Source organism: Methylobacterium sp. 1A, from assembly GCF_058072805.1.
In genome coordinates this window covers 113,307-167,383 of record NZ_JBYQVE010000003.1, presented here as the reverse complement: position 1 = coordinate 167,383, position 54,077 = coordinate 113,307, and the positions used below count along the sequence as shown (strand labels likewise).

Annotated in this window: 60 protein-coding genes and 1 other RNA gene (1 of these 61 only partly in view); 29 read left to right on the top strand and 32 right to left on the bottom strand. The window is 71.8% G+C overall.

All coding sequences use genetic code 11. The features are described 5' to 3' along the window. Window positions 1-385, top strand: partial view of an NAD(P)H-dependent oxidoreductase subunit E gene (locus tag ACX9MN_RS32355; protein ID WP_489726445.1) — the 3' portion only. It extends 1,334 nt beyond the left edge of the window; the window shows 385 of its 1,719 coding nt (coding positions 1,335-1,719); its start codon lies beyond the left edge, outside the window; it ends in the stop codon at window positions 383-385. 55 nt (window positions 386-440) lie between these two features. Then, the gene (fdhF, locus tag ACX9MN_RS32350) at window positions 441-3,410 is read left to right on the top strand and encodes a formate dehydrogenase subunit alpha (protein ID WP_489726444.1); all 2,970 of its coding nucleotides are present in this window, start codon (window positions 441-443) and stop codon (window positions 3,408-3,410) included. A 396-nt stretch (window positions 3,411-3,806) separates the two neighbouring features. Here the strand turns inward: fdhF and ACX9MN_RS32345 are convergent, their stop codons facing one another. From ACX9MN_RS32345 to ACX9MN_RS32335, 3 genes are all read right to left on the bottom strand, one after another. Next, entirely contained in the window at window positions 3,807-4,136 is a 330-nt protein-coding gene (locus tag ACX9MN_RS32345; RefSeq protein WP_091681636.1) for a winged helix-turn-helix domain-containing protein, read from the bottom strand. A 164-nt stretch (window positions 4,137-4,300) separates the two neighbouring features. Then, a complete protein-coding gene (locus ACX9MN_RS32340) occupies window positions 4,301-6,280 on the bottom strand; it encodes a molybdopterin biosynthesis protein (protein WP_489726443.1) in 1,980 nt (659 codons plus the stop codon). Continuing rightward, on the bottom strand, window positions 6,277-7,368 hold the full coding sequence (locus ACX9MN_RS32335) for a molybdopterin-binding protein (protein ID WP_489726648.1): 1,092 nt from the start codon (window positions 7,366-7,368) through the stop codon (window positions 6,277-6,279). The genes ACX9MN_RS32340 and ACX9MN_RS32335 overlap by 4 nt, the downstream gene beginning before the upstream one ends. A 224-nt stretch (window positions 7,369-7,592) precedes the next feature. Between ACX9MN_RS32335 and ACX9MN_RS32330 the strand changes: the two genes are divergently transcribed. The 5 genes from ACX9MN_RS32330 to ACX9MN_RS32310 all read left to right on the top strand — a co-directional run bounded on the left by ACX9MN_RS32330 (window position 7,593) and on the right by ACX9MN_RS32310 (window position 11,249). Further along, window positions 7,593-8,288 (top strand): ABC transporter permease, encoded by a 696-nt coding sequence (locus tag ACX9MN_RS32330; RefSeq protein ID WP_020094847.1) that lies wholly within the window; start codon window positions 7,593-7,595, stop codon window positions 8,286-8,288. Further along, entirely contained in the window at window positions 8,285-8,995 is a 711-nt protein-coding gene (locus tag ACX9MN_RS32325) for an ATP-binding cassette domain-containing protein (RefSeq protein ID WP_091681642.1), read from the top strand. Before ACX9MN_RS32330 ends, ACX9MN_RS32325 begins: the two co-directional genes overlap by 4 nt. Next, the gene (locus ACX9MN_RS32320; protein ID WP_489726442.1) at window positions 8,968-9,813 is read left to right on the top strand and encodes an ABC transporter substrate-binding protein; all 846 of its coding nucleotides are present in this window, start codon (window positions 8,968-8,970) and stop codon (window positions 9,811-9,813) included. Before ACX9MN_RS32325 ends, ACX9MN_RS32320 begins: the two co-directional genes overlap by 28 nt. A 353-nt stretch (window positions 9,814-10,166) precedes the next feature. Further along, window positions 10,167-10,832 carry a 5-formyltetrahydrofolate cyclo-ligase gene (locus ACX9MN_RS32315; protein WP_489726647.1) on the top strand — a complete coding sequence of 222 codons (666 nt, stop codon included), beginning with the start codon at window positions 10,167-10,169 and terminating at the stop codon, window positions 10,830-10,832. A 207-nt stretch (window positions 10,833-11,039) separates the two neighbouring features. After that, window positions 11,040-11,249: a cold-shock protein gene (locus ACX9MN_RS32310; protein ID WP_020094851.1), complete on the top strand. Its 210-nt coding sequence runs from the start codon at window positions 11,040-11,042 to the stop codon at window positions 11,247-11,249. A 37-nt stretch (window positions 11,250-11,286) separates the two neighbouring features. Here ACX9MN_RS32310 and ACX9MN_RS32305 read toward each other — a convergent pair whose 3' ends face one another. Further along, on the bottom strand, window positions 11,287-11,538 hold the full coding sequence (locus tag ACX9MN_RS32305) for a hypothetical protein (protein ID WP_020094852.1): 252 nt from the start codon (window positions 11,536-11,538) through the stop codon (window positions 11,287-11,289). Between the two features lie 158 nt (window positions 11,539-11,696). Between ACX9MN_RS32305 and ACX9MN_RS32300 the strand changes: the two genes are divergently transcribed. The 3 genes from ACX9MN_RS32300 (at window position 11,697) to ACX9MN_RS32290 (ending at window position 13,178) form a co-directional block, all read left to right on the top strand. Next, entirely contained in the window at window positions 11,697-12,365 is a 669-nt protein-coding gene (locus ACX9MN_RS32300; RefSeq protein WP_489726441.1) for a spermidine synthase, read from the top strand. Window positions 12,366-12,554: 189 nt separating this feature from the next. Then, window positions 12,555-12,815, top strand: a complete 261-nt coding sequence (locus ACX9MN_RS32295) for a hypothetical protein (protein WP_489726440.1) — start codon at window positions 12,555-12,557, stop codon at window positions 12,813-12,815. Between the two features lie 87 nt (window positions 12,816-12,902). Continuing rightward, window positions 12,903-13,178, top strand: a complete 276-nt coding sequence (locus ACX9MN_RS32290) for a hypothetical protein (RefSeq protein WP_489726439.1) — start codon at window positions 12,903-12,905, stop codon at window positions 13,176-13,178. Window positions 13,179-13,230: 52 nt separating this feature from the next. Here ACX9MN_RS32290 and ACX9MN_RS32285 read toward each other — a convergent pair whose 3' ends face one another. After that, a complete protein-coding gene (locus ACX9MN_RS32285) occupies window positions 13,231-13,626 on the bottom strand; it encodes a TIGR02300 family protein (RefSeq protein WP_020094856.1) in 396 nt (131 codons plus the stop codon). Between the two features lie 373 nt (window positions 13,627-13,999). On the opposite strand from ACX9MN_RS32285, the gene ACX9MN_RS32280 reads away from it, so the two are divergent. After that, window positions 14,000-14,383 carry a phospholipase A2 family protein gene (locus ACX9MN_RS32280; RefSeq protein ID WP_489726438.1) on the top strand — a complete coding sequence of 128 codons (384 nt, stop codon included), beginning with the start codon at window positions 14,000-14,002 and terminating at the stop codon, window positions 14,381-14,383. A gap of 212 nt (window positions 14,384-14,595) precedes the next feature. Here ACX9MN_RS32280 and ACX9MN_RS32275 read toward each other — a convergent pair whose 3' ends face one another. Continuing rightward, window positions 14,596-14,880 (bottom strand): hypothetical protein, encoded by a 285-nt coding sequence (locus ACX9MN_RS32275; protein ID WP_020094858.1) that lies wholly within the window; start codon window positions 14,878-14,880, stop codon window positions 14,596-14,598. A gap of 298 nt (window positions 14,881-15,178) precedes the next feature. On the opposite strand from ACX9MN_RS32275, the gene ACX9MN_RS32270 reads away from it, so the two are divergent. The 5 genes from ACX9MN_RS32270 to ACX9MN_RS32250 all read left to right on the top strand — a co-directional run bounded on the left by ACX9MN_RS32270 (window position 15,179) and on the right by ACX9MN_RS32250 (window position 20,965). Then, complete coding sequence (locus tag ACX9MN_RS32270; RefSeq protein ID WP_042672249.1) at window positions 15,179-15,445, top strand: hypothetical protein; 267 nt, start codon at window positions 15,179-15,181, stop codon at window positions 15,443-15,445. 511 nt (window positions 15,446-15,956) lie between these two features. After that, the gene (locus ACX9MN_RS32265) at window positions 15,957-17,573 is read left to right on the top strand and encodes a GMC family oxidoreductase (protein ID WP_091681650.1); all 1,617 of its coding nucleotides are present in this window, start codon (window positions 15,957-15,959) and stop codon (window positions 17,571-17,573) included. Window positions 17,574-17,906: 333 nt separating this feature from the next. Then, on the top strand, window positions 17,907-18,803 hold the full coding sequence (locus ACX9MN_RS32260) for a methyltransferase domain-containing protein (RefSeq protein WP_489726437.1): 897 nt from the start codon (window positions 17,907-17,909) through the stop codon (window positions 18,801-18,803). Window positions 18,804-19,034: 231 nt separating this feature from the next. Next, window positions 19,035-19,379 carry a hypothetical protein gene (locus ACX9MN_RS32255; RefSeq protein ID WP_489726436.1) on the top strand — a complete coding sequence of 115 codons (345 nt, stop codon included), beginning with the start codon at window positions 19,035-19,037 and terminating at the stop codon, window positions 19,377-19,379. Between the two features lie 353 nt (window positions 19,380-19,732). Then, window positions 19,733-20,965, top strand: coding sequence for a DUF3095 domain-containing protein (locus ACX9MN_RS32250; protein ID WP_091927615.1), 1,233 nt, complete (start codon window positions 19,733-19,735; stop codon window positions 20,963-20,965). Here the strand turns inward: ACX9MN_RS32250 and ACX9MN_RS32245 are convergent. The 9 genes from ACX9MN_RS32245 to ACX9MN_RS32205 form a co-directional block, all read right to left on the bottom strand. Then, on the bottom strand, window positions 20,950-22,776 hold the full coding sequence (locus ACX9MN_RS32245) for a saccharopine dehydrogenase family protein (RefSeq protein ID WP_489726435.1): 1,827 nt from the start codon (window positions 22,774-22,776) through the stop codon (window positions 20,950-20,952). The two genes, ACX9MN_RS32250 and ACX9MN_RS32245, sit on opposite strands and share 16 nt — an antisense overlap. Beyond that, window positions 22,773-23,492, bottom strand: coding sequence for a DUF4166 domain-containing protein (locus ACX9MN_RS32240; RefSeq protein ID WP_489726434.1), 720 nt, complete (start codon window positions 23,490-23,492; stop codon window positions 22,773-22,775). Before ACX9MN_RS32240 ends, ACX9MN_RS32245 begins: the two co-directional genes overlap by 4 nt. Before the next feature lie 56 nt (window positions 23,493-23,548). After that, a complete protein-coding gene (locus ACX9MN_RS32235) occupies window positions 23,549-24,106 on the bottom strand; it encodes a GbsR/MarR family transcriptional regulator (RefSeq protein ID WP_056530495.1) in 558 nt (185 codons plus the stop codon). A gap of 237 nt (window positions 24,107-24,343) precedes the next feature. Beyond that, complete coding sequence (gene copM / locus ACX9MN_RS32230; RefSeq protein WP_056530497.1) at window positions 24,344-24,736, bottom strand: CopM family metallochaperone; 393 nt, start codon at window positions 24,734-24,736, stop codon at window positions 24,344-24,346. Window positions 24,737-24,758: 22 nt separating this feature from the next. Continuing rightward, entirely contained in the window at window positions 24,759-25,124 is a 366-nt protein-coding gene (locus ACX9MN_RS32225; protein WP_489726433.1) for a hypothetical protein, read from the bottom strand. A 42-nt stretch (window positions 25,125-25,166) separates the two neighbouring features. Next, window positions 25,167-28,316, bottom strand: coding sequence for an efflux RND transporter permease subunit (locus ACX9MN_RS32220; protein ID WP_489726432.1), 3,150 nt, complete (start codon window positions 28,314-28,316; stop codon window positions 25,167-25,169). An 11-nt stretch (window positions 28,317-28,327) separates the two neighbouring features. After that, entirely contained in the window at window positions 28,328-30,061 is a 1,734-nt protein-coding gene (locus tag ACX9MN_RS32215; RefSeq protein WP_489726431.1) for an efflux RND transporter periplasmic adaptor subunit, read from the bottom strand. Between the two features lie 86 nt (window positions 30,062-30,147). Next, window positions 30,148-30,597, bottom strand: a complete 450-nt coding sequence (locus ACX9MN_RS32210) for a hypothetical protein (protein ID WP_489726430.1) — start codon at window positions 30,595-30,597, stop codon at window positions 30,148-30,150. After that, the gene (locus tag ACX9MN_RS32205) at window positions 30,594-30,866 is read right to left on the bottom strand and encodes a hypothetical protein (protein ID WP_489726429.1); all 273 of its coding nucleotides are present in this window, start codon (window positions 30,864-30,866) and stop codon (window positions 30,594-30,596) included. Before ACX9MN_RS32205 ends, ACX9MN_RS32210 begins: the two co-directional genes overlap by 4 nt. A gap of 454 nt (window positions 30,867-31,320) precedes the next feature. Between ACX9MN_RS32205 and chrA the strand changes: the two genes are divergently transcribed. Next, a complete protein-coding gene (chrA, locus tag ACX9MN_RS32200) occupies window positions 31,321-32,565 on the top strand; it encodes a chromate efflux transporter (protein WP_026605208.1) in 1,245 nt (414 codons plus the stop codon). Between the two features lie 428 nt (window positions 32,566-32,993). Here chrA and ACX9MN_RS32195 read toward each other — a convergent pair whose 3' ends face one another. Further along, entirely contained in the window at window positions 32,994-33,299 is a 306-nt protein-coding gene (locus ACX9MN_RS32195; RefSeq protein WP_489726428.1) for a hypothetical protein, read from the bottom strand. Between the two features lie 313 nt (window positions 33,300-33,612). Between ACX9MN_RS32195 and ACX9MN_RS32190 the strand changes: the two genes are divergently transcribed. Next, window positions 33,613-35,052, top strand: a complete 1,440-nt coding sequence (locus tag ACX9MN_RS32190; RefSeq protein WP_489726427.1) for an 8'-apo-carotenoid 13,14-cleaving dioxygenase — start codon at window positions 33,613-33,615, stop codon at window positions 35,050-35,052. Between the two features lie 41 nt (window positions 35,053-35,093). Here ACX9MN_RS32190 and ACX9MN_RS32185 read toward each other — a convergent pair whose 3' ends face one another. Next, window positions 35,094-35,729 (bottom strand): class I SAM-dependent methyltransferase, encoded by a 636-nt coding sequence (locus ACX9MN_RS32185; RefSeq protein ID WP_020094876.1) that lies wholly within the window; start codon window positions 35,727-35,729, stop codon window positions 35,094-35,096. 550 nt (window positions 35,730-36,279) lie between these two features. Between ACX9MN_RS32185 and ACX9MN_RS32180 the strand changes: the two genes are divergently transcribed. The 7 genes from ACX9MN_RS32180 (at window position 36,280) to ACX9MN_RS32150 (ending at window position 39,366) form a co-directional block, all read left to right on the top strand. After that, window positions 36,280-36,489: a cold-shock protein gene (locus tag ACX9MN_RS32180; protein WP_012329763.1), complete on the top strand. Its 210-nt coding sequence runs from the start codon at window positions 36,280-36,282 to the stop codon at window positions 36,487-36,489. Between the two features lie 116 nt (window positions 36,490-36,605). Beyond that, window positions 36,606-36,959, top strand: coding sequence for a DUF6481 family protein (locus tag ACX9MN_RS32175; RefSeq protein WP_020094877.1), 354 nt, complete (start codon window positions 36,606-36,608; stop codon window positions 36,957-36,959). A 54-nt stretch (window positions 36,960-37,013) separates the two neighbouring features. Next, a complete protein-coding gene (locus tag ACX9MN_RS32170) occupies window positions 37,014-37,208 on the top strand; it encodes a hypothetical protein (RefSeq protein WP_020094878.1) in 195 nt (64 codons plus the stop codon). A gap of 120 nt (window positions 37,209-37,328) precedes the next feature. Next, a complete protein-coding gene (locus ACX9MN_RS32165; RefSeq protein WP_020094879.1) occupies window positions 37,329-37,604 on the top strand; it encodes a hypothetical protein in 276 nt (91 codons plus the stop codon). Between the two features lie 196 nt (window positions 37,605-37,800). After that, window positions 37,801-38,019: a hypothetical protein gene (locus ACX9MN_RS32160; RefSeq protein WP_020094880.1), complete on the top strand. Its 219-nt coding sequence runs from the start codon at window positions 37,801-37,803 to the stop codon at window positions 38,017-38,019. A gap of 430 nt (window positions 38,020-38,449) precedes the next feature. Next, the gene (locus ACX9MN_RS32155; protein WP_132368237.1) at window positions 38,450-38,794 is read left to right on the top strand and encodes a hypothetical protein; all 345 of its coding nucleotides are present in this window, start codon (window positions 38,450-38,452) and stop codon (window positions 38,792-38,794) included. Window positions 38,795-38,997: 203 nt separating this feature from the next. Next, window positions 38,998-39,366, top strand: coding sequence for a hypothetical protein (locus ACX9MN_RS32150; RefSeq protein WP_020094882.1), 369 nt, complete (start codon window positions 38,998-39,000; stop codon window positions 39,364-39,366). Window positions 39,367-39,439: 73 nt separating this feature from the next. On the opposite strand, the gene ACX9MN_RS32145 is transcribed toward ACX9MN_RS32150, so the two are convergent. The 9 genes from ACX9MN_RS32145 to ACX9MN_RS32105 all read right to left on the bottom strand — a co-directional run bounded on the left by ACX9MN_RS32145 (window position 39,440) and on the right by ACX9MN_RS32105 (window position 44,712). After that, a complete protein-coding gene (locus tag ACX9MN_RS32145; RefSeq protein WP_128083350.1) occupies window positions 39,440-39,712 on the bottom strand; it encodes a hypothetical protein in 273 nt (90 codons plus the stop codon). An 11-nt stretch (window positions 39,713-39,723) separates the two neighbouring features. Next, window positions 39,724-39,903: a hypothetical protein gene (locus ACX9MN_RS32140; protein WP_244435266.1), complete on the bottom strand. Its 180-nt coding sequence runs from the start codon at window positions 39,901-39,903 to the stop codon at window positions 39,724-39,726. A 96-nt stretch (window positions 39,904-39,999) separates the two neighbouring features. Continuing rightward, window positions 40,000-40,131: a hypothetical protein gene (locus ACX9MN_RS32135; protein WP_273564905.1), complete on the bottom strand. Its 132-nt coding sequence runs from the start codon at window positions 40,129-40,131 to the stop codon at window positions 40,000-40,002. 43 nt (window positions 40,132-40,174) lie between these two features. After that, complete coding sequence (locus ACX9MN_RS32130; protein ID WP_091681675.1) at window positions 40,175-40,453, bottom strand: hypothetical protein; 279 nt, start codon at window positions 40,451-40,453, stop codon at window positions 40,175-40,177. 278 nt (window positions 40,454-40,731) lie between these two features. Then, a complete protein-coding gene (locus tag ACX9MN_RS32125) occupies window positions 40,732-41,988 on the bottom strand; it encodes an extracellular catalytic domain type 1 short-chain-length polyhydroxyalkanoate depolymerase (RefSeq protein ID WP_489726426.1) in 1,257 nt (418 codons plus the stop codon). Between the two features lie 72 nt (window positions 41,989-42,060). Then, on the bottom strand, window positions 42,061-42,480 hold the full coding sequence (locus ACX9MN_RS32120) for a CopG family transcriptional regulator (RefSeq protein WP_020094887.1): 420 nt from the start codon (window positions 42,478-42,480) through the stop codon (window positions 42,061-42,063). Between the two features lie 229 nt (window positions 42,481-42,709). Then, complete coding sequence (locus ACX9MN_RS32115; protein ID WP_489726425.1) at window positions 42,710-43,399, bottom strand: hypothetical protein; 690 nt, start codon at window positions 43,397-43,399, stop codon at window positions 42,710-42,712. Between the two features lie 153 nt (window positions 43,400-43,552). Continuing rightward, complete coding sequence (locus ACX9MN_RS32110) at window positions 43,553-43,774, bottom strand: hypothetical protein (protein ID WP_020094889.1); 222 nt, start codon at window positions 43,772-43,774, stop codon at window positions 43,553-43,555. A gap of 104 nt (window positions 43,775-43,878) precedes the next feature. Further along, window positions 43,879-44,712, bottom strand: a complete 834-nt coding sequence (locus tag ACX9MN_RS32105) for a cobalamin B12-binding domain-containing protein (RefSeq protein ID WP_026605210.1) — start codon at window positions 44,710-44,712, stop codon at window positions 43,879-43,881. A gap of 380 nt (window positions 44,713-45,092) precedes the next feature. On the opposite strand from ACX9MN_RS32105, the gene ACX9MN_RS32100 reads away from it, so the two are divergent. Continuing rightward, entirely contained in the window at window positions 45,093-45,323 is a 231-nt protein-coding gene (locus tag ACX9MN_RS32100) for a DUF6894 family protein (RefSeq protein ID WP_020094891.1), read from the top strand. A 299-nt stretch (window positions 45,324-45,622) separates the two neighbouring features. Here the strand turns inward: ACX9MN_RS32100 and ACX9MN_RS32095 are convergent, their stop codons facing one another. Both ACX9MN_RS32095 and ssrA read right to left on the bottom strand, forming a co-directional pair. Continuing rightward, window positions 45,623-45,916 (bottom strand): hypothetical protein, encoded by a 294-nt coding sequence (locus ACX9MN_RS32095; protein WP_056530538.1) that lies wholly within the window; start codon window positions 45,914-45,916, stop codon window positions 45,623-45,625. Between the two features lie 264 nt (window positions 45,917-46,180). After that, window positions 46,181-46,353, bottom strand: a transfer-messenger RNA (tmRNA) gene (gene ssrA, locus ACX9MN_RS32090). 163 nt (window positions 46,354-46,516) lie between these two features. Here ssrA and ACX9MN_RS32085 point away from each other — a divergent pair. Both ACX9MN_RS32085 and msrA read left to right on the top strand, forming a co-directional pair. Continuing rightward, window positions 46,517-46,672, top strand: coding sequence for a hypothetical protein (locus ACX9MN_RS32085; protein WP_020094893.1), 156 nt, complete (start codon window positions 46,517-46,519; stop codon window positions 46,670-46,672). Window positions 46,673-46,834: 162 nt separating this feature from the next. Next, window positions 46,835-47,353, top strand: a complete 519-nt coding sequence (gene msrA / locus ACX9MN_RS32080) for a peptide-methionine (S)-S-oxide reductase MsrA (RefSeq protein WP_447683132.1) — start codon at window positions 46,835-46,837, stop codon at window positions 47,351-47,353. Window positions 47,354-47,578: 225 nt separating this feature from the next. On the opposite strand, the gene ACX9MN_RS32075 is transcribed toward msrA, so the two are convergent. The 4 genes from ACX9MN_RS32075 to ACX9MN_RS32060 form a co-directional block, all read right to left on the bottom strand. Continuing rightward, a complete protein-coding gene (locus tag ACX9MN_RS32075) occupies window positions 47,579-48,334 on the bottom strand; it encodes an ABC transporter ATP-binding protein (protein WP_020094895.1) in 756 nt (251 codons plus the stop codon). A gap of 8 nt (window positions 48,335-48,342) precedes the next feature. Continuing rightward, the gene (locus ACX9MN_RS32070; protein ID WP_489726424.1) at window positions 48,343-50,178 is read right to left on the bottom strand and encodes a branched-chain amino acid ABC transporter ATP-binding protein/permease; all 1,836 of its coding nucleotides are present in this window, start codon (window positions 50,176-50,178) and stop codon (window positions 48,343-48,345) included. After that, window positions 50,175-51,050, bottom strand: a complete 876-nt coding sequence (locus tag ACX9MN_RS32065; RefSeq protein ID WP_012329745.1) for a branched-chain amino acid ABC transporter permease — start codon at window positions 51,048-51,050, stop codon at window positions 50,175-50,177. The genes ACX9MN_RS32070 and ACX9MN_RS32065 overlap by 4 nt, the downstream gene beginning before the upstream one ends. A gap of 63 nt (window positions 51,051-51,113) precedes the next feature. After that, a complete protein-coding gene (locus tag ACX9MN_RS32060) occupies window positions 51,114-52,277 on the bottom strand; it encodes an ABC transporter substrate-binding protein (protein WP_020094897.1) in 1,164 nt (387 codons plus the stop codon). A gap of 510 nt (window positions 52,278-52,787) precedes the next feature. On the opposite strand from ACX9MN_RS32060, the gene ACX9MN_RS32055 reads away from it, so the two are divergent. Beyond that, on the top strand, window positions 52,788-53,981 hold the full coding sequence (locus ACX9MN_RS32055) for an alpha-hydroxy acid oxidase (RefSeq protein ID WP_091978511.1): 1,194 nt from the start codon (window positions 52,788-52,790) through the stop codon (window positions 53,979-53,981). Window positions 53,982-54,077: the final 96 nt, after the last annotated feature.

Below are 54,077 nucleotides of genomic sequence, written 5' to 3'. Positions count from 1 at the left end.
CGCGTCGGGCGGCATCCTGCCGGCGTCGATGAACGACATCCCGCTCGATTTCGGGACGCTGGAGAAGTACGGCTGCTTCATCGGCTCCGCCGCCGTCGTGATCCTGTCCGACCGGGACGATGTGCGCGGCGCCGCGTTGAACCTGATGAAGTTCTTCGAGGACGAGAGCTGCGGGCAGTGCACCCCCTGCCGTTCGGGGACCCAGAAGGCCCGCATCCTGATGGAGCAGGGCGTCTGGGACACCGAGCTCCTGGGCGAATTGTCCCAGTGCATGCGGGACGCCTCGATCTGCGGCCTCGGCCAGGCCGCCTCGAACCCGCTCAGCAGCGTCATCAAGTACTTCCCGGACCTGTTCCCCGCCCCGCGCGCCGCGGCTGCCGAGTGAGGCAACCGATGGTGCCGGCGAACCCTATCCCGATGTCCGAGCCAGGAGCGGCCGCATGAGCAACGCCCCCGAACAGCGCGGCGACAAGACCGAGAAGGCCGAGATCCGGGCCGACGGGCTGCAGGATGCGGGCGGCCCCGCCCAGGGCCCGAAGCCGGGGGCCGGCGGCTCCTACTCGGAAGGGGCGAAGGCGGGCGGCCAGGCGGCCCCGGAGCCGTCGGGCCTGCACGATCTCAAGGAGCGGCCGACCGCCCCCCCGACCATCGCGTTCGAATTCGACGGCCAGCAGGTCGAGGCCGCCCCCGGCGAGACGATCTGGGCCGTCGCCAAGCGCCTCGGCACCCACATCCCGCACCTCTGCCACAAGCCCGAGCCCGGCTACCGCCCGGACGGCAATTGCCGCGCGTGCATGGTCGAGATCGAGGGCGAGCGCGTGCTGGCCGCCTCGTGCAAGCGCACGCCGGCCGTGGGCATGAAGGTCAAGTCCGCGACCGAGCGCGCCACCAAGGCCCGCGCCATGGTGCTCGAGCTGCTCGTGGCCGACCAGCCCGAGCGCGCGACCTCGCACGACCCGACATCGCACTTCTGGGTGCAGGCCGACTTCCTCGACGTGTCCGAGAGCCGCTTCCCCGCGGCCGAGCGCTGGACCGGCGACTTCAGCCACCCGGCCATGAGCGTCAATCTCGACGCCTGCATCCAGTGCAACCTCTGCGTCCGCGCCTGCCGCGAGGTCCAGGTCAACGACGTGATCGGCATGGCCTACCGCTCGGCCGACGCGAAGGTGGTGTTCGACTTCGACGACCCGATGGGCGGATCGACCTGCGTGGCCTGCGGCGAGTGCGTCCAGGCCTGCCCGACCGGCGCGCTGATGCCGTCCGCCTACCTCGACGCCGAGCACAACACCCGGACGGTCTATCCCGACCGCGAGGTGACCTCGCTGTGCCCCTATTGCGGCGTCGGCTGCCAGGTCTCCTACAAGGTGAAGGACGAGAGGATCGTCTACGCCGAGGGCGTGAACGGCCCGGCCAACCACAATCGGCTCTGCGTGAAGGGCCGCTTCGGCTTCGACTACGTCCACCACCCCCACCGCCTGACGGCGCCGCTGATCCGCCTGGACAACGTCCCGAAGGACGCCAACGACCAGGTCGACCCGGCCAACCCGTGGACGCACTTCCGCGAGGCGACCTGGGAGGAGGCGCTCGACCGCGCCGCCGGCGGCCTCAGGACGGTCCGCGACACCCATGGCCGCAAGGCGCTCGCCGGGTTCGGCTCCGCGAAGGGCTCGAACGAGGAGGCCTACCTCTTCCAGAAGCTGGTGCGGCTCGGGTTCGGCTCGAACAACGTCGACCACTGCACCCGGCTGTGCCACGCTTCGTCGGTCGCCGCCCTCATGGAGGGGCTGAACTCGGGCGCCGTGTCGGCGCCGTTCTCGGCGGCGCTCGACGCCGAGGTCATCATCGTGATCGGCGCCAACCCGACCGTGAACCACCCGGTGGCGGCGACCTTCCTCAAGAACGCCGTGAAGCAGCGCGGCGCCAAGCTGATCGTCATGGACCCGCGCCGGCAGGTGCTGTCGCGGCACGCCTACAAGCACCTCGCGTTCAAGCCCGGCTCGGACGTCGCGATGCTCAACGCGATGCTCAACGTGATCATCGAGGAGCGGCTCTACGACGAGCAGTACATCGCCGGCTACACCGAGAACTTCGAGGCGCTCAAAGAGAAGATCGTCGAGTTCACGCCGGAGAAGATGGCCTCGGTCTGCGGCATCGACGCGGAGACCCTGCGCGAGGTCGCCCGGCTCTACGCCCGGGCCAAGTCCTCGATCATCTTCTGGGGCATGGGCATCAGCCAGCACGTCCACGGCACGGACAACTCGCGCTGCCTGATCGCGCTCGCCCTCGTCACGGGGCAGATCGGGCGCCCCGGCACCGGCCTGCATCCGCTGCGCGGCCAGAACAACGTCCAGGGCGCGTCCGATGCCGGCCTGATCCCGATGGTCTACCCGGACTACCAGTCGGTCGAGAAGGCCGCGGTGCGGGAGATGTTCGAGGAGTTCTGGGGTCAGAAGCTCGACCCGCAGAAGGGCCTCACCGTCGTCGAGATCATGCGGGCGATCCACGCCGGCGAGATCAAGGGCATGTTCGTCGAGGGCGAGAACCCCGCGATGTCCGACCCTGACCTGAACCATGCCCGGCACGCCCTGGCGATGCTCGACCACCTCGTCGTGCAGGACCTGTTCCTGACGGAGACCGCCTTCCACGCCGACGTGGTGCTGCCGGCCTCCGCCTTCGCCGAGAAGGCCGGCACCTTCACCAACACCGACCGTCGCGTGCAGATCTCGCAGCCGGTGGTGTCCCCGCCGGGCGACGCGCGGCAGGACTGGTGGATCATCCAGGAACTGGGTAAGCGCCTCGGCCTGCCCTGGAACTACGGCGGCCCGGCCGACATCTTCCGCGAGATGGCCATGGTGATGCCGTCGTTCAACAACATCACCTGGGAGCGCCTGGAGCGCGAGGGCGCCGTGACCTACCCGGTCGACGCGCCCGACCAGCCCGGCAACGAGATCATCTTCTACGCCGGCTTCCCCACGGAGAGCGGGCGCGCGAAGATCGTCCCGGCCGCCGTGGTGCCCCCGGACGAGCTGCCGGACGAGGACTACCCGATGGTCCTGTCGACCGGCCGCGTGCTCGAGCACTGGCACACCGGATCGATGACCCGGCGCGCCGGTGTCCTCGACGCGCTGGAGCCCGAGGCGGTCGCCTTCATGGCCCCGAAGGAGCTCTACCGGCTCGGGCTGGAGCCCGGCGACACGATGAAGCTGGAGACGCGCCGCGGCGCGGTCCACCTGAAGGTGCGCTCCGACCGCGACGTGCCGGTCGGCATGATCTTCATGCCGTTCTGCTACGCCGAGGCCGCGGCCAACCTGCTGACGAACCCGGCGCTCGACCCGATGGGCAAGATCCCGGAGTTCAAGTTCTGCGCGGCCCGGGCCTCCGCCGTCCACACGGCCATGGCCGCCGAGTAGGCGGCGCGACCTCCGGCGGCGCGCCCAGGCGTGCCGCCGGCCCCTGGCGGCGGACAGCGGGCTGATACTGTTTCCAATTGATCAGCCCGGTGCCGTCCTTGCGAGCGGAGCGAAGCAATCCAGTCGGCGCGACGCTGACCGATGTCGCGCGGCCCTGGGTCGCTTCGCTGCGCTCGCGATGACGCAGCGGGCTGAAGCTGTTTCCGGTCGATCAGCCCGGTGCCGTCCTTGCGAGCGCAGCGAAGCAATCCAGTCGGCGCCCCGCCGACCGATGTCGCGCAGCCCTGGGTCGCTTCGCTGCGCTCGCGATGACGGAGCGGGTTGCACAGACCGAAGCCGAGGCCCGACCTCGAGAGGCCGCTCCCCACGGAGGCGCGCCTCTGCGCGGCCTCGCTCCTACGAATCAACCTTCATCAGCGAGGCGAGAAGGTCGAGCTCGCCCGCCACGGCCTCCGAGGCGAGCCGCTCCATGCGCAGGTAGCTGTCGAGGATGGCGTCGCCCGTGCTGGTCAGGACCGCCCCGCCGCCCCGGCGGCCGCCCTTGCTCGCGGAGACGAGCGGCTCCTGGAACGCCTTGTTCAACGTGTCGATGAGGTACCAGGCTCGCTTGTAGCTCATGCCCATCCGGCGCCCCGCGGCGGCGATGGAGCCGGTGTCGCGGATGCCGCTCAGGAGGGCGGCCTTGCCCGGTCCCAGCAGGGTGTCCGAGCCGAGCTCGATCCGCAAACTGATGCTCGTGTCCTCGCCCAACGCACACCGCCGCTTCGCTGGAGGCCCCAGCGCCTCGCAGGCGTCCCTACGCGAAACGGCCCCGTCGATCATCCCGGCGGGCGACAGGATCGTCCGTCCCGTTCCGTCGAGGCCGGCCAACGGTGCGCACGTCACGCGGCTCACGCGGCGGGCGTGAAGCCCAGAGCGCGCAGCGCGGCGGCCGTCTCGGGCTCGCCCAGCAGGCTCAGGAAGGCCGCGAGCGCCGGCATCTCCCGCGCGTCCGCGCGATACGCGAGGTCGTAGGCCTCCTCCGTCAGCGGGCGGAAGCCCAGCCCGTAGGCATCCGCGACGCTCGCGATGGCCACGCCCCAGTCCGCCCTGCCCTGCGAGACCGCCGCGGCGACGGCGTTGTGCGAGCGCGGCTGGTTCCAGAACCCCGCCGGCCGGGCACCGTTCAGCAGCCCGTCCACGAGCAGGCGCGTGCCCGATCCGGCGTTGCGGTTGACCATCACGGCGTCGGGGTCGGCGAGCGCCGCGGCGACCGCGTCCGCGGCGTCGCGCCCTTCGAACCGGGCGTCGCCGCGGCGGAACACGACGCCCTGGAGGCGGCGCCACCCGGGCGCGAGGGACAGGCCCTCGGTGAGGAACGGGGCATTGTACCGGCCCGTCTCGGGATCGAAGAGGTGCATGGCGGCGACATCGCACTCGCCGCGCCGCAGGGCGGCGAGGCCGCCGGCCGACCCGACCCAGATGGTGCGGGCGCGGTACCCTCGCTCGCCGAGCAGGCCGACCACCCGGTCCAGGCCGATGCAGTGGCTGCCGACGATCGTCAGGTCCGGCGCCCGCACGCCGGCGCCCAGGCGGACCACGGCGACGCCCTCCCCCGCCTCGACGCCGGCGCGCGCGGCCGGAACCGCGAAGAAGCCGTCCGCCTGCGAGAAGGCGGTGACCGAACCCGAACCCTTCGGCAGCGGCAGGGCGATCGTCCCCTCGCGACCGTGGGCGAGGGAGGTCATCACGAACTCGGTGCGGCCGAGTTCGGAGGGCACCCGCTGGGACACTTGCGCCGCGATCGTCTCGTCCTCGCGCGGCGGCAACCCGGCGAGCGCCCGCACGTACGGCACGACGAAGTCGTGGAAGGTGAACATCGCGGAGGTGGGGAACCCCGGCAGGACGATGACCGGCTTTCCCTGCGCCACCGCCACGCAGAGCGGCTTCCCGGGCTTCAGGGCCACGCCGTGGAACAGGATTCCCGGCTCGCCGAGGCGGGACAGCACCCGGTGCGACACGTCGCCGGCGCCTTTGGACGTGCCGCCCGAGAGCACGACGAGGTCGCTGTCCCGGAGGGCGGACCGGAGGGCGGCCTCGAGGACGGAAGCCTCGTCGCGCACGATCCCGAGCCGGACCGGCTCCCCGCCGTTCTCGGTCACCGCGGCCGCGATGATCGCGCCGTTCGAATCGTAGATCGCGCCCTCGGGCAGGGGCTCGCCCGGTGCGACCAGCTCGTCCCCCGTGGACAGGATTGCGACCCGCGGGCGTCCTGTGACGTCGACGGCCGCCAGGCCGCACGCCGCCAGCATGCCGATCTCGCGGGCGGTGATCCGCGTTCCCGCGCGCAGCACCGTCTCGCCGCGGGCCATGTCGGCCCCGGCATAGCCCACGAACTGCGCCGGCCGCACCGCGGTCAGGACATCGACGGTAAGGCTCCGGGCGTCGAACTCCGTGTGCTCGACCATCACCACCGCGTCGGCGCCGCGGGGGATCACGCCGCCGGTGGCGATCGGCGTCGCCGTACCCGGCTGGACGACGACGGTCGGCGCGACGCCGCAGGCGAGGATCTCGCGGTTCAGCGTGAGACGCCGCGGGCTCGCCGGCCCGGCGCCTTCCGTGTCGGTCGCGCGCAGGGCGAAACCGTCGACCAGGGACCGGTCGAAGGGCGGGACGTCCATGGGCGAGGCGACGTCGCGGGCCAGAACGCGCCCGAGCGCGTCGTCCAACGACACCGTCTCGGACGGCAGGCGCGCGTGCGGGACCGCCGCCCAGAACCGCGCGAGCGCGTCGTCCCGGCTCATCACCCGGAGAAACTGCTCCTGGCTCGAGGCCGCGGCGAGGCGCGCGACGAAATCCGCCGCCCCGTCACGGTCCGCGTCGGCGCTCACAGGGCCCAAACCTCTACCTCCTCGCCGGCCCGGAAGCCTTCGCTCTCCGGCTCGACCACGACGATGCCGTCCGCCTGCACCAACCGACCGAGCGGAAGGCCGGCTCCGCCCAGCGGCTCCACGCCGTCCGACCCGCTTCGGACGAAGACGACCTCGGACAGACCGATCGACGAGACGATCTTCCGGAGGAGGATGTGCCTCCGAGGCGAGCGCTCCCGCGCGCCGGCGAGCCGCGCGAGGAGCGGACGGCCGAGCGCCAGGAACGCGGCGAGCGCCGCCTCGGGAGGCCCGGGCACCAGGAGGACCGGCCGTCCGGCCGCGGAGCCGACGGCGGTGGTCTCCCCGGGCCGCAGGGCGATGCCGTGCGCGCGGACGTCTCCGGCGCGGCCGAGGGCCGCCGCGCTGTGGTCCGAGCGGCCGAAACCGCTGCCCCCGACCACCAGCACCGCGTCCGCCGTGCCGCCGCGGATGGCCTCGGCGATCTCCTCGACTCCCCGGGCGCGAACCGCCTCGGTCGCCCCGCCCGCCCGCGCGATGAGACGCCCGAGCAGGGGCGACACGGTATCGAGGCTGGACGTCCCCACGGTGACGACGCGCAAGCGCGGCTGACGGACGTGGACCGCCTCCAGGCCGGCCGCCTCCAGGACGAGCAGGTGGAGTGGCTCGATCCGGGTGCCGGCCTCGATCAGCCGCGCGTTGGCGGCGACGTCCTCCCCCGCTCCGCGCACGCCCTCCCGCGGGGCGATGTCCGCGACGACCATGCCGTCCGCGAATCCCTCCGGGGGCAGGACGGCATCGGTGCCCGACGGCAGCGGCTGTCCCGCCTCGACCCAGGGTGGCGGTCGCGCCGGGAAGATCGGCGCGTAGGCCGACGCGCCGCCCACCGCGGCGGCCGCGACCGCGAAGCCGTCCCGCATCGCCGTCGGGCCCGTGGGCACGGCGGCGTGCGCGACGACCGCTCGCGCGGCGACGCGTCCGAGCGCCGCTGCGAGCGGGACGGTCGCGGGTTCGACGGGAGCCGCCGCGCCGCTGAGCAGGATCGCCGCCTCCCGAAGCGGGATCAGCGCCGAAGACGCATTCCGGATCATCGTGGCGGCGATGCGCCATCCGGGTTCGATGATCAAGGGCCGGCGCGGCGGCCGACCCGCCGACACGACAACGGTCGCCCCGGGCGATATGCTCACCGCCTACCCGTACGCGCTCCCCTGACAGGCATGACAGGTCCATTCCGCCGAACCTGCGTCACGAGGTCGGCCTCGACGGCTGATCTCGCCATCCGCCTCGTCCCATTCCCGAGGACCGGCCCGGGGGCATGATGCAGACGCTCCAGGACATCCTCTCCCGCCTGTTCAGCCTGGATCGGGACGTGCTGGCGATCGCGTGGCTGTCGCTGCGTGTCAGCCTCACCGCCGTCGGCATCGGTCTCGTGCTCGGTATACCCCTGGGTGCGTTCCTGGCCGTCGCCCGCTTCCCCGGACGCGGCGCCGCGGTCGGCCTGCTCAACGCCTTCATGGGGCTGCCGCCGGTGCTCGTCGGCCTCGCGCTCTACCTCGTCCTGTCCCGCTCCGGTCCGCTCGGACCGCTCGGCCTGCTGTTCACCCCCGCCGCGATGATCGCCGCGCAGGCGACGCTCGCGACCCCGCTCGTCGCCGCACTGACACAGCAGGTCGTCGCCGACGCCCGGGTGCATCTCGGGGAGCAGCTGCGCTCCCTCGGCCTCTCCGCACCGCGTCAGGCCGCGGCGATGATCTACGACGTGCGCTTCTCCCTCGTAACCGCCGCGCTCGCCGCGTTCGGCCGGGCGATCTCGGAGATCGGCGCGGTCCTCGTCGTCGGCGGGAACATCGACGGGTATACCCGCACGATGACGACGGCGATCTCGCTGGAGACCCAGAAGGGCGATCTCAGCCTCGCCCTGGCGCTCGGCCTCGTGCTGATCGGCCTCGTTCTGGTGGTGAACGTCGCCGTGGCCCTGCTCCGCCGGCACGCCGCGCGGGTGTACGGATGAGCGCGACACCGGCCATCCGCCTCGAGGACGTGACCCTGGTCCTCGACGGTCGGACGGTGCTCGACCGTCTCTGCCTGGAGGTCGCTGCGGGCAGCGTCACGGCCGTCATCGGCCCGAACGGGGCGGGCAAGAGCGTCACCCTGAGGGTCGTCGACGGGCTCCTGCGGCCCGACGGCGGTACGGTGCAGGTCGGTCCGCACCGGCGGGCCTTCGTGTTCCAGCGGCCGGCGCTGATCCGCGCGACCGCGGCCGCGAACGTCGCGCTGGCTCTCGGAGACCTGCCCCGTCCTGCGCGGGCCGCGCGGGTGGAGGAGGCGCTGGCCCGCGTCCGCCTCTCCGAGCGCGCCCGCGATCCCGCGACGCGGCTCTCCGGCGGCGAGCAGCAGCGGCTGGCGCTGGCCCGCGCCTGGGCGGTCGGCCCCGGCCTGCTCCTCCTCGACGAGCCGACCGCGAACCTCGACCCGGCCTCGACCGAGATCGTCGAGGGATTGGTGTCCGCGATGGCGCGGGCGGGCACCACGGTCGTGCTCGTCTCACACAATCTCGGGCAGGTGGCGCGCCTCGCCGACGCGGTGATCGTGCTGGCCTCGGGCCGCGCCGTCGAGCATGGTCCCGCCCGACAGATCCTGTTCTCGCCCCGGACGTCCGAGGCGCGGGCCTACCTCGCTGGGGAATTGCCGTGGACGCCTTTCGTCGCCGCCTCCTGACCCTGGGACTGGCCGCGCTCCTGAGCGCGGCCGGCGTCCTGCCGCCGGCCGAGGCCGAACCGGTGTCGATCGTCGTCGCCTCGACGACCTCGACCGAGCAGTCCGGCCTGTTCAAGCACATCCTCCCGCTCTTCCGGGAGGCGTCCGGGATCGACGTGAAGGTCGTCGCCCTGGGCACGGGACAGGCGCTCGACGCGGCGCGCCGCGGCGATGCCGACGTGGTCCTGGTCCACGACCGTCCGGCCGAGGACAAGTTCCTCGCCGAGGGCTTCGCGAAGCGGCGGTACGACGTGATGTACAACGATTTCGTGCTGATCGGCCCGGCCTCCGATCCGGCCGGCGTGCGCGGCCTGGGCGTGCGCGAGGCCTTCGCCAAGCTCGCGGCCAGCAAGGCGGCGTTCGTGTCGCGCGGGGACCGCTCGGGCACCCACAGCGCCGAGCTGCGCAGCTGGAAGGAGGCGGGCGTCGATCTCGCGGCCGTGCGCGGCCCCTGGTACCGGGATGTCGGCCAGGGCATGGGCCCCGCGCTCAACACAGCCTCGGCCCTCGGCGCCTACATCCTCGCCGACCGGGGAACGTGGCTCGCGTTCAAGAACCGCGCCGACCTGGTCATCCTGGTTCAGGGGGACCGGAGCCTGTTCAACCCCTACGGCGCGATGCTGGTGGATCCCGACAGGCACCCCGGCGTGAAGGCGAAGCAGGGACAGGCCTTCATCGACTGGCTCGTCTCACCGGAGGGGCAGCAGGCGATCGCGGGCTACAAGGTCGGCGGCGAGCAGCTGTTCTTCCCGAGCGCCGGCGCGCCCGTGACGCGCTGAACCCGGGATCCCCGGGTCGAAGCGCCGGATCGCCGTCGACGCGCGCGCCTGCCCGTCCCGGGCACCCGCGAGGGTGGGCGGCGGATCTCGCCGGCATTCGCCATCGTGCGGCTCGGAGACCGGCCAGGGACGATGGTCGGCCGGGTCGGGGCGGCGTGGGACGTCGCGATCCGCTTCACCGAACCGGAGGTGCCGAGCGCGCGTTTGGCCGAGGTCACCCAGGACTGTGCGGGTCCACCGTCGCGAGGGAGATCATCGTGGTCGGGCATTCAACCGAGCGGCCTGAGACGCCCCCGGAACCCGCGGCGCCCGAACACTCCGCGTTCGGCGCGTACAGCTCTCCACCCTGCTTCATGCACGAGCTCGGCCCCGACTTCGTCGGCCCGGCGGCGGAGCCTCGGCCTTCCGAACCCTGCGGTCCTGAGAGCGCCGCATCCGACTGGCCGAGCGTGCGGCAATGGCGAAAGGAGACCCGCGCCGCGCTCATCGCGCGGCGGGTCGGCATCTCCGCCCAGGACCGCGCCGCCCGGAGCGAGCGGATCGAGCAGGGTCTCCGAGCCGCTCTACCTTCGCCATCGGGCCTATCGATCGGTCTCTACTGGCCCTTCAGGGGCGAGTTCGACGCCAGATCCCTCCTGACGGAGCTGCGCGGAAGCGGGGCGCGACTGGCGCTTCCGGTCGTCGTCGAGAAGGCGCGCCCGCTCCAGTTCCGGGTCTGGTCGCCGGGCGAGCGCATGATCCGCGGCGTCTGGAACATACCCGTTCCCGCAGAGGGCGAGATTGTCGACCCGGACGTCCTGATCGCGCCGCTCGTCGGCTTCGATCAGGCAGGGTACCGCCTGGGATACGGCGGCGGCTTCTATGACCGGACCATCGCGTCCAGGTCGACGAAGCCGCGGGTCATCGGCGTCGGCTTCGAGCTCGCGCGGCTCGCGACGATCCACCCGCAGGCGCACGACGTCCCCATGGACATCATCGTGACGGAAGGCGGCGTCTGGCCCCGCACGGAGCGACCCTGATCGCGCCGCGGAGCGGGCCGGTGCCCGCGCTGGCCGGCTCGGCAGAGCCTGGCCCAGGACCGTTCGGCCTGAGGTCGGCGGATGAGGGCGCGGGGGTCTCAACCGAGGCTCCTGATCGCGAGTGCCCTTGGAACAGGCGGCCGCGGCGGCTCGTTCAGGCGTCACGGCCCGCCACGTTGGCGAGCCGGTGACGACCAGGATACAGCCATGGCTACAGGCACCGTGAAGTGGTTCAACGAGACCAAGGGCTACGGTTTCATCCAGCCCGACGATGGCGGCAAGGACGTGTTCGTTCACATCTCGGCCGTCGAGCGTGCGGGCCTTCGCTCCCTCAACGAGGGTCAGAAGATCTCCTATGACGTCGAGGCGGACCGCCGCAGCGGCAAGGAGAGCGCCGCCAACCTGAAGGCTGGCTGAGCACCGCGCGACGAGTGGCCTGTATCGGGGCCGCTCGTCACAGATCGGGCTTCGAACTCGGGGCAGGAGACCGCGTCAGGCTCTCGATCTCCCGCATCGGCCTCCCCGACTTGCGGGCGATCTCCTCTTCCTGCTCGGTGATGAGAGTGCGTGCCGGCTCGTCGCCGTCGAGGCCGCCCAGGATCTCGGCCGGCACGCGCCGATTCGAGGCGCGGCTGCCGTCGGCGTAGGTGACGTCGAACAGCACGAACCCCTGCACCTTCGGCAGAGACTTGGTACGCTTGGCCATGAGGGGTATGCCGGCTTCTCGGACGAGGCGAACGCCGTCGCGGCCCCTGCGTCTTGCAGGCGCGACGCGCGGTCAGGAGCGCGTCTCATAACCCATCCTTCCCGTTTGCCGGAATATCCATGGCGCCGGCCCACAGAGGGACGCCTGTGACATCTTGGATGCACATCGACACCGGCCTCGTTCCCGGCGGGAGCCCGTTGCACCTGATGCAGCGGGGCCACGAGTTCTCCATCGTCGCCGACACGATCGAGCTGATGAACAGCACCCGCGGGGCCTCCGAGGAGGCGCTGGCGATCCTCGCTTGCGGCCGGGTGCGCGGGCGGGGCGCGGCGCGGGTGCTCGTCGGCGGCCTCGGAATGGGGTTCACCCTGCGCGCCGCCCTGCGCAACCTCGAGCCCGAGGCGCGCGTCACGGTCGCCGAGTTGGTACCGACGGTCGCGGCTTGGGCGCGCGGACCGCTCGCGGGCGTCTTCGCCGGCTGCCTCGACGACGCCCGCGTCGATCTGCGCGAAGCCGATGTGGAGCACCTTATCCGGTGCGGCCCGGCCGCCTGGGACGCGATCCTGCTCGATGTCGACAACGGACCAGAAGGGTTCGTGCGCCCGGAGAACGATCGCCTCTATGGCAAGCACGGGTTGGAATCGGCGCGGCGGGCGCTGCGGCCGGGCGGCGTGCTCGGCGTCTGGTCGGCCAATCCCGACCGCAAGTTCAAGGCGCGCCTCCAGCGCTCGGGTTTCGCCGTCGAAGAGGTTCGCCCCCACGCGAACGGGCGCAGCGGCCCGCGGCACGTGGTGTGGATCGCGACCTCCGCCGGCCCGACGGTCTGACCCTTCCTGAACATCGATTGGGCCGCGTTCCGGCCCTGACGGCCTTGCCTCGGCAGCGAGCGGGCGTCCTTCGCACTCTATCCTTCGCGTCCCAGCCCTCTTACACTCGATCCGTCGCCGGATCGGCCAGACTTCAGGTTCCGGCGGCTGGGGGACGCGTGCCCCCTCCTACGGAGCCGTGAGCCCGCGATGGCCGACCTCATCGATTTCCCCGGGAAACGCCGAGGTGCCGGCTCGGCCTACCGGCTGCACCGGTTCGGCGCGGACGGCAGCGACCGCGGCACGGTCCTCATCCGAGCCCGCGACGACGCGGAGGCCAGGCATCAGGCCGACAGGCTGGCCGAGGGATTGTTGGCCGAGCTGTGGTCCGGGGACCGGCTCCTGGATCACTTCGCGCCGGCCGGCCACCCGATTGCGGCCTGCATCGGTCCCCTGCGCGACGGGCCCTGATCCCGCGGACGCGCTGGCCTGCCGGCGCCGCGAGCCAGCCGTTGTTACATTGTTGCATGCTCTCGCGCGAGGTGCGATACGCCGCGGATGTCAGCTGAGGCCACGCTCTGGGATCTGGTGACCGCCGAGCGTATCGCCATCGAAGATGTTGGCGCCGCCGTCGACGCCTACCTGGCAGAACCGACCACCCAGGATCACGCCATCGGTCCGGACCACGTGCTCGATCTCGCGGCGGCCGTCGCGGCCCACCCCTCCGCGCCCGCGATCGTGGTCGACACCGAGTCCGACGAGCCGTCGCGCCGCATGGCGGTGCGGGCGGCCCTGCTCATGAGCCGCCCCACCACCCGATCAAACAGCGCCTGAGATTGCGGCCACCCGCGCCCGTCCGCCGGACGACCGGCGGCGGCATGCGGGCCTACTGGTCGTCATCGTCGTCGTTGACCTCGACGAGATCGCTGGTGTCGTCATCGTCCTCATCGACGACGAGGTTGTCGTCGTCGACCTGCTCCCCGTCGTCCTCGATGTCGAGCGCGTCGTCATCCTCAGCGTTGCTGTCCGTGTCCTTCTCGGCCTCCTCGGCCTCGACCTCGTCCAGCGAGACGAGTTCGGGGCCCTCCGTCTCGTCCTCTTCGTCGCTCGGCGCCTCTTTGCGCGCGACGACGGGAGCGCTCCCCCTGGAATACGATGTCGCGGCAGCGATCGGCACGACCTCGCCCGAGTAGGGCGAGATCACGGGATTCTTGCCGAGATCGTAGAACTTCTTCCCCGTCGTCGGGCAGATACGCTTCGTGCCGAGGTCCGGACGCGCCACTGAGACTCTCCCTGAAGGCCGTGAGACGCTGGATCGCCAGCGAGCATGCGGTGATGTCTACCACAGTCAGCAGCCCGATGCCCCGCCTCTTCGCGCCGAGCGAGGCGTGTCTGCACGACAGAGGTGCCGACACGCGATCGGCAGAGGAGGCAGAGGGGGAGAGTGCCGCGGGGCCCGACCTCCGTGATGCCGCGCGATGTCGCGGACGCTGCGGTGACGCAGCGACCGCGATGTCCGCGATGCGGGCAGGACGTCATCCAAATAGGGGTGGTGCTCCGGAGCACGTCGCGCCGTGATGTGTGGTGCTTAATCGTGTCTCGCACCGTCATCGCCGATGGGACTTGTGCGGCGCAGGTGCTGGAGGGTCTCCAACATGTTGACTCGCACCGTCATAGGCCTCGTCGCCCCCGTCTGCCTCGCCGCCGCGTGGGCCGCGCCGTCCCTGGCACAGCCGGCCGCCAATGGCGGGCCGAAATTCCTCATCCACGGCAACTACTGCGGCCCCGGCAACAACGCGCCTCTGCCGCCTATCGACGCCCTCGACGCAGCCTGCGCCCGCCACGACGCCTGCACGCCGGATATCGGACTTCCGACAAAGGCCTGTAACCTTCGGCTGGAACGCGAGGCAGCCGCGGTTGCTCGGGATCCGCGGCAGCCGGACAATGTGCGCTCCCTCGCCGGATTCGTCGCGTCGTTCGCGGCGTCGAACGCGTCGAGCCCGGCGCCGACGGTGCTCCCCGCGAGACTGGCGCGCTGAGAGCCCGACGCATCCGCCACCATCCGCCCGCGCGGGCGTCGGGCGCCGGCACGAACCGGAAGCCGGCGGGATCGCCGGCCGCGGGGGTTCATCCCGCCTGCGCCGTCTGCCGCCCCCGGTCCCGCGCGCGCGCAGGAATTTGGTGACGGCGATGGCGCGCGCGGGGCCCTCCGCGGCCGGCCGGTCCAGCCGCGTTGCGCGAGCGTGGGGGCCTACCGTCCGCTGGGCGCGGCGTAGCTGCCGGTAACGCCGTTACCCCGGCTGCTGCCGCCCGCAGAGCCGGGGGTCTTGTTCCGGACGAAGCTCGCACCCGGATAGCGCCGCTGGACCCGCGACATCGAGTGTCGCCGCACGTGATGGCGCCTCATCCGGACGTCGGTGAGCATGTCGGACGGCGACGAGAGGCCGGTCGCGGGGCCCGCGGGAACGGCCGAGGCGGGGACAGCCAGGACGCCGAGGCCGACACCGGCGAGCGCGGCGAGAACGAGAATGCGCATAGAGCTCCTCCATGCCTCGGCGGAGATGAATCGCCTCGGCATGGAGGGAAGACCTGAAGCGCGCGTCTGGTTCAATGAGCGTGCCTTCGTGAGCGCAGTCTGCCGGGCGGCCGCGCGCCGGCGGCAGAGACAGCCTGGTCACGCGCGGTCACAGCTGCGCCGCCAGCGCGATTAATCCCGGACGCCGCGTGCGCAGCGGCACGTCGCTCCGAGACAATCGCCCCCATATCAGTGTCACGCAAGATGAAATGGGCCGTAAGTCTCGGACTGTACTGCGTAAAGGAGCAAGAATTAGCCTATGAAGACCCGTATCGCCGCTACCGTCACCGCTCTCATGCTCGCCGTAGCTCCGATCTCGTCCGCCATGGCCTACGATCGTCCTGCCTGGACTGGCTCCACGCCCTACGATGTCGAAACCACGGGCTCGTTCGGCGCCCCGTTCGGCGGCCGCTACGACCGCGACCCCTGGACCTGCCCGCAGAGCTCGGCCGCGGAGGGCAATGCCAACCAGCAGAACTTCCCGGTCAAGCAGTACGGCCAGACCGCCGGCGGCAACCGCTGCTGAGGTCGGGGGACACGATGCTGAAGGCCTTCTCCTACGCGATGATCGGCGCCTTCCTGGGCGGCCTCATGATGACCGTCGTCGGCTCGGCCGGCGTGCTGATGGGCCTGTGAACCCGGCAGGATGCCGGCGGCCAGCCAGTAACGGACAACGAGACTGACGCGAGCGGCGGGGTGCGAGCCTCGCCGCTTTCGCGTGTCCTGCCGCTCGATCCGCCGATCCGACCTGCCCGCTCGCCGGCTTGTGGCGCGGACGAGAAACGGTGTCCCATGTAACGCGCGCGGTCACGCGCCGAAATCCACCTGTAACAGAAGCATTGCGTTATCGATCCGCGCGTCGAACGCGGGGCGCGCGCCGCTTCGCGCGGCAGCCCGATCGCGGCGCCACTGATGTTCCGGCAATCCCGACGAGGCGATTGCTGGAGCGCGGAGACGTGAGCGTCGGATTTTTCTGCCCGATCCTCGATTGACCGAGATCATTCCGATCCGCTGCTACAGGTGAGACCTTCCAGATCATGAGCACTTCAGACGCCCTCGACCGGGCCGATTTCGCGCGGCGGGCGGGGGAGAACCAGGCCCGGCTGACCGCCGACCTGAAACCGGCCTACGACTTCGTCGTCTGCGGCGCGGGCGCCTCCGGGTCGGTCGTCGCGCGGCGGCTGGCGGAGAACCCCGAGGTGCAGGTGCTCCTGCTCGAGGCGGGCGGCTCGGACGACGCCGAGGCCGTGCTCGATCCCGCCCTCTGGCCGACCAATCTCGGCGGGGCGCGGGACTGGGGCTTTCGCGCGGAGCCGAATGCCCACCTGAACGGACGCACGCTCTCCATGGCGATGGGCAAGGGCCTCGGCGGCGGCTCCAGCGTCAACGTGATGGTCTGGGCGCGCGGCCACCGGTGCGACTGGGACGCCTTCGCCGCCGAGGCCGGCGACGCGGCCTGGGGCTACGAGAGCGTCCTCGACATCTACCGGCGCATCGAGAACTGGCGCGGCGCCCCCGATCCGGCGCATCGCGGAAGCGGCGGTCCGGTCTGGGTGCAGCCCGCCTCCGATCCCAGCCCCGTGGCCCACGCCCTGCTCGACGCCGCGCGGGACCTCGGCATCCCGACCTTCGACAACCCCAACGGGCGCATGATGGAGGGGCCCGGCGGCGCGGCGATCACCGACATGCTGGTCCGCGACGGCCGGCGCGTCTCGCTGTTCCGCGCCTACGTCCATCCCTGGCTCGACCGCCCCAACCTGACCGTCCTCACGGACGCGCTCGTCCGCCGCGTGACCTTCGACGGCCGCCGCGCCACGGGGGTCGAGTTCGTCCACGCGGGCGCGGTCCGGACGGTCGGCGCGCGTGCCGAGACGGTCCTGTCGATGGGGGCGATCCACACACCCAAGGTGCTGATGCTCTCGGGGATCGGCGACCGGGACGAACTCGGGGCGCTCGGCATCCCGTCGGTGCAGCACCTGCCCGGCGTCGGACAGAACCTTCAGGACCACGTGTCCTTCGGCTGCACCTGGGAATATGCCGACCCGATCGCGCCGCGGAACAGCGGCAGCGAGGCGACCCTGTACTGGACGAGCCGGCCCGGCCTCTCGGCGCCGGACCTGCTGTTCTGCCAGGTCGAGTTTCCGGTTCCGAGCGAACAGACCGCGGCGCGCGGCGTTCCGGCCCACGGCTGGACGATGTTCGCCGGCCTCGCGCAGCCCGCCAGCCGCGGCCGCCTGCGGCTGCGGAGCGCCGACATGGCGACGCCGCCGGTCATCGAGGCGAACTTCCTGTCCCACCCGGCCGACGTGACGGCGGCCGCGGCCTGCGTCGATCTCTGCCGCGCCCTCGGTAACGCGCCGGCGTTCCGCCCGTACGTGCGCGCCGAGGCCATGCCGGGTCCGCTGTCCGGCGCGGCGATGGCGGACTACATCCGCGATGCCGCCGTCACCTACTGGCACCAGAGCTGCACCGCCCGGATGGGCCGCGACGCGCTGGCGGTCGTGGACGGGGCGCTCCGGGTCTACGGCATCGACGGCCTGCGGGTCGCCGACGCCTCGATCCTGCCCCGCGTGACCACCGGCAACACCCAGGCGCCGTGCGCGGTGATCGGCGAACGGGCCGCCGAGATGCTGAAGCGGGCGAACGGCCTGTAACGCCCGTCGCCGCAGCGAGCACGATCGGCGGACCGGAGGGGTCGCTCAGGACGCCCCGTCGCGCGGACATCGCACCGGCCGAGCCGGGCGTCGATCCCGTCCCCGGAATCGCGACGCACCGCGCGTCGCGGACGGTTCGTTCAGGCCGCGTGTGACGGCCGGAAGCGCTGAGCTCCCCTGAGGCGCTGCCGAGGAGCGCCCGGGCGGATGATCCACGGGTTCACGGCCGGGAAAGACACCGCGGATCCTTGCCCGGCCTCTTTCCGAGGATGCCGGGCCGTCCTGTTCGGGTGCCACGGCGCGTCGTGGCGATCATCACTTCGGCGGTCGCGGATGGCTATCGACACGATTGAACACACGCTGCGCGCGATGGGAAACGCGGCGCGAGGCCTGGCCGCGATCGGTGCGGCCCTGCGATTGCGTCAAGACGCGAAGGAAGACGCGCGGGAAGGCGCGAGGGCGGTCGATCCCGAGGTGGCGCGCCGACTGCGCGACGTGGTCGCCGCCGTCATCCCGGGCGGCCTCGGTGAGCTCGAACCCGAGCAGGTGTCCGCGCTCCTGGCATCCGTCACCCACGCGCTCGAGGAGGCGCGGGATCTGCTGGATCACCCGGAGCGGCCGCCGGTCTGGCAGGTTCGCGATCCCGCGATGTTGCAGGCTCAAGGCCAGGCGTCGCGCAGCGTCGTGCGGCGCCTCGCGGCCTTGTCGACCGAGCGCCCGTCGCTCGCGGCCGCACTCACCGGGCGCTTCCTGGATGTCGGCACCGGCGTGGGCGGCATCGCGCTGGAGGCCGCGGCACACTGGCCCTCGCTGCGGGTCGTCGGCCTGGACATCTGGGAGCCGGCCCTGGCCTTGGCGCGCGCGAACGTGGCGGCGAGCCCCTTTCACGGCCGTATCGAACTCCGTCTGCAGGATGTGACGCGGTTCGACGATTCGGCAGGCTACTCGCTGACGTGGCTTCCGGCACCCTTCCTCTCCCGGGACGCGGCCCGAACAGCGCTCGATCGACTCACGGCTGCGCTCGAGCCGCGGGGGTATCTGGTGGTCGGACTCTACGCTCCGCCGGCGGATCCCGCGGCCGCCGCGCTCGCTGCTCTGCGGCTAGCCCGCAGCGGCGGACATCTGTGGGAAGGCGCGGCCATGGAGGCTGAACTCCGCGCACGCGCCTTCACCGCGGTCGAGACTTTCGCGGGCCAGCCGGTCACGCTCGTGATGGGGCAGCGCCCGTAGAGCGATCGCACGCGCGGGGCCAACGGCGCGGCCAACGGCGCGGGCCGCCTGCCCGCCGCGGCGTCGGAGTTCGCGGTCGTCCCGACCGGTCGAGGTTCGGTCGAAGCGCGCACCCGAGCCCCCGCGAGGGATCCCGCGTCGAGCCCCGCGTCCGGGCTTCTGTGACCGGGATCACAGCGACCGGCCATCGGTCGGCGGCAGAGTGCCTTCACCCCAACAGGGAGACGCACGATGAAGATGATCTCGACGAAGATGTTGATGGTGGCGGGTCTCGCGGCCGCGACATTGGCCGGTGGTGCCGCCAGTGCCGACGCCCGCGGGTTTGGCCGTGGCGGTTTCGGACACGGAGGCTTCGGCCATCACGGAGGCTTCGGCCATCGCGGGTTCGGGCACGGAGGCTTCAGGCACGGCGGGTTCGGTCACCATCGCCATTTCTACCACCGTGGATTCCGTCGACGCCTCGGCGGGTTCAGCTGGGGCTATCCCGCGAACAGCTCCTTCCTCGGCCCGAACTTCGGCGACTGCCGCGCGATCTACAATCCTGTCTTCTTCGGCCATGAGCGCGTGTGCGGCTAGCTGAGCGACCATCTTCGACGGATCGCGTTTCCGTCACGCGATCGGCCGCCGCTGCACGCGCGGCGGCGGCCGGCTGACCGACTCCATCCCGCAACCCCTCGCTCCGACGACGGGATCCGTGACGGCGACCCCAGCCCCATCCGTCCCGGGGATGCCGCCCGACTCTCGTGATCCGAGCCGCATCGGCCGCGGATCGAGCGACAGCTCGTAGCGGCCGCGAATTCGGACCTCACGTGCCGCCCTCGCTTGAGGGCGGCACGTGGGCGTGGTGAGGGTTGTCTCACCGAGGATGGTATCGGTGACGCGGTCCGGGCGCGTCACGGCGCCCTGGCGCTGCGCCGAGGAGCAGGGCGATGGCGGTGGGGACATCGATGGGTGCAGGTCAGGAACGCGAACCGGCGACACGCCGCGCGGCCCCGGATTTCTACGACAGCCTGCCCCGGTTCACCGCCTTCTCCAGCCTCATGGATCCAGGCCTCTACCGGCCCCTGCCCGCGGATTGGTGGCTCGGCGTGGCCGATGTCGTCGGCTCCCGGCAGCAGATCGGGCTTGGCCGCTACAAGGCGGTGAATGCGGCCGGCGCAGCCATCATCACGGCGGTCTCCAACGCACTCGGCCGGCGCGAATTCCCCTTCGTCTTCGGCGGCGACGGGGCCAGTTTCGCCGTCGCCCCGGACGACGCGGACGCCGCGAGAGACGCGCTGGCGGCGACGGCCAGCTGGGTCCGCGAGGCGCTGCAACTGGAGCTGCGCACCGCTCTCGTGCCGGTCTCGGCCGTGCGCGATCGCGCGCTCGACGTGCGCGTGGCGCGCTACGCGCCCAGCGCCCACGTTTCCTATGCCATGTTCAGCGGAGGTGGGCTGCCCTGGGCAGAGGCGGCCATGAAGGCCGGCGACCACGCTATCGCACCGGCCGAGGCCGGCACCCAGCCCGACCTGACCGGCCTCTCCTGCCGCTGGCAGGAGATCCGTCCCCGGCACGAGCTGATGCTCTCGCTCATGCTCGTGCCCCAGCACAGCGGCGACGCGCCGGCCTTCCGGCAACTCGTGCAGGAGCTCCTGCAGAGGCTCGAGATCAGCGCCGAGGTCGCGCGCCCGATGCAGGACGCGGGACCGGAAATGCGCGGACCGTGGGCGGGACTGGACCTCGAACTGCGCGCGATGCCGGGCTCTCGCAGGAGCCGCTTCTGGGCCAAGTTCCGCCTCGCGGCGCGATCGATACCGGAATACCTGATCTACCGCACGGGCGCGCGGGTCGGCGCGTTCGATCCCGCCGTTCTGCGGCGCGAGATCGTGGGCAACACAGATTTCCGCAAGTACGATGACGCGCTGCGGATGACGCTGGATTGCACCCGCGCCTTCGCCGATCGCCTCGAGGCGGAGCTCGCCGGCGCGGAGGCGCAGGGGATCTGCCATTTCGGCCTGCAGCGCCAGGCGGCTGCGCAGTTGACCTGCATCAGCCCTCCGGTCCCCGGCAGCGGGCACATGCATTTCATCGACGGTGCCGGTGGCGGCTATGCCGCGGCGGCCGCGAATCTGAAGGGTCGCGCGGCCGATGGCGGTGCCTCGGCTCAGACCCGCCCGTGACGCGGCTCCGGACCGTGCCCGCTGCGGGACGGGGCGCGGGCGCGCGATGACGGGATCGGCAGGGCCGTTACCGGCCCGGGATCCCCGCCGGGTGGCCGGGATGGGCCCTGTGCCGGATGTCCGCTCCGAGGCGGCGCGGTCGGCTCTGCGCCCGGGACGAAGCCGGATCGACGGCGCGCGCGATCGTCCGTGTCGAGCCAGCCGCGGTAATGCACCACCAGCCCGACGCGTGGCAGGGCGATCGAGACGTCGAAGCGGAACAACCCCGCCTCCTCCCACTCGCGGGCGGCGGTGCGGGGTGCGAGCGCCAGCGGCAGGGGCAGCCGCGCGACGGACCAGCCGCGCAGCACCATGCGCAGGCCGCCGCCCTCGGGCGCGAGGTCGAACCTGAAGCGGAGCGGACCGAACCGCTCCACGACGCAGCCGCGCTCTTCGGAGAACGCGCTCGTGAACCGGCGACCGGAGAACGCGCGCGTCCAGCGCTCCACCCCGCGCGTCTCGCTGAAGCCGACGTGGAGATCGTGCGCGCCCGCGACCGGCAATCCGAGGAGCGCCGCGAGGCCGCGCGCGACGGGGTGGCGGCCCCGTCGCACGACGGCGCGGCCGTGCGCCCCCGCCTCGCGCAGCACGCCGTGCAGGGCCGCGACGCTGGGCGCGAGTTCGGCGAAGCGCGGACCCAGGACGCGCGCGTAGAGCGCATCGGCCTGTCCCGACTCCCGCACGTCGTGGCGGATCGACAGGCGCGCGAAGCTCGGCTCGAAATCGGACAGGTCGAGCGCGGTCCCGGCGTCGCGCGCGCCGGGCGCGATCGCACCGGCCAGGATCCGCTCGGCCAGGATCGCCGCCGGCAGCACCGGGATCTCCGGGCCATGACCGTCGGCCGCCAGGAGGGTCCAGCGCCGTTCGACGCGGCGCCCTGCGGCGGTACCGAACATCCGGACGACCATGCCGGACCGATCCGAGCCCCAGCGCGCGGTCAGCCGCTGCGTCAGGAGAAGCCCGCGCGCGAGCCCCTGCAGGGACGGGATCCAGCCCCAACGCACCGGCCAGCTCGCGCACCAGAGGCCGATCGTCTGCACCGCGAGTTCGGTCCCGGCCCTGAAGCTGACCGCCGGCCGGCCCGGAAGCCGATCGGGCAGGAGATCGAGGTCCGGGACGTCCGCCAGGGCCAGCCAGCGGCGGCCGAGGGACGCGCCGTCGGACAGGGCGAAGCGCTCGCGCCGCAACGCCTGCCAGCCGACAGCCGCCGACCAGCGCTGTCCGCGCCAGAGCCGGATCGGCCGGCCCACGTAGCTCAGGATGGCCGCGGCGACCGACGTCCCGGCGGTCGCGCGGTTCGAGGCGCTGATCGCGATCTCCACGGCCGTGACCGCCTCCATCCCCTGCGCCAGGCGCCGGGCGACGGCACCGGACAGGGCGGGGACGCTCGATGCACCGGAGAGGATCGCGACGCCGGCCGCGCGTGCGGCGGCGTCGAGCTGGCCGATGCCGGTCACGAACGCCCGGCCGTCCGCGAGATCGAGGTACGGGATCGCCGCGGCGATACAGGCCCGGGGCAGGTCGTAGCCGCTGCCCTGGAAGGGGCCGGCCGCATCGATCACGAGGTCGGGACGGACGCGTTCCAGCAGGGGCGCGACGGCACCGTTGCGGTCGGCCTGAAGGGGACGGCACGGGGGATGGGCCGCGCAGAACGCCTCGGCGCGCGCCAGGCGGCGGCCGGCGACGACCACGTCGTGACCGGCCTCCGCGAGCCGCCGCGACAGGCGAGCCCCGAAGCCGCCGTACCCGCCGAAGACCAGGATCGTGCTCACGCCGCCTCTCCCGGCCCCGCCGGCTCGGCGTCCTGGAAGACCGCTTCCTGGTGGATCAGCCGCCCGAACCAGGGGTGGGCGATGTCGAGGATGAAGCGGAAGGCGCCCGGCGTCGCGTCCCCGCCGGCATCGGCGTGGGTGACGGTGAGCGCGCCGGGGGTGAGCCAGCCCGGCAGGTGCAGGCGGCGCCCCAAGCAGTCGATGAAATAGCGGTGGCTGCGAAACGTCAGCGCCCCGTCCTCGACCGCCACCGTGAGGCTCATGCCGACGCCGGCGCCGACATGCTCCTCCAGGCCGGTGGGACCGGCGAAGCGCTTGGCCGAGTGGATCACCTGCGGGAAGCCGGAGGCGCGGGCGTACAGCCGCGTCCAGACCTGACCGCCGCCATCCGGGTCCTCGGTGACGGTGACGACGCCGGCGCGGCCGGTCTGGCGTTCCAGAGGCAGCGGGCCGCCGACCAGCCGCGTCGCCTGCGCGACGAGCCAGCCGAAGCGGCTGACGTCCATCGCGACGACGTGGCCGACATAGACCGCGCTCGCCCCCTGCGCGAGCCGCTTCCCGAAGCGGCGGCGCACGGCCGGCGACAGGCTCGCCCATGCGCGTTCCGGGATCAGGGCCCGGAAGCGCAGGTCCAGCAGGTCGCCCGGCTCGGTGAGCGACCGGGCGGGGGAGAACGCGCGGGACGGCCCCGCATCGGCTCGACGGACATGTCCCATCGCGGTCACCTGGGCCCCTCGATCGGTCCGGCTCTCCGAGGACGACCCTCGGATCGTCACTCAGCCTTGGCCGGCAGGAACTTCACGATCCGGCCGCCCAGCCGGATGAGCTTGGCCAGCGTGCCCCGGGGCACGTTGAGCATCTGGCCGTACCAGCGCTCCATCGACTCGGTGAAGTCGAGCATCGCGCGCAGGCGCCGCTTGGCGACCGCCCCGAGCGCCGGGTCCGCGTCCGCTTCGGCGACGCAGGCGCGCAGGGCCGCGATGGCGGGATCGATCTCGCGCTCCTTGCGGCCGGCGGCGATGCGCGTGACCATCTCCCAGAGGTCGGTCTCGGCGGCGAAGTGGTCGCGGCGCTCGCCCATCACGGGCACGCGGCGGATCAGGTTCCAGCCGAGCAGCTCGCGCAGGGAATTCGAGACGTTCGACCGCGCGATGCCGAGCATGCCGGCGATGTCCTCGGCGGCGAGAGGGCGCTCGGAGAGGTAGAGGAGCGCGTGGATCTGCGCGACCGAGCGGTTGACGCCCCACTGGCCGCCCAGATCGCCCCAGTGCAGCACGAAGCGCTCGACCGCGGCCGGCAGGGGACTCGGCATGTCTGTTATTTCTGTCATGACAGAAATAACAGACCAGAACGAACACGCTGTCAAGCGGCCGGGATCGCGGGCTGTCGACGCTCGGCCGGGTCCCGGTCGCGCCGCCAGGGCGGGACCGGGCATCCCGTCCCGCGCCTGACCGGGAACGGCGCCCGCGTCAGGCGCGGGGGCGCCTCGCCCCGCTCCGGCGCGGGGTGAGGCACCTCCATCGGGGCGGGTCGGGACCGCCCCGGTCTCCGGTCCCGGCGCGGGCGGCTACTGGCCGTGCCGCTTCAGCCACGCCTCCATGTCGGAGATCTCCTTCTCCTGATCGTCGATGATCTTCTGCGCCATCGCCTTGGTGGCCGGATCCTTGGCGTGCGTCAGCGCGACCTTGGCCATGGCGACCGCGCCCCTGTGGTGCGGGATCATGTGCCTGCGGAAGTCGACGTCGGCATCGCCGGTATAGGGGACGTCCATGTCCTTCATCATCGCCGTGTCGGCGGCCTTGAACGCCTTGGTCGCGGCGTCGTCCTTCGGGTTCGGCTTCATCGAGCCCATGTCCTTGCCGGACATGGAGCCGTGGTCGTGCATGCCCTGCGCCAGGGCGGCCCCGGCCAGCCCGGTCGACAGCAGGGCGGCGGCGAGAAGGGTGCGGAGGTGCGTCATGGATCGTTCTCTCCCGGTGGGGTCAGTTGAACTTGCCGCTGGCGGTCGCGCCGTCCGGGCCGGTGAGCTGCACCGCGCCCTTGGGGCTCGCGCCGAGCGCGGTCGCGGCCTTGCCGGTCATGCGGTTGCCGTCGGCGGGCTCGAGCGGCACGCGGGTCGGCTTGCCGCCGACGACGAGGATGGCGGTGCCCTTGAAGCCGGCGGCCGGGACCGGCTTCTGGCCCTCATCTGATAGGAACACGTCGACGGTCTCGCCCTTGGCGACGAGCTCGACGTGGAACCTGCCGGCATCCGTCACACGGCCGCCGTGCTGGCCGGCGGTCTCGTGGGCGCAGACGGCGGACGCGGCGAGGAGGGCGGCGATCAGGGCCAGTCTCGGTAGGATCATTCCGGTTCTCCTGGGTTATGCGGGTCAGTTGGGTTGTGCGGGTCAGTAGGCCTCGGCCGGGCGCGGGCGCGCGCCGTCCGGGGATGGGTGGGCCGGCGTGTCGGCGTCGAGGGCGCGCAGCCGCTCCAGGGGCGCGCGGCCGAAGCGCAGGAACAGGACGGGGGTCAGGACGGTGTCGAGCAGCGTCGCGCTGACGAGGCCGCCGAAGATCGTCACCGCCACCGGGTGCAGGATCTCCTTGCCCGGGCTCGCCGGGTCGTAGAGCAGCGGCACCAGCGCGACGCCGGCGGCGAGCGCCGTCATCAGCACCGGGGTGAGCCGCTCCAGGCTGCCGCGCACCACGAGGTCGGGCCCGAACGGCACGCCCTCGTGCAGCGACAGGTTCAGGTAGTGGCTGATCTTCAGGATGCCGTTGCGCGCCGCGATGCCGGTCAGCGTGATGAAGCCGATCATCGACGCCACCGACAGCGGCTGCCCGGTCAGCCACAGGGCGACCACCGAGCCGATCAGCGCCAGGGGCACGTTGCCCATGATGATCAGGGCGAGCGCCGCCGACCTGTAGCGGCTGAACAGGATGGCGAAGACGAGCGCCAAGGACACCGCGGAGAGCACCGCGATGGTCCGGCTGGCCTCCTCCTGCGCCTGGAAGGTCCCCTCCAGGCTGGTGAAGAAGCCCGGTGGCAGCGGCTCTTTCGCCACCGCCTCGCGGATGGCCGCCACGACGGTGGCCATGTCGCGCCCGCCGTCGGTGTTGGCCTGCACCACGATGCGGCGCCGGGCGTTCTCGCGCAGGATCTGGTTCGGCCCGTCCGTCTCGCGGATGTCGGCCACCTGGCGCGCCGGCACCCAGCCCGAGGGCGTCTCCAGAAGGAGGTCGCCCAGGCCCGCGGTGGTTCGGCGGTCCTCGGACAGGCGCAGCACCACGTCGAAGCGGCGCACGCCGTCGACCACCGTCGAGACCACGCGCCCGTTCGAGAGGCGGCTGATCTGCTCGACCACGGCCGCGGGCTGCACCCCGTAGAGGGCCGCCCGCGTGTAGTCGACGCGGACCTCGAGCTGCGGGATGCGGACCTGGCGCTCGACCTGCAGGTCGGCGAGGCCGGGGATCGCCGCCATCCGGTCGCGCAGGGCGTTCGCGATCCGCCGCAGGGCGTCGAGATCCTCCCCGTACACCTTGAGCGCGATCTCGGCGCGCACGCCCGAGAGCATGTGGTCGAGCCGGTGCGAGATCGGCTGGCCGACGTTGACGGCGACCGGCAGGGCCGCGAGGCGTCCGCGGATGTCGGCGACCAGCGCCTCCTTCGGGCGCTCGGCACCCGCGTCGAGGGCCACCTCGATCTCGGAGGCATGGACGCCCTCGGCGTGCTCGTCGAGTTCGGCCCGGCCGGTGCGGCGGCCCACCGTCCTCACGCCCGGGATGTCGAGCAGCAGCTTCTCGGCGATCAGCCCGACCCGGTTGCTCTCGGCGAGCGAGATGCCCGGGTTGAAGGTCATGTTGACCGTGAACGAGCCCTCGTTGAACGGCGGCAGGAAGGCCCGCGGCAGGGTCCAGGCCGCGACGCCGGCGGCGACCACCGCGACCGCGACCGTGCCGACGAGCAGGCCCTGGTGCCGGAATGCGACCCGCAGCAGGGCGGCGTTGCCGCGTTTGAGCCGCTTCAGGAGACGGCTGTCGTGCTCCTCCAGCGTCTTCAGGCCGGGCAGCAGTAGGGACGCCAGCGCCGGGGTCAGAGTGATGGAGGTGAGCAGGCTCGCCAGGATGGAGATGATGTAGGCCTCGCCCAGCGGGGCGAAGAGGCGCCCCTCGATGCCCGACAGGGCGAAGAGCGGCACGAACACGAGGATGATGATGAGCGTCGCGTAGACGATGCCCGAGCGGACCTCGTTCGAGGCCTCCACCACCACCTGGAGCACGCCTCTCGGGTTGGCCGCCCGCCGGTTGTCGCCGAGCCGTCGGTAGATGTTCTCCACGTCCACCACCGCGTCGTCGACGAGCTCGCCGATGGCGATGGCCAGCCCCCCGAGCGTCATCGTGTTGATGGACAGCCCGAACAGGTGGAACACCGCCGCGGTCGTCAGCACCGAGACCGGGATGGCCAGCAGCGAGATGGCCGTCGTCCGCACGTTCAGCAGGAAGGCGAACAGCACCACCGCCACCACCAGCACGGCCTCGACGAGGACGCGCGCGACGTTGCGGATCGAGGTCTCGATGAAATCGGCCTGGCGGAACAGGACTCGGTCGGCCCTGATGCCGGACGGCAGGGTCGGGCCCATCTCCTTCAGGGCGGTCTCGATGCTGCGGGTGAGCCGCACCGTGTCGACGTCCGGCTGCTTCTCGACCGAGACGATGACCGCGGGTCGCGCCATGTAGCCGGCGTCGCCGCGCTTCACCTTCGCGGCGAACGAGACCTCGGCGACCTGCCTCAGGTGGACGGGCGCGTCGTTGACCGTCGCGACCACCAGGCTGCGCAGGTCGTCGAGGCTCATGGTCCGGCCGATGTTCCGGATCAGGTACTCGCGCGCGTTCTGGTCGGTGAATCCGCCGCCGGCATTGGTGCCGAACCGGGCGAGCGCCGCCTCGAGCTGCGCGTTCGTGACGGCGAGCGCGCGCATGGCGGCCGGGTTCGGGCTGACCCGGAACTGGCGCACCTCGCCGCCGATGGGGATGACCTGCGCGACGCCCGGGATGGTCAGCAGCCGCGGCCGGATCGTGAAGTCGGCGACCTCGCGCACCTGCATGGGGGTCGCGGTGTCGCCCGTGACCGCCACCAGCAGGATCTGGCCCATGATCGAGGAGATCGGGCCCATGACCGGGGTCACGCTCCGGGGCAGTTGGTCCTGCACCAGGGCGAGGCGCTCCGCGACCTGCTGCCGGTTCCGGTAGATGTCCGTGCCCCAGTCGAACTCGACGTAGGTGATGGACAATCCCACGCCCGAGACCGAGCGCACCCGGGTGACGCCCGGCAGCCCGTTCATCCGGGTCTCGATGGGGTAGGTGACGAGCTGCTCGACCTCCTGGGGCGCGTAGCCCTCGGCCTCCGTCATGATGGTGACGGTCGGCTTGTTGAGGTCGGGGAAGACGTCGACGGGCAGCTTGGTGGCGGTGAAGGCGCCGTAGAGCACGAGCACCGCGGCGAGCGCGAGGACGAGCAGGCGGTTGCGGACCGATTGTCCGACGAGGACGGTGAACATCGGCGGATCCCTCAGCGGACCTGGTCGAGGAGTTCGGCGCCCTGCGTCACGACCCGCTTGCCGGGCCCGACCCCCTCCGCCACCAGCACCCGGCCGCCGTCGAGCGGCTCGACGCGGACCGGCCGCGCCTCGAAGCGCTCGGCGGTGGTGTGCTCGTAGACGACGTCCTGCCCGTTCCCCGCGCGCACGACCGCCGCGCGCGGCAGCGCCAGCCCGGCCTGCTCGGTGTCGGTCCCGGCGAGCACGGTGACGAACTGCCCGACCCGCAGGCCCGAGGCGTCGCCCTGGACGGCGAACTGCACCGGGATGGCCTGGTTGCGGTCGGCGAGGCCCGAACCCTGGTAGGCGAGCTTGAGGGTCCGGCCGTCGGCGAGCCGTGCCGTGGCGTCCTGCGCCGCCGCGAGGGCGTCGAAGCTCAGAGCCTCGACCCAGAGGCGGCCCGGGTCGACGACCTGGAAGACCATCTGCCCGGGGGTGGCCATCTGACCGGCCACCGCCGCGGCCTGCGCGACGACGCCGTCGACCGGCGCGACGAGCGGTTCCGGCTCACGCCTGATCCTGTCGAGGGCCGTCCGTCGGTCCTGCAGGCCCTTGAGCTCGGCCAGGGCGTCGTCGAGCTGGGTCTGGGCCACGGCGCCGGTCAGGGCGAGCCGCCTGTAGCGGTCGACCCGGCGCTCGACGATGGAGATCTGCTGGTCGAGATCCCCTTGCGTCTGGCGCATGTCGGAGACGTCGACGGCCTGGATCGGCGGTGTGACCGTGGCCAGGACCTCGCCCTTGCGCACCCGCGTGCCGAGGCGCGGGAACAGTCCCGAGGGCGGAGGCGACAGGCGACCGCCGACCGAGGACTGCACGACGCCGCTGGCGTTCGGGTCCGGGATGATGCGGCCGGGCAGCTCGACCGAGCGGTGGAAGCTGTCCCGCTCGGTCACCGTCGTGCGCAGGGCGAGCAGGCGCTGGGTGGGCTTCGGCACGAAGACGGATCCGTCGGGCAGGCGCTGCGCGAGATCCGACGCGGACGGCGCGGCCGGGCGCGTCCCGGTCAGCGCGGCCCCCTGCACGGGGGCTTCGCGGTCGTCGTCGCCGTGCGCGAAGGCGGCGGTACCCAGAACGAGGGTGATGCCGACGGCGATCAGCGCCGCCGTCGGGACGCCGCGGCGGCCCCGCGCGAGCGCGGTGACGAGGACGCCGAGCAGGAAGGCGACGGCGACCGCGCCGACCAGGATCGGGTCCCCGGCGCCGAGGCGCTGGCGGACGCCGCGGGCGACCTCCGAGACGCGCGCGAGCGCCGCCCGTGCCGCGGCCGGCTCGGCGGGAATTGCGGCGCCGGCATCGGCCGGCACGGTCACCGTGACCGGCAGCACGTCGACCGCGTCGCCGGCGGTGACCGTCGCGACGAGGTCGTGCCGGCCGGGCCTCGACAGCCACGGGGCCGGCAGCGTGTAGCCGCCCCCGGGCGTGGCGCTGGCGGTCCTCGGGCCCTCGGGGGTCTCGACCTCGATCGTCGCGCCGGTCACCGGCTCGTTCGTCCGGAAGCGGTCGAGGAACAGGGTCAGGGCGCCGTCGCGCGGGATGGCGACCAGCTCGAAGGCGTCGGAGAAGGCCTCGCCGCGCGGGGCGATGGTCTTCGAGACGGGGGGCGGGGCGGCGCCGTGGTCGTGGCCCTCGTGGGCGCGGGCGGGCCCCGCCGGGACGGCGGCGAGCAGCGCCACCGCGCCGAGGGCGGCGGCAAGACGGGTCGACATGGAAACGGTATCCTCGCGATGGGGATGCCGGGCGCGGCCACGGGCGGGCGCACCTCGGGCGTCGCGCGCCTCGGGCGCGCCTCATCTCACGCGCGGGTTCGTGGGGGCTCGGGCAGGGCCTCGGGGCCGAGGCCGGTGCGGCCGGCGACGTCGCCCGGGACCAGCGTGACGGCGCCGAACAGGTCCGGCGACAGGCCAGGGGGCCCCCCGAGGACGCCGGTGGCGCAGCAGGCCATCGTCCCGCAGCAGCGGGTCTCGCGGCCCGGACGACAGCACCCGTCCTCGGTCGGCTCGACGCGCGCCGCCGCGACGGTGGCGCGGGCGAGCTTGGACCATGCCGGCGCCGCCGACCGGGCGGCGGGCGTCACCGGTACGGACGCGGCGACCGGGGCGACCGCCCTCGGCTGCGCCGCGGCCGCGCGGTGGCCGTGGTGAGCATGGCCCTCGTGGGCCTGGGCGGCGGACGGCGCGACGTAGGCGATGATCGCGAGGATCATCGCCGCCATCAGGCGCAGGATCTGCCGGTCCGGGCTCATGGGTACGGGATTACACCGGTTCTGGCGGCGGGACCATGTCCGCGGCCGGGACGTGGACGCCGACGTGCGATTCCGGTCGCTGCGGCGCCACCTCGGGCCGCCGCGAGCAGGGGCTCGGCCGGGAAGCCGGCCGCGGTGACGCGCTTCGTCGCCAGGTCGACCTCTATGTCGACCTCGATCCGGGCGCCGGGCGCGACGGCCTGCACGGCGCGGGTCACGGACCCGGCGCAGCCGCCGCGCCCCGTCTTCCCGACCTCGAAGCGGACCATGTGGCTCTCCTTCCGACGGCGTCCGGACGAGATGGGGCTTCCCACCGTTGGAAGGTCAAGGCCCGAGATCTGCCCAGCTTCGCGCCCATCGAAGGCCGAGACTCGTCCGGTGCCATCCCGCCCGGCCGGGATGGTATCCCGCGCGGTTCGTCCCGCGCCCGGCCTCGCCGACTTCGAGTGGAGCGGATCAGTCCCGCGAACGCCCCAGGGCCGCTCCGCCTGTTCGCGAGGACGTGACGGACGCGCTCCCGGCACGCCCGCCCGCGAACCGCGGAAACCGGTTGGGTCATCCTGGTGCGCCTGCTGGTAGGCCGGGTGGTAAGCTTGGTAATACGCCCGGCGGTGTTCTTCCCGGACGGCATCCGGACGCGGCTCGACCCCGAGGTGCCCGGTGCCGGTCGTTGGACGCCAGCCACGCCCGCCCCTTCGCGACACGCCCGGACCCAGGCCGCCCATGACCGACGCCTCATCGTCCGCTGAGCCCGGGCGGCCCGAGTCCGCGTCCGCACGCGCGCCCGGTTCCGTGGGAGAGGTCTTCCGCGCCTTCCTCAAGCTCGGATTGACCGCGTTCGGCGGCCCCATCGCGCACCTGGGCTACTTCCGCGACGAGCTGGTCACCCGGCGCCGATGGCTGGACGAGCGCGGCTATGCCGACCTGGTGGCGCTGTGTCAGTTCCTGCCCGGGCCCGCCTCCAGCCAGGTCGGGTTCTCGCTCGGCGTGCTCCGCGGCGGCGGCCTCCTGGGCGGGCTCGCCGCCTGGGCGGGGTTCACGCTGCCCTCGGCCCTGCTGCTCCTGGCCTTCGCCTACGGCGCCGCGGCCCTGTCGGGTCCGGTCGCCGACGGCGTGATCCACGGTCTCAAGCTCGTCGCCGTGGCGGTCGTCGCGCAGGCGGTCTGGGGGATGGCCCGCTCCCTGGCACCGGACCGGCCGCGCGCCGGCATCGCGGTGGCGGCCCTGTTCCTCACGGTGTTCGTCGCGGGCTCGGTCGGGCAGCTCGGCGCCATCGCCCTCGGTGCCCTCGCCGGGCTCGTCCTCTGCCGGGCGGCACCGCAGGCGCAGGCGGGGCACCTCGCGGTCCCAGTGTCCCGGCGGGCCGGCGCCGCGGCGCTGGTCGCCTTCGCCCTGCTCCTCGTCGTGCCCCATCTGCTCGTCGCCGGCCTGCCATCCCAGGGCCTGGCGCTGTTCGACGCCTTCTACCGCTCCGGCTCCCTGGTGTTCGGCGGCGGCCACGTGGTGCTGCCGCTGCTGCAGGCCGAGGTGGTCGCGCCGGGCTGGGTCGGCCCCGGCACCTTCCTCGCCGGGTACGGCGCCGCCCAGGCCGTGCCCGGCCCGCTGTTCACGTTCGCGGCCTACCTCGGCGCGGTCGCGGGGCCGTCGCCCCACGGCGTGGTCGGCGCGGCCATCGCGTTGGTCGCGATCTTCCTGCCGGGCGTGCTCCTGGTCTACGGCACGCTGCCCTACTGGGACGCGTTCCGGACGCGTCCGCTGGCCCAGGCTGCGATGCGCGGGACCAACGCGGCGGTGGTCGGAATCCTCGGTTCCGCGCTCTACGATCCCGTCTGGAGCAGCGCGGTCGGCAACCCGCGCGATTTCGCCGTGGCCGTGCTGGCGTTCGTGCTGCTGACGGTCGGTCGGGTGGCGCCGTGGATCGTCGTCGCGCTCACGGCCCTGGGCGGTGTCGCCCTCGCCTCGCTCTGACCGGAGCCGCCCTGACCCGATCGGCCCGCTCGACCCGGCCGACCTGAACCCGAGCGACCTGGACCCGACCGACTTGGACCCGACCGACTTGGACCCGACCGACTTGGACCCGACCGACCTGGACCCGACCGACCTGGACCCGACCGACTTGGACCCGTCCTGGCCGGTGCGAGCGAGAGGATCGGCTTCGACCGAGGGAGCCGGACATGCGGCGCGGTCGGAAGACGAGCGCGGAGCAGGCGGTGCTGACGCTGCGCCGGATCGCGGTGCGGAACGGAACTGCCCCGTCCCCGTCGCGGAGCTTCGCTTCGGCTGCGCGCCCAGACCGGCGGCATCGCCGGCGGCAGCGGCGTCGGCCCCGGTCGCGATGGGCGGGCCCTGTGGGCCTGGAATGCGTCACAGGGCCCGCCACCTTCGAGGCGCCTCGGCTACGGCTTGTTGGCGGGAGCCGGGTTCGTCGTCGTGGCCGGAGGCGCAGGGTTCGCCGGCGCCGTGCCGGCGGGAGGCGGAGGCGGCGGGGGGGTCTCGGCCTTCTTCTCGTCCTTGCAGGCCGTGAGCGCGAGCAAGCCGACGAGCGGCAGCAGATAGCGAATTCGCATGAGCGTTCCTCCTGTCTGGGCGATGTAGGCCATGAGGAACGTCACCCGGCCGCTGTTCGATCCAGCGCGCCGCGAGCCCGGCCACGCAGCCGATGCCGATTCATCGCGAGTCTCGTCGCGGCGAGGCACGGCCATGGGCCCGATCCCGCGGGCCGGCAGGTCGGAACGACGCGGAGCGGACGTCGCGAGAGCCGGCCTCGGGTCGGGAGCGGGCGCGGCGGCAACGTCCGCGACCCTGGATCGCCGCGCGGAGGCGGACCGTCGCGAGACCACCCGCATGCGTCACGCGCGCCGCCTCCGGTCGCAGCGGCATCCGGCAGCGCGCCGCCTCACCGCTTTCGGCTATACTGCGCCGTGAAGCGCGTGCGGCGGCCTCCCATGGCGAGGACCCGGACGGCCTCGCGTCGATGTCGCTCCTGCCCGCCGCCCCATCCTAGAAGCGCTGCCGATGCCGAATCGAGTCCAATCGGCCTTCCGCGCGGCCGCCGAGTTCGGCGTCGGCCTAGTGGCGGCCTGCAACCGGCTGCGGCTGCCCAGGGCGGCGAATCCCTTCGTCGTCGGTGTCCACGCGCCGATGCGCGCGGAGCTGACGCTGGAGAACCTGCCGGTCACCGGGACGATCCCGCCCGGCCTCGACGGCCTCTATCTCAAGATGGGGGCGAACCCCGTCCGCGCGGCGACGCGGGGCCACGACTGGTTCCTCGGCGACGGCATGGTGCACGGTCTCGCGCTCGAGGGCGGCAGGGCGCTGTGGTATCGCAACCGCTGGATCGGCTCGCGCACGGCCGCCGCGGCGCTCGAGCGGCCCGCGGCGCCCGGGCCGCGGCGGGGCGGCAACGACACCGTCAACACCAACGTCGTCGCGATCGGCGACCGGATCTTCGCGGTGGTGGAGGCCGGCAGCTTCCCGGTCGAACTCTCGCCCACCCTGGAGGCGCAGCGCTACAACCCGTTCGACGGGACGCTGGCCGGCTCCTTCAGCGGGCACCCACACCGCGACCCGCTGACCGGCGAGACGCACGCCGTCGCGTATGACGGCCGCGTCTGGGACAGCGTGCGCCACGTCGTCCTCGCCCCGAGCGGGCGGGTCGTGCGCGATGTGCCGGTCGCGGTCGCGCACGGCCCCTGCATCCACGATTGCGCGATCACGGCGCGCTTCGTGATCGTGCTGGACCTGCCGGTCACGTTCTCGTTCCGGGCCCTGCTCGCCGGGTACCGCTTCCCGTTCCGCTGGAACCCCGGCCACGGGGCCCGTGTCGGCCTCCTCCCGCGTCAGGGCGACGGCGCCGACATCGTCTGGTGCGCCGTCGAGCCCTGCTTCGTGTTCCACACCGCCAACGCCTACGACGACGCGGACGGGCGGGTGATCCTCGATGTCGTCGCCTACGGGACGGTGTTCGCCTCGGCCGCCGGCGGGCTCGACGCGCCGGGCCGGCTCGAGCGCTGGATCATCGACCCGTCGACGGGTCGGGTCGAGCGGCGCGTGATCGACGCGGCGGCGCAGGAATTCCCCCGCATCGATGAGCGGCGCCTCGGGCAGCGCCACCGCTACGTCTACACGGTCAGCGTGCCGGCCGACGGCAACACGCAGCTCGCCGGTGCGACGCAGCTCTACAAGCACGACCTCGAGACGGGCGCGCGCCACGTGCACGACTTCGGTCCCGGTCACGTTCCGGGGGAGTTCGTCTTCGTGCCGGCGCGGACCGGGGCCGATGAGGACGAGGGCTGGCTCGTCGGGCTCGTGATCGACACCGCCGGCGACGTGACCGACTTCACCGTCCTCGACGCGCGGGCGTTCGACGCCCCTCCCCTCGCCCGGATCCGCCTCGGGCACCGGATCCCCCCGGGCTTCCACGGCAACTGGTTCCCGGCGCGCGCGCCGGCCTGAGAGACCGGGCGCGGTCCCGGTGACGGCCGAATCCGGACCGATCAGGCCGCGGCGGTCCAGCCGACCACCGCCGTCACGGGGTCGCCGGGCCCTCCCGCGGGCTTGAGGACGCGCCGCTCGACGCGGGCGAAGCCGGCGCGCTGGAGGTACAGGCCGACGAGCTGGGCATGTCCCCCACCGTCGAGGGCACTCCAGATGGCCACCGCCTTGGTCGGGAAGCAGCGGTTCGAGAAGCTGATCACCGCCGGAGCGCCGGGGCGCAGCACGCGCGCGACCTCGGACAGGACGGAGACGGGGCGCTGGAGATACTGGACCGAGACGCAGATCAGCGCGGCGTCGACGCAGGCCGTGTCGAGCGGCAGGCGCGGCTCGGCGTTGAGGTCCTGCACGAAATGCCGGGTCAGGCGCGGGTTGGCGGCGAGTTCGGCGGCGTTCAGGCCGTGACCGGTGACGCTGGCATACGCGACCTCGTCCGGCAGGTGGCTGACCCAGCTCGACATCAGGTCGAGGACGTCGCCGCCCGCCGGCACGATCGCCCTGTAGAGGTCGGTGACCGCCGCGACCGCGGCGGCATCGATATGGGTCACGAAGCGCGGTTGCGCGTAGAAGGCGGGATCGGGATCGCGGTCGTGCTTGGCGAACGCCTCCGGGGGAAAGTCCGGCAGATCCTGGGTCATTGTAGCGCGCTTCCGGATCTGACGGCGCGCCGGCTCCCAGAGCCGGCGCGCGAACCGTGGATTGCGTGCGCGTGTAGAGAGAGCCGGGACGCCCCGCGGCCAGGTGTTCACGTCGCCGCATCCGCGCCATGGCGCGGACGGCATCACGGGTCGGAGCCGACGTTGCCGCCGCTTGTCCGCCCCGCTGGCGCGGCCCTCCTCATCACGCGCGACCGGCCGTCGACACTGCCGGAGATCGGGCGGCCGAACGCGGGACCGCACGGGAACCGGCAAGCCGCTTCGTCCGAGCCGTTCACGGGAAACGCCACGCGAAGTTTCAGGATAAATAATCGCCGCACAAATCGGCGTGAAACGCGCAATTTCTCAATGTACTTGTCATCGACACGTCGATGGCGTACAGATATGAAATCGATTTTTGGCCAGGTATCCGGCCGTATCGCCTCAACAGGGCGAGCGTTCTGCATCTCTCCCATTTTCGACATCCGGCGACCGGGCGCGTGTGATCCATGCGCCCGCCCTATCTATTTGCCTTCACTGACATGGAATACCTATGACCATCGGCACCGTTAAATGGTTCAACGACACCAAGGGCTTCGGCTTCATCCAGCCGGATGACGGCGGCAAGGACGTGTTCGTCCACATCTCGGCCGTCGAGCGCGCCGGCATGCAAGGCCTGAACGAGGGCCAGAAGGTCTCCTACGAGATGGAGACCGACCGGAGGACCGGCAAGCAGTCGGCCGGCAGCCTTCAGGCGGCCTGAGTCTCACGCGTCCACTCGTGACGCGCTTCGAAGCCGTTCCTACGCGGAGCGGCTTCATCCATGTCTCGCCACCGGGGGCTGACGTCCGGTGCGCCCACGGAGAGTTCGTGAAGCCTTTGAAAACCGATCACCTCGTCGATCGTCTCGCGGAGACGGCCAGAGCGCGGCAGGCCACACTGGCCCGGTTCCGGGCACGCCCGGCGGCCGATGATCCGGTCGTCCTCGCTCGGCAAGCCGCGCGGCGCGCGGTCGTCCAGGCCCGGGACCTGCGGGCGACCGAACGGGAAGCCGTTCGTCTGGCCGCCGAGATCGAGCGTGAGGCTGAGGTCCAGGCCGCGCAGGCCCGCGCCGAGGCCGAGTCCGACCGTCTGGCCGCCGAGAAGGCGGAGCAGCAGGTTGCCCGCGCCGCCGAACAGAAGGCGGCACGCGACGCGCGATTCGCGGCCCGCAAGGCGCGTGCACGCCGCTAGCACGCCGCTAGGCCGAACCCAGCCCGCGCGCGCCATCACTCCGGAGGACGACCCATGTCTCACAAGTTCAAGATCGGCCAGCATGTCCGGCAGCTGGGGATCAGCTACGCTGGCAGTAAGAGCACCGTCGACGGCCTCTTCGAGGTGGTCCGCCTGACGCCGGACGACCGTTCCGGCGAGCCGACTTACCGCATCAAGTCCGCGAGCGGCGAGCGCGCCGTGCGGGAAGGCGAACTCACGCCCGCCTGAACCGTCTCGGGCGGGCGGGCGCGCGGGGGACGACGCGACGTCCCGTGACGCGCATCCGCCATGGTGCACCGGCCCGGCGGAAGGCGTCCGGATGGACCGAGATCGAGGCCCTTGCGATCCATGACGACGACGAAGGACATCCACCCGGCCGATGCGGCGATGATCGAACCCAATCAGACGGCCTTCATCCTCAAGGTGACGCGGCCCGACGACGCGGAGCTGTCGGGCCGATTGGTCATGTTCTACGCCGCGATTACCACCTCGGAGGACGAGGCGCTGGCCATCGTGCGCCGCGCGGTGAAAGCCGATGCGGAGGTCGAGCCGACGGGCGTCCGCCTCTCTCAGCAGACCGCCAGCGCACTCGATCTGGAAGCGGGCCTCGCGCGGGCGCTCTGACACGGCGGCCCCCTGGCCCGGCCACACCGCGGGATCGCGCGGAGAAGCCGAAGTGCGACCCTCGTGACCCACGAGGTCTTCCAGCCGCGCCGATCCCCCGAGCCGATCTGCGGCCGCGACCGGGGTCACGGCCGCGTTGGACCTCCGGGCAGGACAGCGCGTTGTGGCAGGCGGCGGTGAGCGGAGGACGTCTGCCATGAACATCGAACGCTTCGCGGAAACCGAGACGACGCTCGCCGTCGCGGACCGCCTCTGGCGCGCCGAGATGCGTCGCGCCTTCGGACCCGATGCGGTCCTGCTCCACGGCTTCGGCGCGGAGCGTCAGGGCGCACCGGGCACGCGGTTGCGCACGGCCTTCGAGGCGAGACGGAGCGCGATCGCGGCGTGGCGGCACGCGCGGCGCCCGGCCGCCTGAGCCACCCGCCTGCGGGATCGGGCGCCGCTTGGCACGGCCCGTCGTCGAAGCGCCCGGCACGCGCCGGGAAGACGCCGTTCCTGGCGCGCAGCACCCGCCGCCCTCTCGGTCCGGCCCGATCGCGGAGCGGCATCCCGGACGGGGGACGTGAACAGCGGCCGCCGGCACGGTATGAGGGCGATGCGGCTCCGCGGGCTGTGCAGCGACCGACGGTTGCGCAGCCCCCTCGCCTCTCCGAGATCAGCACCATCGCCGCCGCACGACGGCAATCGAGGACAGACCGATCGCAAGCGAAGCACGAGCCCGCGGCGTCCCGAGCCGGGATGCCCCGCGCGTTCCCGAGCGCACCGTCCCCGACCGGTCATGCGGTTCCTGCACGGTGTGCTGCCGTGCTCTGGCGATCCCTGCCCTCGACAAGCCGGCAGGGATCGTGTGCCGGCACAACACCGGAACGGGCTGCGGGATCTACAGCGAACGCCCGGAGGCCTGTGCCCGGTGGTACTGCCTCTGGCGCAAGATCGACGTCCTGCCCGACGCGCTCAGGCCCGATCGATCGGGCGTGATGTTCTCACTGGATATCCGCTCGCCCGCGGCCGCTGTGGCGGATGCGGTCTGCATCGTCGGGCGTGCAGTCGAGGGCGTGCACGCCTTCGACCGGCCGGACGTGATCGAGGCGTTCGCCATGTTCGTGCGCGAGGGCTCCTGGCCCGTGTGGCAGGCGACCGAACACGACACGACCCTGGTGCATCCGGGTCCGCAGATTTCTCCGCCGTGACCGTCGGCTGTGCAGGCACGGCCGGGTGCCGGGACGCGCGACGACTCGGTGGGCGCGCGGCGTCCGGCCCCCGTCCCGGCATACCGCGGCGGTAGGCCGGGGCTCCTAATTGTCTCCGAAGTCGTATTTTTAAGATCAGGGCGCGACGCGATGTGCTATGTATCCGCACGGGCACGCATTCGCCGCCCGCTCAGGAGATTCCGATGACCATCGTCCGGTGGCTGATCTCCAGAACGATCCAGTTTTTTCTTGGCAGCGCGCAGGAGCGCAGGTCCGATGCGATCGCCAAGCGAAAGGAAGCCGGGACCTTCGAGGGGGCATCGGCGAGCAAGGGCCGGGATTTCGAAGCCAACTACGCCGCGGCAGCTCAGCTCCTCAGAACGCGGATCGATCGGGAATTCCCCGACGCCTACTACGCGCGGCTGAGTTCCGGGAGAAACAGCTCCTACGATTACGGGCAGGATCGCGCGCTCGCCATCGACACCATGTCGATCGCCATAGCGATGGCGTTGCGGAACGGCGCCACCGTTCCGCAGGCGGCCGCGGCCGGGGCGGCGAGCATCGGCATCTGACGGGAGGCGCGGGACATTCGTGCCTCGGAGGACCGGGTCGCGCTTCCGCGGTCGCTCGGCCAGCGGCGGTGCGTCACGCCGTCGTGGCACCGGCCATGTCGCGGGTCCGCTCGATCATCGCGAGGAGGACCGTGTGAAAGGCTTCCTGCTCGCGCGAGCGGGAGCCCGCCCGCGTCGCGCACGCGAGTTCGGCACGGAGCCCGTCGAGGGCCGCCGCGCGTCGCTCCGCACCGTCTTCACGCAGGACGAGTCGCAGCAGGATATCTTGGGCGGCCGCGAGATCGGCCGGGTCCGCCCGGACGATGAGCGCTCCCAGAGCCTCCAAGCACGTCTCACGATCAGTCATGCGCACATCCATCAGGGAGCGAGCGGCAGAGACGACGTCGGCATCAGGCCCTCGACGCGCAGCTTCAATCGAGTGGCCCTGATCGTCTCGATGGAGCGCCACGAAATATTCCGGGCCAGGCCCTCGGTTTCCAGATCCGTGAGCTGATCGATCAGCCGCCCGCTCTCGAGGAGGCCGGGTCGCTGCGCCATACGGACGACCAACCTGGTCAGCTTCCGCATCACCGGGCATGGCCGGGGTTGGCCGGGCTCTACCACGCGGCTTGGCCGTGACGCGCGAGCATCGCGTCAGGCCTTCCGGGGCGGCTTCGTGGCGGCCGCGACGGAGCCCTTGACGGAGGGCGCCGACGCGTTGGTCTTGGGCACAGACTTCTTCGGCTTCTTGGCTTCGCGATTTCCGCGCTTCTGTTCCGCTGCCATGATCTCGCTCCTGGATACGGTGACAGCCCCGACGACGTCGTCCTCACCGTTCGGGCGTCGGCTGGTCTGGAAGCAACCGGATCGCGGTCGCGACCGGGGTCTCGAACAGGCCGAAGACGGCAACGAGGCGGTCGCTTGCCCAGAGCTCGGCATGATGCCCCGCGATCAGACCCGCTGCCTGCCGCTTGGCGTCGCCGTCGTTGCGCGCTGTGATGACGCAAGTCGTGAGCACGCCACCGGTCGGGGCGAGCCGGTGGACCTGATAGGCGCGGCGCGCGTGTCGTGAGCGCGGCTTGGCGGGAAACGTGATGAGGTCTGCCACGCGCGCCTGTCCGTTGCAGGCGGGGGCATGGACCCTCAGCCACCGGAGCCTGGATCAACCGATCCGGTGATGGCAACACTCTGCGCTCTCACGGCCGACAAAGATAGCCCTGACCGGACGGGCGTCGCGCCCGGCGCGCGACGCGGCGGGCCCGCTCGAGACCTGCGCCCAGCGCCCGTTGGATGATCGGGACGGACGCGAGCGCGCCGACCGGTTGCGATCGAAGCGGTCTGTCCCGTGATCCGGCCGGGCCGATGCGGCCGACCGGCCGGCAACATTCAGGGTCTGGCACCGGCGGCGCGCGCGTGCTCCAGGAAGAAGCGGATCATCTCCTGGCTCGCGTCCGGTCCGCGCGGGTCGGTGAACGAGCCGGCCGGGCTGCCGCCCGACCACGCGTGCCCGGCTCCGTGCAGAACCCACTGCTCCACGATGGCGCGGCCGGACGCGTCCGAACGGACGGTGCGGGTGTAGTCCACCCCGTCCGGTGTCCGGCCCTGGGTCACCGCTGTGCGGAGTTCCGGGTCCGACGGCCCCTGCGCGGCCACGCGATCGCCGTTGGCCGCGTGCACCGTGCGGTCGCGGTCGCCGTGGAACACGATCAGCGGCACGGCGTGGCGTTGTCCCGTCGCGCGCGCGCCGTCCCCCTTCATGGCCGCGAAGGCCGAGGGCACGTCCCGCGCGGAGCCGCAGGCCAGGCCGGAATGGACGCCGATCGCCGCGAACAGGTCGGGGTAGGTCATCGCCAGGATCGCGGCGGCAGCCCCGCCTGCCGACAGGCCGGCCGCGTAGACCCGCCTGTCATCGGCCGAGAACTCCGCGATTACCTGCCGGACGATGCCGGCGATCAGGGCGGGCTCGCCGCCCTCCCGCTGCTGGTCGCCGGGCTCGTACCAGTTCCAGCACCGCTGCATGTTGGCCGAGCGCGGCTGCTCCGGATAGACCACCAGGACGCTGCGCGCCTCCGCGACCGCGTTCATCCGCGTGCCTGCGGCGAAGTCGTCCGGGTTCTGCGTGCAGCCGTGCAGCATCACCACGACGGGCAGAGCCTGGCCGGTGTAGCCGCTCGGTACGTAGACCTTGTAGTTTCGGGTCCCGGCCGCGCCGGTGAACGTGCGGGCCTCGAAGCGTGCCCCCTCCGGAAGCCGGGGCGCGGCCGGCGTCGCGCCGTCCCGCCCGTCGCGATCCGCGCCGATGCCGGCCTTCGCCAGCGCCTCCTGGACGGTGCGCATCACGGTGCCGGCGATGTCGCCCGCGGATCCGGCGTGGGGATGCTGGCCCGGACGTCCTCCGGCCGTCTCCGGTGCGACCCAGGCTTCGCCGGGAGCGGAGGGCGCGACCATGTCGAGGATGTCGGCCGCGTCCGCGCTCGGCGCACCCGTCTCGGCGGCGCTCCGGGCCGCCCCCGACCACAGCCTGAAGGCTGCGGCCTGGCGCTCCTGAAGCCTGGCCATCGCCTCCGCGGCGCGGGCGGCACGGGCCGGGTCGACCTTCGGGAACGCGAAGCGCGTGAAGGCGGTCTTCGTGGCGTGATCCATCGGACGGGTCCTGGCTGAGCGGGAAGCGGGCGCGGCGGGGTCCGGCCGCGTCGGCGGAGAGAGGTGGCGCCGTCAGGCCGTCCGGTCGGCGAGCGCCGCCTTGACCGCGGGACTAGCCTGGAAGGCGCCGAGCACCTCGACCGAGGCGATGGCGGCGCGCGCCAGTTCGGGCGTGACGTCGAGGGCGATGCTGGCCAGCCCGAGCACCTGGATGTGCAGCGGCGCGCCCGCGTCGCGCGCTGCCTCGAGCGCCTGCTTCGTGTAGTGCGACAGGCCGAGGCTGAGCTGCTTCCGGCTGACCGATTGCCTGACGGCCTCGCCCTGGCGCTCGATCTGATTGCGCACGGCAGTACGGATGAAATCGGCACGGTTGGCGTAGAAGCCGTCGCGCACCATCAGGTCGATATGGCCGAGGTCGACGAAACCGAGGTTGAGCGTGATCTTCTCGCTGTCCGGCAGCCTGGGTCGCAGATCGTGCACCTTGTCGGCCATTTGAACCATCCATACGACATCCGGTTGGATGGTATGTAGATGGTGTGCAGATGCGGCGGCGCAAGGGTTGCCGGTGACGACTCCAATCGGAGGGGCCGATCGCGACGTCTTCGAGGATGCGCGGAACTGCCTCGAGGACAGGAACAGCGCCGCGTCGGATCGAACCGCGGCAGGGCGCGGCCCTGCTAGGTCTCGCCACGAGAAATCGATTCCGGACCCGGTCGGGTCGTCAGCTTTGAGGCCGGCGCGCGGTCGGTGCGGCCTCGTCCCATTCGCGATCCTGCTCCGCCAGCAGAGCGGCGCGACGGGCCGCCGCGCTCGCGGCGTCGCACGACGGTGCCGCCCGGGCCTCCTCCAGGGGACGCGAAGGCACCGGATCGGACGCGCGAGCGAGGCGGGTGAGCGTGGCGACGACGTGGTCCACGTCACCGGATGTCACGGCGCCTGTCCGGAGGAGCCCGAGACGCGAACACGTGGCGATGTCCGCACAGGATGCGTCCGCGAAGCGGAGCGCCGCGATCTGACCCGCCGCGAGGGGCAGGCATCCGGCCGGCAGCCCGCGCAGCCGGCCGAGCCGCCGCGCCCGCGTGGCCTCGGGTGTGTGCATCTCCCGCCCGCCCGGGAGCCAGCGCGCCAGCACGTCGAGGATGAAGTGCCGGACGCGCTCGACGCGGATGGGACCGAACTTCCTGATCGCGGCGATCGCGACCGGTGAAGACTGGGCCAGATGACCGAGATCCGGGAATCCGGCCTTCCGCAGGCGGGCGCGCAGGGAGGCCGTCAGCAGGCCGCGCCCGAAGCCCTCGGCCGACAGACGCCGGATCGTGTCCGGGGACAGGTCGTCGAAGAGCGGAAGGCGGGCGCCGACCTCGGCCATGAGGCTGTCGGACCAGACGGCGCGGAGGGATCGGTCGGGCATCACCGCGGCCGATAGGGCACTTGCCGGGTGTCCGCAACGAACCGTCACCGCGGGCCCGAGGGACGGGCGCTGAACGGACCGTCGGACGCGGCATCGCTGGTCGCTCGCGACCGGCCCTGTCCCGCGCGTCGCCGCGGAAACCGTCCGATCAGACTACGATCTCACCGCGGTCAGTTCCTGGAGAGCGCAGTCGATCGCCCGGATGATCTGCTCGCTGGTTCGAACCACGGCAGCGTCTCGCGATAGAGCGACGACCGCTTGCTGCAACGCCCGGAACTGATCGAGCCGGATAGCCGGATCGAGACCGCGCGCGACGGCCGACTGTACGAGGCCGCGGACGAATTCACGCGCCAATTGCTCGTCGAACTCGTGCAAATTCTGGATCTCTGCCTCTCTACCGCGACACGTCTAACACCGTCCGGATGAGAAGGGATCCGCGCAGCAGCGAGTCGCCGGATCCGGCCCCCGGCCGCGCGGCGTCATCGCGCGAGAGTGGCCTCCGCGATCCGGACGGCCGATTGCGCGTCCGCGGCGACGGCGTCCGCGCCGACGACACGGGCGCTGGCAGGCTCCCGCACGAAGAGCGGCCCGCCGACGATGACGCGCAGGTCCGGGTTGCACGACGCGGCGCGCAGCTTCGCCACGGACACCGCCATCACAGGCAGGAGGATGTCGCAGGACAGCGAGATGCCGACCAGATCGAACTGCTCGGCGCGGACCAAGCTGGCGGGGTCCTCGTCCGCTCCGTTGGTCAGGACCACGTCCCACCCCGCCTCGCGGAAGAAGCTCGCCACGAGCGCGAGGCTGAAGAGATGGGTCTCGCCGGGACAGGGCATCAGCAGGACGCGGCGACCGTTCGCCGTCACGTCCACGCCCTCCAGATCCGCACACAGGGCGCGGGTCAGGTTCTGGAGGCGACCGAGCGCGAGCGCCACGTCGAGGAAGTCGGCGGCATCGTCTTCCCAGAGCTCGCCCAGATACCGCGCCGCGGGTGCGAACAGATCGAGCAGCAGGGCATCCAGCGACAAGCCCTCTTCCAGGAGCGCGCGCACCCACTCGGCGTGCGGTTCGCCCTCCATCAGCGCTTGAGCGAGAGAGGCGACGCGCTCAGGCGTCGGTGATCGCGTCGTCGACGCGGGCGACGGCGGATCCGCCCGATGCGCGAGCGCCAGACGCGGCAGGATCTCGTCCTCGACGATCCGGGCGAGACCGGCCTGGATGATGGCCGAGTTGCGTTTGGCCGCTCCGTGAACGGACCAAGTCCGTCGGTCGACGCGGGCGCGCGCGACACCGATACCGGCCATTTCAGGCATTGGCTCCCCCGCCGACGCGGCACTATATGTTTTGTATCGGCACTAGGCAACTCGATTAGCGAACTATAATTCCGATCGCGGACGGATGATTTTGGCTACAGCCTGACGGAACTCACGCGCGCCGCGACCGGTGCGGGCTGTACAGGTCGGTACCGGCACAGAACTGCCGCCTCGGATGACGGTTCCCGTCAATCCGGCACGGCGGACAGGGCGCTCCGGAGCGAACGATCTCTTCACCGAGAGAGCCGGTCGTTCCGCGCCGCGGCGATTGATCCAGGTGAGTGCCCGCGCGCCGCCTTTGTGCGAGCGTAGACGATTGTGGGCTCGGCGGCCGGTGACCGCGTGATGCGCGCTGCTATGTCCAGTCGGCGGAGAGCCCGATGCCGCGATATTTCATCGTCACATCCGATCACATCACGGTCAAGGACGACGAAGGCGTGCAACTTTCCGGTCGGGACGCGCTGCGCGACACCCTTCGCCGGCTGCTGACCGACATCCTGCGCGATGAGGGCTATCGCACCGAGGTGAACGCGTTCACCGCTCAAGCCTACGACGAAGCGGGCAAGCTCGTGATGAGCGCGAGCGCCAGCTTCTCGGCGACAGATGTGTAGGTTGCAGCCTGTCCGTCGCCGAGGCGCGCGGGCGCTCCGTGGCCGCGGAGGCAGATCGGGTTCTCGCTGATCGACGGTGTGGCGGGTACAAGATCAGGGATGACGGAAGGCCTGCCGCGCTCGGCTGGTTTCACCGGCGGTCACCCCGATTCCCTTGTCCTCGGCCGGGATCGCGGTCTCAACTTTCCTGAGACGGAGCTTAGCCCAGGAAGATGGCGAGCAGTTCGCCGGGGACTGTCGCCGTGCGCGGACCGCCTGGACGGGCCCGCGCCCGGCGGCAGGCACATCCGCGGAGTGCCTCAGTCGCGCGCCGCCTCGACGCTGGCGCGATCGACCACGGCGCGCAGCGCCTCACCGCCCTCCATGGCGAACCAGGCCCGCAACATGTCCGTCGTCTCCGGCGTGTCGCCGGGCCGCTCGCGGAACAGGTCGGCGCAGCGAGCCAGCTCGCGCGCCACGAAGATCTCCAGGAAGGCCGCACCGCGGGTTCTCGCGAGTTCGGCGAGAGCGTCCTCCAGGACGCGCCGCATCATCTCGCCGACCATGGCCGAGATGTAGACGGCCTCCGCGCTGCCCTGTTCGGGCTCGTTCAAGCAAGTCTCCGATCTGCCCGGACGCGACCCCGAACTGAACAACGGGCAGACGATAAAGGCGGGTCCCGAGGCCGAAGCCTCGGGTTCTGTTGCTAGGCGTACCCACGCCCCGGAAGATTACGCCGCGAGGCGCATCTCCATGCCGACGTTGTCGTTGGCATTTAGAGTTTTGGTCAGGTGCCCGGAACGAGGGTTGCCCGCGCCGAGCCGGTCGAGTCCTTACCGAAAGCCGCATCTTACCCTGCCGAGGCAGGGCAGAACTCGCGATCCCTTTACCGCCCAGTCGAACCTGTTTCACCCCCAGCAGAAGCACCCTGGCAGCGCGCGATCCGCAACGCCGGACGCTCGCCCTCGTCCCCGCGCGGTATCCGGGGCAAGATGCTTCTGGTGGAGGCGCCGGGTACCGCCCCCGGGTCCTGAAGCGTTATTACGAACCGGTCATCAACCTCGCAGCCACCGTAACCCATCCCGGCCCGCCGGTCCATCGCGTGCACGCAGCGATCCTGGCCGGACATCGGTGGCGCCGCGGCCGCCGCGTGCCCATATGCGTGCGATCCCTCCGCGCAATCCCGTGCTCTGGGCCACGAAGCGGAGGCCGACATGGCACGCGAACTCAAGACCGGCAAAGCGCAGGGCGTCACGCCCGAGGACTTCAACGAGCGCGTGAAGCGGCTCCTCGCCGACAAGCCGGATCCCCGCAAGGCCGAACCGGCACGGAAGAATTTCAAGGTCAACAAGCCGCTCGTGCGGAGCTGACAGGCCGCTTCGGAGACGTTCGCCCGGCAGCGAACGTCTTCTCGGAACCCCGCGCGTGCTCGTGCAGGCATCGCAGGCATGGCAAGCTACGAGGCCGCAGAGCGAAGCGCCTCGGGATCCCTATATCTGCGCGATCAGTGGAACGGCTCAGGAGGAGCGACGATGGAAACCGAGAGGGCGGTGCTGGCCGGTGGTTGCTTCTGGGGCATGCAGGACCTCATCCGGCGCCAGGAGGGCGTCGTGTCGACCCGCGTCGGCTACACGGGCGGCGACGTGCCGAACGCGACCTACCGCAACCACGGCACCCATGCCGAGGCCATCGAGATCATCTACGACCCGGCGCGGACGAGTTTCCGGCGCATGCTGGAATTCTTCTTTCAGATCCACGACCCGACGACGCCGAACCGCCAGGGCAACGACAGGGGCCCGAGCTATCGTTCGGCCATCTTCTACACCGACGAGGGCCAGCGCCGCGTCGCCGAGGAGACCATCGCCGACGTCGACGCTTCCGGCCTGTGGCCGGGCAAGGTCGTGACCGAAGTGGCGCCGGCCGGCCCGTTCTGGGAGGCCGAGCCGGAGCATCAGGACTACCTGGAGCGGCGTCCCGACGGATATACCTGCCACTTCATCAGGCCCAACTGGGTGCTGCCCGCGCGCGCGCCCGCCACCCAGAACGCGTAGGCATATCGGGCCGAGGCCGCCGGACGGTCGGCGGCCTCGGGCCTCACGGTCGCGACGTACCGCCGGCGGCCGCGGAGACGCGCCGGTCGTGACGCCGGCGGGCTCGCGGGCCGAGGCGCGTCCGACCGCTTCCGGACCGCCGCGTCGCGGACACCGCTCCGTCCGGCGGTGGTGGCGTGCGCCGCACCGCGCGAGCGACGAAGCCGCCGACCAGGCCCGGTGCGGTCAGCCCGCGAGTTCGGGCCTCGTCCGTCCGCCGAGATAGGCCGACCGGATCTCGTCGTTGGCCCACAGGGCGTCGGGCGCGCCCTGCAGGACGAGCCGGCCCGTCTCCAGCACGTAGCCCCGATCGGCGACCGAGAGCCCCATCCGGGCGTTCTGCTCCACCAGCAGCACGGTGGTCCCGCGGCGGCGCACCTCGGCGATGATCGCGAACACCGCCTGGACGATCACCGGGGCCAGGCCGAGCGAGGGCTCGTCGAGGAGCAGGATGCGGGGCTTGGCCATCAGGCCGCGCGCGAGGGCCACCATCTGGAGCTGGCCGCCCGACAGCGTCCAGCCCAGGGCGTCGCCGAACCGGCGGATGTCCGGGAAGAGATCGAACATCGCCTCGACCTCGTCGCGCAGCGCCCGCTTGCCGAGGCCGGCGCGGTTGGACGCGCCCAGCATGATGTTCTCGCGCACCGTGAGCCCCGGGAACACCCGGCGCCCCTCGGGGACGTGGGCGACGCCGAGCCGCACGATCGCCTCGGGCTTCAGGCCCTCCAGCGGCCGCCCCTCCAGCAGAATCGTGCCGGCGGCGGGCCGCACCAGCCCGGAGATCGCCTTGAGGGTCGTCGACTTGCCGGCGCCGTTGGACCCGAGCAGCGTCACCACCTCCCCGGCGCCGACCGAGAAGGACAGGCCACGCACGGCCTCGATCTCGCCGTAGCGGACGACGAGGTCGCGGATCTCGAGGAGGGGCGTGGCGGGCGTCGTCATCGCTGGGGTCACGCCGGGGCGAGGTCGGTCTTGAGGCTCGCCGCCGGACCGGCGGCGGCGTCCTCGCCGAGATAGGCCTGGATCACCGCCGGCTCGCGCAGCACGGTCGCCGTGACGCCGTCGGCGATGCGGCGGCCGAAGTTCAGCACGGTGACGTGGCTGGCCACGTCGCTCACCAGCGTCATGTCGTGGTCGATGATCAGGATGGTCAGGCCCTTGGCGGCCATCCGGCGCAGGAGCACCGTGAGGGCGTTCTTCTCGCTGGAATTGAGCCCCGCGGCGGGCTCGTCGAGGAGGAGCAGCACGGGGTTGCCGGCCAGCGCCCGCGCGATCTCGATCAGGCGCTGGTGGCCGTACGAGAAGCCGGAGATCGGCTCCTGCGCCCGCTCCTCCAGCCCCACGAAGGCCAGCGCCGCCCGGGCGCGGGCCTCCAGGCTCGCCCGGTCGCGGGCGCCCGAGGGGTTGTTGGGCCGCTCGGCGCCGATGACCACGTTCTCGAGGGCGCTCATGGAGCGGAACAGGCGGATGTTCTGGAAGGTGCGCCCGATCCCGGCCGCCGCCCGCCGGTGCGGGGACAGGCGCGTGACGTCCTGCCCGGCCAGCCGCACGGTGCCGCCCGTGGGGCTGTAGAGGCCCGACAGGACGTTCAGCGTCGTGGTCTTGCCGGAACCGTTCGGGCCGATCAGCGCGTGGATGCCGCCCCGCGCCACCGTGAAGCTCACCGCGTCCACGGCCTTGAGGCCGCCGAAGTGCTTGGACAGGTCCGACACCTCCAGCATCGGCGCGGCGGAGGGCTCGCCCTGGCTCAGGGTCAGTTCGGCGGCGGGTGGTGGGACCGGGCGGGACCGGCGCAGCCGCCGGACCTGGTCGCCGAGGAAGCCCCAGATCCCGTCGGGCATGAACACCACGATCAGGATCACCGCGAGCCCGTAGATCGCGAGGTAGAGCCCGGGGATTTCCTTGAGGAAGCGGAGCCATTCCGGGATCAGGATCAGCAGGGCCGTGCCGATGACGGCGCCCACCGGCGAGCCGACGCCGCCGAGCAGCGCCATCGTCAGGAAGACGATCGACTCGGCGAAGGCGAACTGGTCCGGGCTGATATAGGTGAAGCTGCCGGCGAACAGCCCGCCGCCGAGCCCCGCCAGCAGCGCCCCGAGCGCGAAGGCCGCGACCTTGGTGCGGTAGATGTCGATGCCCGAGACCCCCGCCGCGAGCTCGTTGTCGCGCACCGCCCGCATGGCGCGCCCGAGCCGCGTCCGCGGCATGTGCCAGACGAGCCAGCCGACGACGGCCAGCACGAGCACGCACAGGGCGAGGTAGCTCTGCCCGTCCGCGAACAGGGCCGGGCGGCGGATGTTCGGCACACCGTCCGGCCCGTGCGTGACGGGGATCCAGTTGGTGAGGACCAGCGTCAGGATCTGCTGGAACGAGATCGTCACCATGGCGAGGTAGTGGCCGCCGAGCCGCAGCGTGGAGGCGCCGAGCGCGGCGCCCAGCACGACCGCGAGACCGAGGCCGGTGAGCAGGCAGATCCAGAAGTTCAGGCCCCCGTCGACCGTTCCGAGCCCGACCGCGTAGGCACCGATCCCGAAGAAGGCGGCCTGGGCGAGGTTGATCTGCCCGCACAGACCGAGCACCACGGTAAGGCCGATCACCGCGATGGCGTAGGTCGCCGCCTGCATCAGGATGTTGAGGGCGTAGCCGCTGAGCGGCGTCGTGGCGGCCAGCGTCACCAGGGCGGCGGCCAGGACCGCGTAGGCGAGGCTCCCGAGGGGCAGGCGGCGCGGCGGGGGCGCGGGAGCCGCTGCGGCCGGGCCGGCGACGGTGGAGGGGCGACCGCTCATGCCTTCTCCGCCACGCGCTCGCCGAACAGGCCCTGCGGGCGCACGACCAGGAACACCACCAGCACCAGGAACGCGAAGGCGTCCTTGTAGGGGACCGAGATGTAGGCCGCCCCGAAGGTCTCGATGATGCCGAGCGCGAGGCCGCCGATGATCGCCCCGGTGACATCGCCGAAGCCGCCGATGATCGTCGCCGCGAACGCCTTGAGGGCGATCGTGGCCCCCATCTGGATCGACACGAACAGCACCGGCGCCACCAGGATGCCGGCGATGCCGCCGAGCACCGCGCTGTACACGAAGGTCAGCATGATCATCCCGGCCACCGGGATGCCCAGGAGGGCGGCCATCTCCTTGTCCTGGGACGTCGCCTGAAGCTTCTTGCCGACCAGAGTGTGCTCGAAGAACCAGTACTGGAACGCCACCAGGGCCGCCGTCACCGCGATGATCAGCAGGTACTGGCTGTCGAGGAAGACCGGCCCGAGCAGGAACCCTTGCGTCTCGAAGACGGGCGGGAGCACTTGCGGCTGCGGCCCGTAGAGGGCGAGCGTCGTGTTCGCCAGGAAGATCGAGGCGCCGATGGTCGAGATGATCACCGGCAGGTAGCTGCGGTGCCGCAGCGGGTAGTAGACGCCGAGATTGAACAGGGCGCCGAGCAGCGCCATCCCGCCGAGGGTCAGGAGAAGGGAGAGCCAGTAGGGCCACTGGAGGTCGACGGCGAAGACCACCATCAGGAAGGCCGCCACCATCGAGAACTCGCCCTGCGCGAAGTTCACCACGTTGGTGGCGCGGAAGATCAGCACGAAGCCGAGCGCCACCAGGGCGTAGACGGAGCCGATGCCGATCCCGGTGAAGAGGAGCTGCAGGATCAGGTCCATGCGGTCCGCACTCTCGCCTCCTTCTCCGGATGTCGTTCACGCACCCCGAACACGTCGGCCGGCTCACCCTTGGTAGAAGTCGATCCGCCGGTCGAAGACGATGTTGCCCTTGTCGTTGCGCACGACGTTGTAGCCGTGCAGGCCGTCGCCGTTCTTGTCGAAGTTGTAGGTTCCCTCGGCGCCCTCGTGGCCGCGCACCGCCAGGATCGCCTCGCGGACCGCCTGCGGATCGGTCTTGCCCGCCGCGTTGATCGCCTTGGCCAGCACGGTGACCGCGTCGAAGGTCCACGAGGACTGGTTGTCGGGCGCGATCTTCATCGCGGCCCGGTAGGCCTTGCCGTAGGCGCGCGCGGCGTCGCCCGACTCCTCGGCGTAGTCGGCCACGCCGTAGGTGCCGTAGAGGGACGGCCCGGCGAGCTTCAGGGCGGTGACGTTGGTGATCGAGGGCGAGCCGACCCAGGGCGCGGTGACGCCGAGCTGGCGCAGCTGCCGGGCGAAGATGCCGATGTCGTTCTCGAAGGTGAAGTACGAGCCGATCACGTCGGCGCCCGACTGACGGATCGCCAGCACGACCGGCGTGAAGTCCTGGCTCTGGTTGGTGTAGCCCTGGTCGAGGGCGACCGTGGCACCGCCCTTGGCGAGGCTCTCGGTCAGCGCCTTGGCGCCGCTGGTGCCGAAGGCGTCGGTGGAGTGGATGATCGCCCACTTCTTCTTGCCCAGCCCGTTGACGCCGTGCTCGGCGATCACCCGGGCCGAGAAGGTGTCGTTGGGGCGGAAGCGGAACAGCCAGGGATTGCCGAGCTGCGTCAGGACCGGGTCGGTGCCGCCGAAACAGACGGGTTTCCCCGTCTTCAGGATGTCGGGCGCCATCGCGTGGTTCTGGGTCGAGCGGATCGAGCCGAGGAAGCCGACGAGGTCGCCCTGCGACGCCAGTTTCGAGAAGGCGAAGACCGCGCCGGGATTGGTGGTCTGATCGTCCTCCGTGACGATCTCCAGGGGCTTGCCGAGCACGCCGCCGGCCTTGTTGACCGTCTCCAGGGCGATCTTGGCCCCGGCGAGCGCGTAGCGGCCGGCATCCGCGCCGGGCCCCGTCACCGGGAGCACCATGCCGATCCGGACGGTCGACCCGGCGCCCTGAGCGCAGGCCGAGCGGATCACCCCCGGCGCCAGGCCGCCCGCGACTGCGGATGCGGCCCCCGTCAAGAAAACGCGGCGCGTCGTCCTCATTGGCGTATCCGTCCCACCGCCGATGCTCGGGCCCGGCGTTGGCGACGATGGTCCCTATTCCGCGCGCCGATGTCTATCCTGCAAACCTTCGACGCTCAGCTTCGGTGAGAAGAAGCTCTCGGATCGTCACTCGACCGCTTTCGCTGCGGTGCGGCGAAGGCGAAGACGATGACGACGAGGCTCCGCCTGCATTCATTCTGTCCTGACGCGCGCTCGGAACGCGAAGATCCGAACAGGCGCGATCCGGAATGTGTACTTTCAGGCAGAGATCCGGCGTTCCTCTGCGGCGCGGGCGAGCGCAACAGGCGCTATAGGATCGGTGTACGCGCGGGAGAGGCCTGGTGCGACCGGCGCATTCGGCGAGGAGGCGCTTCCGTTTTCCAGCGAACCGTTGCACCGTCGAGCTTCCAGCACGGGGCATCGCGGCCTGAAGCGCGCGGCGTACGAGCGGGCGCGAGCCCGCCTCAACCGCGACCGGCCCCGTCATCCAGTCGCGAGGCCGAACCTCCCATGGCGCCCATCATCACGACGGTCGAGGATCTGCGGCGGGTCGCCAAGCGGCGGGTGCCGCGGATGTTCTACGATTACTGCGATTCCGGTTCGTGGACGGAGTCGACCTACCGCGCGAACGAGGCCGAGTTCGCCGGCATCAAGCTCCGCCAGCGCGTCGCGGTCGACATGACCGACCGTACCCTCGCCACGACGATGGCCGGTCAGGCCGTCGCGATGCCCGTCGCCCTGGCGCCGACGGGGCTCACGGGCATGCAGCACGCCGACGGCGAGATCCTGGCGGCACGGGCGGCGGAGGCGGCGGGGGTGCCGTTCACGCTGTCGACGATGAGCATCTGCAGCATCGAGGACGTCGCGGAGAACGTCAGCAAGCCGTTCTGGTTTCAGCTCTACTTCATGCGCGACCGCAGCTTCAACGATCGCCTCATCGACCGCGCGAAGGCGGCAGGCTGCTCGGCTCTGGTCCTGACGCTGGACCTCCAGATCCTCGGGCAGCGCCACAAGGACATCCGCAACGGCCTGTCGGCCCCGCCGCGGCTGACGCCGGGCACGGTTCTCGATCTCCTGACCAAGCCCCGCTGGTGCTGGTCCATGCTGCGCACGCAGCGCCGGACCTTCCGCAACATCGTGGGGCACGTGGACGGCGTGCGGGATACCCGCTCCATCTCGGCCTGGACGGCGGACCAGTTCGACCCGCGCCTGGACTGGGACGACGTGCGGCGGATCCGCGACCGGTGGCAGGGCCCTCTGATCCTGAAGGGCATCCTGGACGTCGAGGATGCCGAGAGGGCGACCGCGACCGGGGCCGACGCGCTCATCGTCTCGAACCATGGCGGGCGGCAGCTCGACGGCGCCCCCTCGTCCATCGCTGCGCTTCCCGGAATCGCGGACGCGGTCGGCCGGCGCGTCGAGGTGCTGATGGACGGCGGGATCCGCTCGGGCCAGGACGTGCTGAAGGCCGTCGCCCTGGGCGCGAAGGGCGTGTTCATCGGCCGCGCCTTCCTCTACGGGCTCGGCGCCTACGGCCAGGCCGGCGTCGCCCGCTCCCTGGAGATCATCCGCACGGAACTCGACATGACGATGGCCCTGTGCGGCCATCGCGACATCCGCGCCGTCGACCGGTCCATCCTCTGGACGCCCTCAGGGCGGGAGACCCGGGAGGATGCGCCGCCCGTGCGGCGCATCGGGCCCTGACGGCGGGCGACCACCGGTCCGATCCGGACCTTCACGGTGTCGCGGTTCCCGATCCGAATCCCTCGCGGATCGCGCGTCGCCGCGGCCGAGGCGTTC

Coding starts and splice junctions, on each gene's coding strand:
- ACX9MN_RS32145 (WP_128083350.1), bottom strand. CDS start 39,712: ATGACTGATCGTGAGACGTGCTTGGAGGCTCTGGGAGCGCTCATCGTC.
- ACX9MN_RS32115 (WP_489726425.1), bottom strand. CDS start 43,399: ATGCCCGACCGATCCCTCCGCGCCGTCTGGTCCGACAGCCTCATGGCC.
- msrA (WP_447683132.1), top strand. CDS start 46,835: ATGGAAACCGAGAGGGCGGTGCTGGCCGGTGGTTGCTTCTGGGGCATG.
- copM (WP_056530497.1), bottom strand. CDS start 24,736: ATGACGCACCTCCGCACCCTTCTCGCCGCCGCCCTGCTGTCGACCGGG.
- ACX9MN_RS32240 (WP_489726434.1), bottom strand. CDS start 23,492: ATGGGACATGTCCGTCGAGCCGATGCGGGGCCGTCCCGCGCGTTCTCC.
- ACX9MN_RS32180 (WP_012329763.1), top strand. CDS start 36,280: ATGACCATCGGCACCGTTAAATGGTTCAACGACACCAAGGGCTTCGGC.
- ACX9MN_RS32305 (WP_020094852.1), bottom strand. CDS start 11,538: ATGGCCAAGCGTACCAAGTCTCTGCCGAAGGTGCAGGGGTTCGTGCTG.
- ACX9MN_RS32140 (WP_244435266.1), bottom strand. CDS start 39,903: ATGGCGCAGCGACCCGGCCTCCTCGAGAGCGGGCGGCTGATCGATCAG.
- ACX9MN_RS32315 (WP_489726647.1), top strand. CDS start 10,167: ATGCACGAGCTCGGCCCCGACTTCGTCGGCCCGGCGGCGGAGCCTCGG.
- ACX9MN_RS32290 (WP_489726439.1), top strand. CDS start 12,903: ATGTCAGCTGAGGCCACGCTCTGGGATCTGGTGACCGCCGAGCGTATC.
- ACX9MN_RS32060 (WP_020094897.1), bottom strand. CDS start 52,277: ATGAGGACGACGCGCCGCGTTTTCTTGACGGGGGCCGCATCCGCAGTC.
- chrA (WP_026605208.1), top strand. CDS start 31,321: ATGACCGACGCCTCATCGTCCGCTGAGCCCGGGCGGCCCGAGTCCGCG.
- ACX9MN_RS32150 (WP_020094882.1), top strand. CDS start 38,998: ATGACCATCGTCCGGTGGCTGATCTCCAGAACGATCCAGTTTTTTCTT.
- ACX9MN_RS32265 (WP_091681650.1), top strand. CDS start 15,957: ATGAGCACTTCAGACGCCCTCGACCGGGCCGATTTCGCGCGGCGGGCG.
- ACX9MN_RS32100 (WP_020094891.1), top strand. CDS start 45,093: ATGCCGCGATATTTCATCGTCACATCCGATCACATCACGGTCAAGGAC.
- ACX9MN_RS32205 (WP_489726429.1), bottom strand. CDS start 30,866: ATGGTCCGCTTCGAGGTCGGGAAGACGGGGCGCGGCGGCTGCGCCGGG.
- ACX9MN_RS32075 (WP_020094895.1), bottom strand. CDS start 48,334: ATGACGACGCCCGCCACGCCCCTCCTCGAGATCCGCGACCTCGTCGTC.
- ACX9MN_RS32160 (WP_020094880.1), top strand. CDS start 37,801: ATGAACATCGAACGCTTCGCGGAAACCGAGACGACGCTCGCCGTCGCG.
- ACX9MN_RS32165 (WP_020094879.1), top strand. CDS start 37,329: ATGACGACGACGAAGGACATCCACCCGGCCGATGCGGCGATGATCGAA.
- ACX9MN_RS32170 (WP_020094878.1), top strand. CDS start 37,014: ATGTCTCACAAGTTCAAGATCGGCCAGCATGTCCGGCAGCTGGGGATC.
- ACX9MN_RS32215 (WP_489726431.1), bottom strand. CDS start 30,061: ATGTCGACCCGTCTTGCCGCCGCCCTCGGCGCGGTGGCGCTGCTCGCC.
- ACX9MN_RS32220 (WP_489726432.1), bottom strand. CDS start 28,316: ATGTTCACCGTCCTCGTCGGACAATCGGTCCGCAACCGCCTGCTCGTC.
- ACX9MN_RS32250 (WP_091927615.1), top strand. CDS start 19,733: ATGGCGGTGGGGACATCGATGGGTGCAGGTCAGGAACGCGAACCGGCG.
- ACX9MN_RS32310 (WP_020094851.1), top strand. CDS start 11,040: ATGGCTACAGGCACCGTGAAGTGGTTCAACGAGACCAAGGGCTACGGT.
- ACX9MN_RS32255 (WP_489726436.1), top strand. CDS start 19,035: ATGAAGATGATCTCGACGAAGATGTTGATGGTGGCGGGTCTCGCGGCC.
- ACX9MN_RS32335 (WP_489726648.1), bottom strand. CDS start 7,368: ATGATCCGGAATGCGTCTTCGGCGCTGATCCCGCTTCGGGAGGCGGCG.
- ACX9MN_RS32325 (WP_091681642.1), top strand. CDS start 8,285: ATGAGCGCGACACCGGCCATCCGCCTCGAGGACGTGACCCTGGTCCTC.
- ACX9MN_RS32070 (WP_489726424.1), bottom strand. CDS start 50,178: ATGAGCGGTCGCCCCTCCACCGTCGCCGGCCCGGCCGCAGCGGCTCCC.
- ACX9MN_RS32300 (WP_489726441.1), top strand. CDS start 11,697: ATGCACATCGACACCGGCCTCGTTCCCGGCGGGAGCCCGTTGCACCTG.
- ACX9MN_RS32260 (WP_489726437.1), top strand. CDS start 17,907: ATGGCTATCGACACGATTGAACACACGCTGCGCGCGATGGGAAACGCG.
- ACX9MN_RS32185 (WP_020094876.1), bottom strand. CDS start 35,729: ATGACCCAGGATCTGCCGGACTTTCCCCCGGAGGCGTTCGCCAAGCAC.
- ACX9MN_RS32270 (WP_042672249.1), top strand. CDS start 15,179: ATGAAGACCCGTATCGCCGCTACCGTCACCGCTCTCATGCTCGCCGTA.
- ACX9MN_RS32235 (WP_056530495.1), bottom strand. CDS start 24,106: ATGACAGAAATAACAGACATGCCGAGTCCCCTGCCGGCCGCGGTCGAG.
- ACX9MN_RS32295 (WP_489726440.1), top strand. CDS start 12,555: ATGGCCGACCTCATCGATTTCCCCGGGAAACGCCGAGGTGCCGGCTCG.
- ACX9MN_RS32065 (WP_012329745.1), bottom strand. CDS start 51,050: ATGGACCTGATCCTGCAGCTCCTCTTCACCGGGATCGGCATCGGCTCC.
- ACX9MN_RS32135 (WP_273564905.1), bottom strand. CDS start 40,131: ATGGCAGCGGAACAGAAGCGCGGAAATCGCGAAGCCAAGAAGCCGAAG.
- ACX9MN_RS32195 (WP_489726428.1), bottom strand. CDS start 33,299: ATGGCCGTGCCTCGCCGCGACGAGACTCGCGATGAATCGGCATCGGCT.
- ACX9MN_RS32055 (WP_091978511.1), top strand. CDS start 52,788: ATGGCGCCCATCATCACGACGGTCGAGGATCTGCGGCGGGTCGCCAAG.
- ACX9MN_RS32125 (WP_489726426.1), bottom strand. CDS start 41,988: ATGGATCACGCCACGAAGACCGCCTTCACGCGCTTCGCGTTCCCGAAG.
- ACX9MN_RS32120 (WP_020094887.1), bottom strand. CDS start 42,480: ATGGCCGACAAGGTGCACGATCTGCGACCCAGGCTGCCGGACAGCGAG.
- ACX9MN_RS32280 (WP_489726438.1), top strand. CDS start 14,000: ATGTTGACTCGCACCGTCATAGGCCTCGTCGCCCCCGTCTGCCTCGCC.
- ACX9MN_RS32225 (WP_489726433.1), bottom strand. CDS start 25,124: ATGATCCTACCGAGACTGGCCCTGATCGCCGCCCTCCTCGCCGCGTCC.
- ACX9MN_RS32085 (WP_020094893.1), top strand. CDS start 46,517: ATGGCACGCGAACTCAAGACCGGCAAAGCGCAGGGCGTCACGCCCGAG.
- ACX9MN_RS32330 (WP_020094847.1), top strand. CDS start 7,593: ATGATGCAGACGCTCCAGGACATCCTCTCCCGCCTGTTCAGCCTGGAT.
- fdhF (WP_489726444.1), top strand. CDS start 441: ATGAGCAACGCCCCCGAACAGCGCGGCGACAAGACCGAGAAGGCCGAG.
- ACX9MN_RS32210 (WP_489726430.1), bottom strand. CDS start 30,597: ATGAGCCCGGACCGGCAGATCCTGCGCCTGATGGCGGCGATGATCCTC.
- ACX9MN_RS32190 (WP_489726427.1), top strand. CDS start 33,613: ATGCCGAATCGAGTCCAATCGGCCTTCCGCGCGGCCGCCGAGTTCGGC.
- ACX9MN_RS32105 (WP_026605210.1), bottom strand. CDS start 44,712: ATGCCTGAAATGGCCGGTATCGGTGTCGCGCGCGCCCGCGTCGACCGA.
- ACX9MN_RS32275 (WP_020094858.1), bottom strand. CDS start 14,880: ATGCGCATTCTCGTTCTCGCCGCGCTCGCCGGTGTCGGCCTCGGCGTC.